At 71.6% G+C, this 51,504-nt stretch carries 41 protein-coding genes and 1 pseudogene (1 of these 42 only partly in view); 29 read left to right on the top strand and 13 right to left on the bottom strand.

What is annotated here, in order from left to right; translation table 11 throughout:
- From D452_RS31415 to D452_RS0115155, 4 genes are all read left to right on the top strand, one after another.
- On the top strand, positions 1 to 45 hold the end of the coding sequence (locus D452_RS31415; protein ID WP_449289519.1) for a GntR family transcriptional regulator. The gene continues 516 nt to the left of window position 1, outside the view; only the last 45 of its 561 coding nucleotides appear in the window; the start codon falls outside the window, past its left edge; it ends in the stop codon at positions 43 to 45.
- The gene (locus tag D452_RS31410) at positions 36 to 188 is read left to right on the top strand and encodes a GntR family transcriptional regulator (protein ID WP_017545004.1); all 153 of its coding nucleotides are present in this window, start codon (positions 36 to 38) and stop codon (positions 186 to 188) included. Before D452_RS31415 ends, D452_RS31410 begins: the two co-directional genes overlap by 10 nt.
- 125 nt (positions 189 to 313) lie before the next feature.
- Complete coding sequence (locus tag D452_RS0115160; protein ID WP_017545003.1) at positions 314 to 2,356, top strand: S9 family peptidase; 2,043 nt, start codon at positions 314 to 316, stop codon at positions 2,354 to 2,356.
- A 170-nt stretch (positions 2,357 to 2,526) separates the two neighbouring features.
- Positions 2,527 to 3,339 (top strand): inositol monophosphatase family protein, encoded by an 813-nt coding sequence (locus D452_RS0115155; protein WP_017545002.1) that lies wholly within the window; start codon positions 2,527 to 2,529, stop codon positions 3,337 to 3,339.
- A 147-nt stretch (positions 3,340 to 3,486) separates the two neighbouring features.
- Here D452_RS0115155 and D452_RS30895 read toward each other — a convergent pair whose 3' ends face one another.
- Entirely contained in the window at positions 3,487 to 3,651 is a 165-nt protein-coding gene (locus tag D452_RS30895) for a hypothetical protein (RefSeq protein ID WP_017545001.1), read from the bottom strand.
- 676 nt (positions 3,652 to 4,327) lie between these two features.
- On the opposite strand from D452_RS30895, the gene D452_RS0115145 reads away from it, so the two are divergent.
- From D452_RS0115145 to D452_RS0115135, 3 genes are all read left to right on the top strand, one after another.
- Positions 4,328 to 4,981 carry a response regulator transcription factor gene (locus D452_RS0115145; protein WP_017545000.1) on the top strand — a complete coding sequence of 218 codons (654 nt, stop codon included), beginning with the start codon at positions 4,328 to 4,330 and terminating at the stop codon, positions 4,979 to 4,981.
- Positions 4,978 to 6,249: a sensor histidine kinase gene (locus D452_RS0115140; protein ID WP_017544999.1), complete on the top strand. Its 1,272-nt coding sequence runs from the start codon at positions 4,978 to 4,980 to the stop codon at positions 6,247 to 6,249. The genes D452_RS0115145 and D452_RS0115140 overlap by 4 nt, the downstream gene beginning before the upstream one ends.
- Positions 6,250 to 6,708: 459 nt before the next feature.
- Positions 6,709 to 7,005: a DUF4193 domain-containing protein gene (locus D452_RS0115135; protein WP_013153901.1), complete on the top strand. Its 297-nt coding sequence runs from the start codon at positions 6,709 to 6,711 to the stop codon at positions 7,003 to 7,005.
- A 189-nt stretch (positions 7,006 to 7,194) separates the two neighbouring features.
- Here the strand turns inward: D452_RS0115135 and D452_RS0115130 are convergent, their stop codons facing one another.
- Complete coding sequence (locus D452_RS0115130) at positions 7,195 to 7,470, bottom strand: DUF4235 domain-containing protein (protein ID WP_017544998.1); 276 nt, start codon at positions 7,468 to 7,470, stop codon at positions 7,195 to 7,197.
- A gap of 173 nt (positions 7,471 to 7,643) precedes the next feature.
- Here D452_RS0115130 and valS point away from each other — a divergent pair, with 173 nt between their 5' ends.
- The 5 genes from valS (at position 7,644) to D452_RS0115105 (ending at position 13,555) form a co-directional block, all read left to right on the top strand.
- A complete protein-coding gene (gene valS / locus D452_RS0115125; RefSeq protein ID WP_017544997.1) occupies positions 7,644 to 10,217 on the top strand; it encodes a valine--tRNA ligase in 2,574 nt (857 codons plus the stop codon).
- Between the two features lie 115 nt (positions 10,218 to 10,332).
- A complete protein-coding gene (dut, locus tag D452_RS0115120; protein ID WP_026129334.1) occupies positions 10,333 to 10,809 on the top strand; it encodes a dUTP diphosphatase in 477 nt (158 codons plus the stop codon).
- 60 nt (positions 10,810 to 10,869) lie between these two features.
- Positions 10,870 to 11,718: a DUF3710 domain-containing protein gene (locus D452_RS0115115; RefSeq protein ID WP_017544995.1), complete on the top strand. Its 849-nt coding sequence runs from the start codon at positions 10,870 to 10,872 to the stop codon at positions 11,716 to 11,718.
- Between the two features lie 65 nt (positions 11,719 to 11,783).
- Positions 11,784 to 12,524 (top strand): PIG-L deacetylase family protein, encoded by a 741-nt coding sequence (locus tag D452_RS0115110; RefSeq protein WP_017544994.1) that lies wholly within the window; start codon positions 11,784 to 11,786, stop codon positions 12,522 to 12,524.
- A gap of 233 nt (positions 12,525 to 12,757) precedes the next feature.
- The gene (locus tag D452_RS0115105) at positions 12,758 to 13,555 is read left to right on the top strand and encodes an alpha/beta hydrolase (RefSeq protein ID WP_017544993.1); all 798 of its coding nucleotides are present in this window, start codon (positions 12,758 to 12,760) and stop codon (positions 13,553 to 13,555) included.
- Between the two features lie 12 nt (positions 13,556 to 13,567).
- On the opposite strand, the gene D452_RS0115100 is transcribed toward D452_RS0115105, so the two are convergent.
- Positions 13,568 to 14,698, bottom strand: a complete 1,131-nt coding sequence (locus D452_RS0115100) for a serpin family protein (protein WP_017544992.1) — start codon at positions 14,696 to 14,698, stop codon at positions 13,568 to 13,570.
- Positions 14,699 to 14,936: 238 nt separating this feature from the next.
- On the opposite strand from D452_RS0115100, the gene D452_RS0115095 reads away from it, so the two are divergent.
- A complete protein-coding gene (locus D452_RS0115095) occupies positions 14,937 to 15,701 on the top strand; it encodes a DUF3159 domain-containing protein (protein ID WP_017544991.1) in 765 nt (254 codons plus the stop codon).
- A gap of 45 nt (positions 15,702 to 15,746) precedes the next feature.
- Here the strand turns inward: D452_RS0115095 and D452_RS0115090 are convergent, their stop codons facing one another.
- Both D452_RS0115090 and D452_RS0115085 read right to left on the bottom strand, forming a co-directional pair.
- Positions 15,747 to 16,451: a potassium channel family protein gene (locus D452_RS0115090; RefSeq protein WP_017544990.1), complete on the bottom strand. Its 705-nt coding sequence runs from the start codon at positions 16,449 to 16,451 to the stop codon at positions 15,747 to 15,749.
- A complete protein-coding gene (locus D452_RS0115085; protein WP_017544989.1) occupies positions 16,444 to 17,130 on the bottom strand; it encodes a potassium channel family protein in 687 nt (228 codons plus the stop codon). The genes D452_RS0115090 and D452_RS0115085 overlap by 8 nt, the downstream gene beginning before the upstream one ends.
- A 227-nt stretch (positions 17,131 to 17,357) precedes the next feature.
- Here D452_RS0115085 and D452_RS0115080 point away from each other — a divergent pair, with 227 nt between their 5' ends.
- Entirely contained in the window at positions 17,358 to 18,653 is a 1,296-nt protein-coding gene (locus D452_RS0115080) for a class I SAM-dependent RNA methyltransferase (protein ID WP_017544988.1), read from the top strand.
- A gap of 385 nt (positions 18,654 to 19,038) precedes the next feature.
- On the opposite strand, the gene D452_RS0115075 is transcribed toward D452_RS0115080, so the two are convergent.
- Positions 19,039 to 21,399 (bottom strand): M64 family metallopeptidase, encoded by a 2,361-nt coding sequence (locus D452_RS0115075; protein ID WP_017544987.1) that lies wholly within the window; start codon positions 21,397 to 21,399, stop codon positions 19,039 to 19,041.
- Between the two features lie 157 nt (positions 21,400 to 21,556).
- Between D452_RS0115075 and D452_RS0115070 the strand changes: the two genes are divergently transcribed.
- Complete coding sequence (locus D452_RS0115070; RefSeq protein ID WP_017544986.1) at positions 21,557 to 21,928, top strand: DUF427 domain-containing protein; 372 nt, start codon at positions 21,557 to 21,559, stop codon at positions 21,926 to 21,928.
- Between the two features lie 91 nt (positions 21,929 to 22,019).
- On the opposite strand, the gene D452_RS0115065 is transcribed toward D452_RS0115070, so the two are convergent.
- From D452_RS0115065 to D452_RS0115045, 5 genes are all read right to left on the bottom strand, one after another.
- A complete protein-coding gene (locus D452_RS0115065; protein WP_017544985.1) occupies positions 22,020 to 22,952 on the bottom strand; it encodes a DMT family transporter in 933 nt (310 codons plus the stop codon).
- A gap of 277 nt (positions 22,953 to 23,229) precedes the next feature.
- The gene (locus D452_RS28340; RefSeq protein WP_017544984.1) at positions 23,230 to 24,765 is read right to left on the bottom strand and encodes a hypothetical protein; all 1,536 of its coding nucleotides are present in this window, start codon (positions 24,763 to 24,765) and stop codon (positions 23,230 to 23,232) included.
- A complete protein-coding gene (locus tag D452_RS0115055; RefSeq protein WP_017544983.1) occupies positions 24,762 to 25,667 on the bottom strand; it encodes an ATP-binding cassette domain-containing protein in 906 nt (301 codons plus the stop codon). The genes D452_RS28340 and D452_RS0115055 overlap by 4 nt, the downstream gene beginning before the upstream one ends.
- A complete protein-coding gene (locus D452_RS0115050; RefSeq protein ID WP_017544982.1) occupies positions 25,664 to 26,464 on the bottom strand; it encodes a zf-HC2 domain-containing protein in 801 nt (266 codons plus the stop codon). The genes D452_RS0115055 and D452_RS0115050 overlap by 4 nt, the downstream gene beginning before the upstream one ends.
- Complete coding sequence (locus D452_RS0115045) at positions 26,461 to 27,051, bottom strand: RNA polymerase sigma factor (RefSeq protein WP_026129332.1); 591 nt, start codon at positions 27,049 to 27,051, stop codon at positions 26,461 to 26,463. Before D452_RS0115045 ends, D452_RS0115050 begins: the two co-directional genes overlap by 4 nt.
- A gap of 137 nt (positions 27,052 to 27,188) precedes the next feature.
- Between D452_RS0115045 and D452_RS0115040 the strand changes: the two genes are divergently transcribed.
- From D452_RS0115040 to D452_RS0115015, 6 genes are all read left to right on the top strand, one after another.
- Positions 27,189 to 28,124 carry an LLM class F420-dependent oxidoreductase gene (locus D452_RS0115040; protein ID WP_017544980.1) on the top strand — a complete coding sequence of 312 codons (936 nt, stop codon included), beginning with the start codon at positions 27,189 to 27,191 and terminating at the stop codon, positions 28,122 to 28,124.
- Positions 28,125 to 28,502: 378 nt separating this feature from the next.
- Positions 28,503 to 31,226 (top strand): aconitate hydratase AcnA, encoded by a 2,724-nt coding sequence (gene acnA / locus D452_RS0115035; protein ID WP_017544979.1) that lies wholly within the window; start codon positions 28,503 to 28,505, stop codon positions 31,224 to 31,226.
- 150 nt (positions 31,227 to 31,376) lie between these two features.
- Positions 31,377 to 33,395, top strand: a complete 2,019-nt coding sequence (locus D452_RS0115030; protein ID WP_026129331.1) for a hypothetical protein — start codon at positions 31,377 to 31,379, stop codon at positions 33,393 to 33,395.
- Complete coding sequence (locus D452_RS0115025; protein ID WP_017544977.1) at positions 33,388 to 34,683, top strand: hypothetical protein; 1,296 nt, start codon at positions 33,388 to 33,390, stop codon at positions 34,681 to 34,683. The genes D452_RS0115030 and D452_RS0115025 overlap by 8 nt, the downstream gene beginning before the upstream one ends.
- Positions 34,684 to 34,808: 125 nt before the next feature.
- Positions 34,809 to 37,094, top strand: a complete 2,286-nt coding sequence (locus D452_RS0115020; RefSeq protein WP_051061317.1) for a serine/threonine protein kinase — start codon at positions 34,809 to 34,811, stop codon at positions 37,092 to 37,094.
- A 58-nt stretch (positions 37,095 to 37,152) separates the two neighbouring features.
- Entirely contained in the window at positions 37,153 to 39,249 is a 2,097-nt protein-coding gene (locus tag D452_RS0115015; RefSeq protein WP_017544976.1) for a serine/threonine-protein kinase, read from the top strand.
- 78 nt (positions 39,250 to 39,327) lie between these two features.
- Here the strand turns inward: D452_RS0115015 and D452_RS0115010 are convergent, their stop codons facing one another.
- Entirely contained in the window at positions 39,328 to 39,927 is a 600-nt protein-coding gene (locus D452_RS0115010; protein WP_017544975.1) for a uridine kinase family protein, read from the bottom strand.
- A 135-nt stretch (positions 39,928 to 40,062) separates the two neighbouring features.
- Here D452_RS0115010 and D452_RS28335 point away from each other — a divergent pair.
- The 8 genes and pseudogenes from D452_RS28335 (at position 40,063) to D452_RS0114970 (ending at position 49,999) form a co-directional block, all read left to right on the top strand.
- Positions 40,063 to 41,221 (top strand): annotated as a pseudogene (locus D452_RS28335) (ROK family transcriptional regulator).
- Positions 41,222 to 41,468: 247 nt separating this feature from the next.
- A complete protein-coding gene (locus D452_RS0115000; protein ID WP_017544972.1) occupies positions 41,469 to 42,617 on the top strand; it encodes an ABC transporter substrate-binding protein in 1,149 nt (382 codons plus the stop codon).
- Positions 42,618 to 42,736: 119 nt separating this feature from the next.
- Positions 42,737 to 43,537 (top strand): ATP-binding cassette domain-containing protein, encoded by an 801-nt coding sequence (locus D452_RS0114995; RefSeq protein WP_017544971.1) that lies wholly within the window; start codon positions 42,737 to 42,739, stop codon positions 43,535 to 43,537.
- On the top strand, positions 43,534 to 44,811 hold the full coding sequence (locus D452_RS0114990; RefSeq protein WP_017544970.1) for a sugar ABC transporter permease: 1,278 nt from the start codon (positions 43,534 to 43,536) through the stop codon (positions 44,809 to 44,811). The genes D452_RS0114995 and D452_RS0114990 overlap by 4 nt, the downstream gene beginning before the upstream one ends.
- A 221-nt stretch (positions 44,812 to 45,032) precedes the next feature.
- The gene (locus tag D452_RS0114985; RefSeq protein ID WP_017544969.1) at positions 45,033 to 45,503 is read left to right on the top strand and encodes a hypothetical protein; all 471 of its coding nucleotides are present in this window, start codon (positions 45,033 to 45,035) and stop codon (positions 45,501 to 45,503) included.
- Between the two features lie 65 nt (positions 45,504 to 45,568).
- Entirely contained in the window at positions 45,569 to 46,339 is a 771-nt protein-coding gene (locus D452_RS0114980; RefSeq protein WP_017544968.1) for a sulfite exporter TauE/SafE family protein, read from the top strand.
- A 285-nt stretch (positions 46,340 to 46,624) separates the two neighbouring features.
- On the top strand, positions 46,625 to 48,553 hold the full coding sequence (gene dxs, locus D452_RS0114975; protein WP_026129329.1) for a 1-deoxy-D-xylulose-5-phosphate synthase: 1,929 nt from the start codon (positions 46,625 to 46,627) through the stop codon (positions 48,551 to 48,553).
- A 54-nt stretch (positions 48,554 to 48,607) separates the two neighbouring features.
- Positions 48,608 to 49,999, top strand: a complete 1,392-nt coding sequence (locus tag D452_RS0114970; RefSeq protein ID WP_017544966.1) for an FAD-dependent oxidoreductase — start codon at positions 48,608 to 48,610, stop codon at positions 49,997 to 49,999.
- Between the two features lies 1 nt (position 50,000).
- Here D452_RS0114970 and D452_RS0114965 read toward each other — a convergent pair whose 3' ends face one another.
- Positions 50,001 to 50,846, bottom strand: a complete 846-nt coding sequence (locus D452_RS0114965) for a neutral zinc metallopeptidase (RefSeq protein ID WP_017544965.1) — start codon at positions 50,844 to 50,846, stop codon at positions 50,001 to 50,003.
- Positions 50,847 to 51,504 lie beyond the last annotated feature (658 nt).

The raw sequence follows: 51,504 nt of genomic DNA, 5'->3' as shown, positions 1-51,504 counted from the left end.
GGCTGCGCCGGATCGCCCGCCGCACCCCGGACCGTATGGCGCTGAGTGCCCGCGAGCACGCCCTGATCTGCGCCGCCGTGGGCGAGGGCGCCGAGGACGAGGCGGCGCGCGCGGCGTCGGCCCACGTGAACAACAGCCTGCGCCACATCCTGGGCGTCATGGGCGGGGGAGCGGCGCCGACCTCCTGAGAAACCGGCTCCCCACGCGCCCCCGTGTCAACAATGTTGACCACCTCTGAGGTGGGGTGATTCAGGTCACCGGGGGCGATAGGGTCGACTCGGACCACAAGTCGACCTTTTCAGGAGTAACTGTCTTGGTTCGTTCCTGGTATGAACTTCCAGAATACGTCCGCCTCCGCCGTGTCAACGGGCTGCGCCTGTCCCCGGACGGCACCCGACTCGTCGCGCCCGTGAGCGACATCGCCCCCGACGCCAAGTCCTTCCGCAGCGCCCTGTGGGAGATCGACGTCGCCCCGGAGGCCGAGGGCGGCAGCGCCCCCAGGCGCCTCACCCGCTCCACCAAGGGCGAGTCCAACGCCGAGTTCCTCCCCGACGGCTCGGTGCTCTTCACCACGGGCCGGGTCGACCCCGAGGCCAAGGCCGAGGACAAGCCCAAGTCCGCCCTGTGGCTGCTCCCCGCCGACGGAGGCGAGGCCCGCCAGGTCGCCTCACGACCCGCCGGTGTGGGCGCCTTCACGGTCGCCCGCGACTCCGGGCTGGTCGCCTTCACCAGCAACCTCCTGCCCCGCTCCGAGGACGCCGACGCCGACACCGAGGCGCGAAAGGCTCGTGACGAGGCCGGAGTGACCGCGATCCTCCACGAGGCGCTCCCGGTCCGCTCCTGGGACAGCGACATCGGCCCCGACCACCCCCGCGTGTTCACGGCCACCCCGCCCGAGGACGACGAGGCCCGCCTCGGCGAGCCCCGCGACCTCACCTCCGACGCGGGCCTGGCCCTGCTCGGCTCCGCCCCCGAGTTGACCCCGGACGGCTCCACCCTGGTCATCGGCTGGGCCGTGCCCACCGCCGGCGGTTCCCGCCGCGACGAGGTCGTCGCCATAGACACCGACTCCGGCGACCGCCGCACCGTCGTGGGCGGCCCCGACGCCGCCTACGAGTTCGGCGGACCCCTGGTCTCCCCGGACGGCACCAGGGTCCTGACGCGGGCGACCACCGAGGGCAGCTACCACGGCGAGCCCCGCGACGCCACGTTGTGGATCACCGACCTGGCCACCGGAGAGGGCCGCGACCTGCTGCCCGACCACGAGCTCTGGCCCCGGGACTACGCGTGGTCGGCCGACTCCGGCACGGTCTTCCTCATCGCCGACCAGAACGGCCGCCGCCCGGTCTTCCGCCTGGACGTGGCCACCGGCGAGCTGACCCGGATCACCGGTGACCACGGGGCCTACAGCGCCCTGAACCCGTCCCCGGACGGCCGCCACGTCTTCGCCCTGCGCGACGCCTGGGACGCCCCGCCCGCACCGGTCCGCCTGGACGCCGACGCCACCGACGGCCAGCCCGCGTACCTGCGCACCCCCGGCTCCGAGCTGAGCATGCCGGGCACCCTCACCGAGATCGAGACCACCGCCGACGACGGCACCCGCGTCCGCTCCTGGCTGGTGCTGCCCGAGGAGGCCTCGGCCGAGTCGCCCGCCCCGCTCATGCTGTGGGTCCACGGCGGCCCCTACATGAGCTTCAACGGCTGGAGCTGGCGCTGGAACCCGTGGATCCTGGCGGCCCGGGGCTACGCGGTCCTGCTCCCGGACCCGGCGCTGTCCACGGGGTACGGCCAGGACATGCTGCGCCGCGCGTGGGGCCAGTGGGGTCCGCGCACGCACGCGGACGTCATGGCCATCACCGACGCCGCCGAGGCCCGCGAGGACATCGACGCCGAGCACACCGCCATGATGGGCGGCTCGTTCGGCGGGTACATGGCCAACTGGATCGCCGGGCACACCGACCGGTTCAAGGCGATCGTCTCCCACGCCTCCCTGTGGCAGCTGGACGGGTTCAGCGGCACCACCGACTACCCGCCGGTCTGGGAGAGCGAGTTCGGCACGCCCCTGGCCCAGCCCGAGCGCTACCAGCTCAACTCGCCCCACCTGCACGCGGACAAGATTCGCACGCCGATGCTGGTCATCCACGGTGACAAGGACTACCGGGTGCCGATCGGCGAGGGCCTACGCCTGTGGCGCGACCTCCTCCTGCACGAGGTCGACGCCAAGTTCCTGTACTTCCCGGACGAGAACCACTGGATCCTCTCTCCGGGCAACGCACAGGTCTGGTACGAGACGATCTTCGCCTTCCTGGACCACCACGTCCACGGCAAGGAGTGGATCAAGCCCGAGCTGCTCTAGGGCGTTTTCGGCGCACGCACTCCTGGGAGGGTCCCGGCACACGCCCGGGGCCCTCCCCCGTCGTCCGGGGGCCGTCCGTTCCTCCGGTGCGGGAAGGGAGCGCCGCATAGAGTGCGGTGGCGGACGCTCCGGGCACGACGGACCCGGACACCACGAGCGGAAGGGTGCATGTGACCACCATCCAGTCCCCCCACGATCCGGAGAAGCTGCGGGACCTGGCCGTCGCTGTGGCGGCCGAGGCCGGGAAGTTCGCGGCCAAGGGGCAGGAGGGAATCACCGTTCTGGACACCAAGTCCAGCCCCACCGACGTCGTCACCGAGATGGACCGCGCGACCGAGGACCTGATCCGGGACCGGCTGCTCGCGGCACGACCGCGCGACGCGGTCCTCGGGGAGGAGGGCGGCGGGGTCGAGGGGACCAGCGGCGTTCGATGGGTCGTCGACCCCATCGACGGCACCGTCAACTACCTGTACGGAGGCCCCGACTGGGGTGTGGCGGTCGGCGCGGAGATCGACGGCGTGATCGTGGCCGCCGCCGTCCACCTCCCTGCGCACGGGCAGATGTTCGAAGCCGTCCTGGGCGGCGGGTCCCGGCTCGACGGCCGGGTGCTCCGCGCACCCGAGGCGGTGCCGCTGGACCGGGCCCTGGTCGCCACCGGCTTCGGGTACCTCCCCGAACGCCGCCTCCAGCAGGCGAAGGTGCTCACTGAGGTGATTCCGTACATCCGTGACATCCGCCGGGTCGGGTCCGCGGCCGTCGACATCACCGGCCTCGCCACCGGGCGCTACAACGCGTACTACGAGCGCGGACTCCACCTGTGGGACTGGGCCGCTCCCGGACTGGTCGCCAGCGAGGCCGGTCTGCGCGTGGGCGGACCGCAGGCGGGGCCGCCCAGCAACGACCTGGTGATCGCCGCCCGCCCCGGACTCTACGAGGACCTCGACGCCCTCCTGGCGCCGCTCGGCGCCGACACCGACGGCTGACGCGGACACGAGGACGCCCCGGGTGCCGGTGGCACCCGGGGCGCGGGGGAGACGGGGTCGCGACCCCTCACGAGGAGGTGGCGCGCCCCGCCCCGACGTAGCCTGCCCCGGAGCCGCGAGAGCCGGGGGCGGCGTCCGCCGCTCCGGTCAGGAGTGGGCGTCGACGCCGTTGCGGGCCGCGATGCGGTAGAGATCCTCCAGCTCTGACGCATGGGTGTCGGCGAGGAACTCGTCCCCGGCGTCCCTCGCCGATTCGATCGACCGGTAGGTCTCATGGATACGGACCTTGATCTCCGCCATGAACTCGCCCATTGCACCTCTTCCAGGGGTAGGCACCGGGGCATGGTGGTGCCCCGGCGCAATCCGTATGCGCACGCCTGCGCGTACGCACGAATCGAAGACGTCACGACCCTGTGACATGCGTGCCCGTCGCGGTCCGGGTGGGTTCCCGGTGTCCACGCGTGCGTCTCCTACCTCTACCGCACTGTGATCCAGGTCAAACTCCCACCCCCCGCGTGTGACGATTCCGTGATTCCCCGGCGGGGGAGGAGCCGCTTCCGTAGAATGAAAAGGTCCGCCTCAGCGGGACGCCGGCACCGAGCCGGACACGGGCGCGTGAGCACGGGTCAAGCGACGGCAAAGAGTGTCGCAAGACACATTTTCCGAACAGGGCTTGTGCTTACTTGTTTCTTATTCTTGATGTGTCAGATTTGAGATGTGCGGGGTTGAGCCGTCGCCGACGGTTGGGGGATTCGCCGGCGGCGGCCACCCCGTGCACAGGGGGAGCCGCAAGGCTCCCGGCCCAGCGCCCGTGCCACACGGGGGCGAGGGGAACGAGGAAACCCACGGGTTTACCGTCTCCTTACCTCCACTGTGGGAGAACGGTTGACGCGGCCGGGACCAAGAACGCCGCTGCCGGTGTGTTGGGGGATGCGCCGGCAGCGGCCCCCTTTTTGTTTCCAGACACCGACGCTCCAGAAGGACAACCTTGCGCGTACTCGTGGTCGAAGACGAACGGGTCCTGGCCGACGCCGTGGCGGTCGGGCTGCGGAGGGAGTCCATGGCGGTCGACGTCGTCTACGACGGCGACACCGCGCTGGAGTACACCTCGGTCAACGACTACGACGTCGTCGTCCTGGACCGCGACCTCCCCGGCACGCACGGGGACGACGTCGCCCGCTCCCTGGTCAACGAGAGCTACAACGGCCGCATCCTGATGCTCACCGCCTCCGACGGTGTCGATGACAAGGTCGAGGGACTCACCCTGGGGGCCGACGACTACCTGGCCAAGCCCTTCGCCTTCGCCGAGCTCATCGCCCGCGTGCACGCCCTGGGACGGCGCTCCGCGCCCCCGCTGCCGCCGGTGCTGGAGCGGGGCGGCATCACCCTGGACCCCGCCAACCACCAGGTGCGCCGCGACGACCGCGAGGTCTCGCTCACCCCCAAGGAGTTCGCCGTCCTCCAGGTGCTCATGCGCGCCCAGGGGACCGTGGTGAGCGCGGAGGGGCTGCTGGAGAAGGCCTGGGACGAGAACGCCGACCCGTTCACCAACGTCGTCAGGGTCACCGTCATGACCCTGCGCAAGAAACTCGGTGACCCACCGGTCATCCAGACCGTTCCGGGGGCGGGGTACCGGTTGTGAGACCGGGGGAGCGCCCGGAACCCGGGCAGGTCGAACCCACCCGCCCCGGGGACACCGGGACCTGGCGCAGCCTGAACTCCGTCGCCCCGAGCGGCGACGGAGCCGAACGCTCCTCCGCGCACACGACCGTCCACGCCACGGTCCACCGCTTCACCGACAACCTCAGCCTGCGTGCCCGCCTCACACTCATCTACGGGATGTTGTTCTTCGCGGCGGGTTCCCTGCTGGTCCTGGTCAACTACCTGGTCGTCGCGGTCCTGCTCAACGCGCTCCTCGCCGAGGAGAGCCCGGCGGAGCTGATCGAGAACAGCCACTACATCGAGCAGGTCCTCACCCACGTCACCCGGTTCTCCCTGCTCGCCCTGTTCCTCGTGGGCCTGCTCGCGGTGGCCCTGGGATACGCCGTGGCGGGCCGTGCGCTGTCGCCCCTCCAGAAGATCACCCGCATCGCCAGAAGGCTCTCCGAACGCTCCCTGCACGAGCGCATCGCCCTGTCCGGACCCGACGACGAGATCCGTGAGCTCGCCGACACCTTCGACGGCATGCTCGAACGCCTCGACCGGGCCTTCGACGGGCAGCGGCGCTTCGTCGCCAACGCCTCCCACGAGCTGCGTACGCCCCTGGCGATCAACCGCACCCTCCTGGAGGTGGCCCTGAGCGCCCCGGACGTCTCGCCGGACCTCAAGAGCGTCGGACAGACCCTCCTGGAGACCAACGCCCGCCACGAACGCCTCATCGACGGCCTGCTGTTCCTGGCCAAGAGCGACCGCGAGTTGGAGTCCAAGGCCAGGGTCGACCTGAGCGAGGTCGCCGGAACGGTCCTGAGCCAGCTCTCCGGCGACATCGACAAGTCCGGGCTCTCGCTGCGTCAGGACCTGCGTCCGGCCCCGGTGGTCGGCGACCCCGTGCTGCTGGAACGCCTCGTGGCCAACCTGGTCGAGAACGCCCTCAAGTACAACGTCGACGAAGGCGAGATCACCGTCCGCAGCGGCATGTACGAGGGGATGCCCGCCGTCCAGGTGGAGAACTCGGGCAAGGTCATCCCCGCCTACGAGATCGAGGGCCTGTTCGAACCCTTCCGGCGCGGTTCCGGCGACCGCGTGGGCTCCGGGCGCAGCGCCGGTCTGGGTCTGTCCATCGTGCGATCGGTGGTGCGCGCCCACGCTGGCGTGGTGACGGCGTGGCCGCGCGCGGGCGGCGGTCTGGTCGTCACGGTGTGCCTGCCCGTGCCTTCGGGTGGCGGGACGGAGAACGCGGAACGTCGATAGAGGTGGGGGCCAAGCTGCGTACCGCCCAGCTTCGTGGTATCTATACGTGTCCGAAGACACGCCCACCCCTGTCACGAGTGTCGACCTGCGGTGGGTATGCTTCCCCGGGCGTGGACACGGAGGGAATCCCTCCTGACGTGGGCATGTCTGGGTTTTCGCCCGTACTCGGGGGAGTGCTCCAGGCTGGTCCGGCATGTGGGCGCAAGCGTGTGTTCGGGTCTACGAGACACCCGGTGTCGGGTAGTACCGCAGGGAACGACCCGTGAGGGGCCACCCAACCTTGGCCGCCTCCGGTCACGATCCCGTGAAAGTGCTGCTGACCTGTGGACTGTGACCCGGGAGGGGGCACGGTCGGATGACACCGGGAAAACTCGTCGGCCGATTCGGGCACAACGAAGGTCTCTCAAGCGTTACACCCGCGCGACGAGGCACTAAACGAGGGGGATGGAGTTAGCAGAGATGGCGACCGACTACGACAGCCCGCGCAAGACTGACGAGGACATCAACGAGGACAGCCTCCAGGAGCTGCAGGCGCGGCGCGTGGACAAGGGCACCGGCACCATCGACGTCGACCCCGACGAGGTGGCCGAGGGCATGGAGCTTCCCGGTGCCGACCTGTCCGGCGAGGAGCTCGCCGTGCGCGTGCTTCCCCGCCAGGCCGACGAGTTCACCTGCTCGCGCTGCTTCCTGGTGCACCACCGCAGTCAGCTCGCTGAGCAGCGCGCCGGTCAGCTGGTCTGCAAGGAGTGCGCCTGACACTGACGGCGACGGTTCCTAGCCCGTCTCCCCACGGTATCCGAGGATGCTGAGGGGTGCCGGAACCGGATCCGTTCGACCGTCGGACGGTGGCTCGCAGAACGACGGTGGACGGCCGACCGCACGTGGGTTCGATCCCATGTGGTGGGCCGTCCACCGTCGTCGCGAGCTGCCCGGCGCGGGCGGGGCTCAGACCTCCAGGTCCCGCCCGCCGGAGCCGACCATCTGCTTGCGGGCGGCGCGGACGGCCAGCACTCTGGCCACCTCGACGCCCACTCCCGCCACCACGGCCCAGCCGAGGGCACGGCCCAGGCTGACGTCCGGGGACTCCAGGTCCGTGGGCGGCTCCTCACCGGTGGCGCGCGTCCACGCGAAGCTCAGAGCCTTGCGTGTGACGAACTCGGCCGCGAATCCCGCGACCATGCCGATGATGACCGGTGCGACCTCACCGTCCTTCTTTGCCATGTGAATCGTTCACCATTCCCTAGTGCGTACGATGGTGCGCGCGGACGCGGTCCGCTGGGGGAATCCTTTCACNCCGCGCGGCGGCGCCCGCCGCCGTGGCCCGCCCCCGTTCTCCCTGCCAGAGGGGGAAAACCGGGAGCGACCAGGGCGCGCGGAGGGCTAATATTGCCCGCATGACCAACCGCTCTCATTCCTTCCGCATGCCCGACAAGCCTTCGCTGGACGGTATCGAGGCGAAGTGGGTGGACGTATGGGATGAGTCCGGCGTCTATCACTTCGACCGCACCCGCAGCCGCGAGGACGTCTACTCGATCGACACCCCGCCGCCCACGGTCTCGGGTTCGCTGCACATCGGGCACGTGTTCTCCTACACGCACACCGACACCGTCGCGCGCTTCCAGCGGATGAACGGCAAGGCCGTCTTCTACCCGATGGGCTGGGACGACAACGGCCTGCCCACCGAACGCCGCGTCCAGAACTACTACGGCGTGCGCTGCGACCCCTCGGTCCCCTACGACCCGGACTTCCAGCCGCCGCACAAGCCCGACCCCAAGCGGCAGGTCCCCATCTCCCGCCGCAACTTCATCGAGCTGTGCGACATCCTCACGGTCGAGGACGAGAAGGTCTTCGAGTCCATCTGGCGCCGTCTGGGCCTGAGCGTCGACTGGCGCCACACCTACGCCACCATCGACGGGAACTCCCGCGCGGCCGCCCAGCGCGCCTTCCTGCGCAACCTGGCGCGGGGCGAGGCCTACATGTCGGAGGCGCCCACCCTGTGGGACGTCACCTTCCGCACCGCCGTCGCCCAGGCCGAGCTGGAGGACCGCGAGCGTCCCAGCGCCTACCACAAGGTCGCCTTCCACAAGCCGGACGGCACCCCGGTCCACATCGAGACCACCCGTCCCGAGCTGCTGGCCGCGTGTGTCGCCCTGGTCGCCCACCCCGACGACGAGCGGTACCAGGACCTGTTCGGCACCACCGTGACCACCCCGGTCTTCGGTGTCGAGGTCCCCGTGAAGGCGCACCGCCTCGCCGACCCCGAGAAGGGGTCCGGCATCGCGATGATCTGCACCTTCGGTGACACCACCGACGTCACCTGGTGGCGCGAGCTCCAGCTGGAGACCCGCCCCATCATCGGCTGGGACGGCCGCGTCATCGCGGACCCGCCCAAGGGCGTCGAGTCCGACACCGCCCGCGAGGCCTACGCCCGGTTGGCCGGGGCCACCGTCCACACCGCCCGGGAGCGCACCGTCGAGCTGCTCAAGGAGAGCGGCGACCTCGTCGGCGACCCCAAGCCCATCTCCCACCCGGTGAAGTTCTACGAGAAGGGCGACAAGCCCCTCGAGATCGTCACCACCCGCCAGTGGTACATCCGCAACGGCGGCCGGGACGAGGACGTGCGCGCCCAGCTCATCGAGCGCGGCCGCGAGCTCACCTGGTACCCCGAGCACATGCGCCAGCGCTACGAGAACTGGGTCGAGGGCCTCAACGGCGACTGGCTGATCAGCCGTCAGCGTTTCTTCGGCGTCCCGTTCCCGGTCTGGTATCCGCTGGACGCGGACGGCAACCCGAACTACGACGCGCCGCTGCTGCCCACCGAGGACCAGCTGCCCATCGACCCCAGCTCCCAGGCGCCCGCCGGCTACACCGAGGACCAGCGGGGCCGGGCCAACGGGTTCATGGGCGACCCGGACGTCATGGACACCTGGGCGACCTCCTCGCTCTCCCCGCAGATCGCCTCGGGTTGGGAACGCGACCAGGACCTGTTCGAGCGGGTCTTCCCGATGGACTTCCGCCCCCAGGGGCAGGACATCATCCGCACGTGGCTGTTCTCCACGGTGGTCCGCGCCCACTTCGAGAACGGCAGCCTGCCCTGGAGCACCACCGGTATCTCCGGGTGGATCCTGGACCCGGACCGCAAGAAGATGTCCAAGTCCAAGGGCAACGTCGTCACCCCGGTCGCCCTGCTGGAGAAGTACAGCTCCGACGCGGTCCGGTACTGGGCGGCCAGCGGCCGTCTGGGCACCGACACCGCTCTCGACGAGGGCCAGATGAAGGTCGGCCGCCGACTCTCCATCAAGATCCTCAACGCCAGCAAGTTCGTCATGTCGGTCGCCGGTGAGAACGCCACCACCGACCCGTCCCAGGTCACCGAGCCCCTGGACCGGGCGATGCTGGCCGCGCTGGCGGACGTGGTCGAGGAGGCCACAGCGGCCTTCACCGCCTACGACCACACCCGGGCCCTGGAGCGCACCGAGCGCTTCTTCTGGGACTTCTGCGACGACTACCTGGAGCTCGTCAAGACCCGGGCCTACGACACCGAGGCCGCCGAGGGCGCCTCCGCCCGCGCGGCGCTGCTCATCGCTCTGGGCGCCCTGCACAAGCTGTTCGCACCCTTCGTCCCCTTCGTCACCGACGAGGTCTGGAGCTGGTGGCAGGACGGTTCGGTGCACGCCCAGAGCTGGCCCGACGCCGCCGAGTACCGCGCCGCGGCCGCCGGTGGGGACCCGGCCGTCCTGGCCGCCACCGCGGAGGTGCTGCGGGCGGTCCGCAAGGCCAAGTCGGAGGCCAAGCTGTCCATGCGCGCCGAGGTCGAGCTCGTCCGCGTCTCCGGAAAGCAGGCCGAGTCCGCCCGCGCGGCCTCCGGCGACATCGCCGCGGCGGGTCGCGCCGCTGCGATCGACTTCGAGACCACCGACGACGGTGAGCTGAGCGTCGAGGTCACCCTGGCCGAGACCACCGAGTAGGCGACACCGGCGAAGACGCACCGGGGGCGGGTCCGAACACGTTTCGGATCCGCCCCCGTCGTTCCGGCACGCTGGACACCAAGGCAGCGCCCTGGGAGCGATAGGCTCGGCGAATGTGAGTACCTCATCCCTGGAAGCCGGACAGTTGACCATCACCGTCCGGCGCCTGGACCCCGGCCTCCCGCTGCCCGCGTACGCCCACCCTGGTGACGCGGGGGCGGATCTGTACGCCGCCGTCGACGTCCGGCTCGACCCCGGACAGCGCGCCACGGTCCCCACCGGTCTGGCCATCGCCCTCCCCGACGGTTTCGCGGCCTTCGTGCACCCCAGGTCCGGGCTGGCCGCCCGGCACGGGGTCACGGTCGTCAACGCCCCGGGGACCGTCGACGCCGGGTACCGGGGGGAGATCCGGGTGACCCTGCTCAACACCGACACCGACACCCCGGTCACGATCGCGCGCGGCGACCGGATCGCCCAGATGGTGATCCAGCGCGTGGAGCGGGCGGAGTTCGTCGAGGCGGACACGCTCCCCGACTCGGTGCGCGGTGCGGGTGGTTTCGGTTCGACCGGGGGCCACGCCGCGCAGCGGTGAACGTCCCCTGACTCCCCGGTGTGATCCCGGGACCTACGGAAGAAGCGGAGAGGTGAAGGCGTGTTTGGACGCCGCCGCAAGAAGCGGGACAAAGAGACCGAGAGAGCCACGGAGACGGAGGCCCGGTCGCAGCGGCAGGGCGCCGCGGGCGCGGTCTCGTTCGAGAACGAGATCGAGCCGGAGCGTGCCTCCCAGCAGCCCGCCAAGGACGCCGACCAGTACCGGTTGACCGGACCGTGGGACTCCACCGAGGACGCCCCCGAGGCCGAGCGGATGGACCTGGGCAGCATGCTCCTGCCGATGGAGCAGGGCACCGAGATCCAGGTGAACGTCGCCCAGGACAAGCAGAACAAGCAGAAGATCATCGGGGTCACCCTGGTGCGCGGCAAGACCGCGCTCCAGGTGCAGCCCTTCGCCGCGCCGAAGTCGTCCGGGCTGTGGGACGAGATGCGTGAGGAGCTGCGCGAGCAGGTCACGCAGCAGGGCGGTAAGGCCGAGGACCACGACGGCACCTTCGGTCCCGAGCTCCAGGCGGTCATCCCCATCAAGGGGAAGAAGACCGAGGACGGCAGACAGCTGGGCCAGCGGGTGCGCTTCATCGGCGTGGACGGACCGCGGTGGGTGCTGCGCGGCGTGATCCGCGGCGAGGGCGCCAGCAAGCCCGAGGTGATGTCCGAGATCGAGCAGGTCTTCGCCAACATCGTGGTGGTGCGCGGCGATCAGCCGGTGCCGCCCAACGAGCTCCTCCAGATCACCGTGCCCAAGAAGATCCAGGAGCAGATGGCGGCCGCCGCGCAGCAGCGTGCGGCCCAGCAGGCGGCCCAGACCGGCAACGCCGGCCGTTCGCCCAACGGTTCGGCGAGCGGACCGCCCAGCGGTTCCGCGGACGGACCGACCACCGGTTCCTGAGTCCTCACCGATCCGGCCTGTGGACAACCGTGTCCGGGGGTGCGCCGTTCCGTAATGTGGGCCATATGGCTCAGACAACGAAGAACAGCGCTCCCCGGCCGCTTCCCGAGGACTGGGGCCGCGCCCTGGCGGTGGTGGCCCACCCGGACGACCTGGAGTTCGGTGTCTCCTCGGCGCTCCACCGGTGGACCGCACAGGGGAAGGAGGTCGTCGAACTCCTGGTGACCCAGGGCGAGGCCGGGATCGACTCCCTGGACCCGGCGGCCTGCGCGCCCCTGCGGATGGCCGAGCAGCGTGCCTCGGCGGCGGCAGTCGGGGCCTCCACCGTGGAGTTCCTGGACTTCCCCGACGGCACCCTGGAGTACGGCCTGCCGTTGCGCCGGGCCCTGGCCGGGGCGATCCGCAGACACCGGCCGGACGTGATCGTCTCCATCAACTTCCGTGAGCACTTCGCCGGGGGAGGCGGGTTCAACCACGCCGACCACCGGGTCCTGGGCCCGGCCCTGCTGGACGCGGTCCGCGACGCCGACAACCGCTGGGTGTTCACCGACCAGCTGGCTGAAGGGCTGGAACGCTGGCGGGGCGTGCGGTTCGTGGCCTTCGGTGCGGCCCCGGACCCCACCCACTACGTCGAACTGGCTGAGGACGACCTCGCCGCGGGTGTGGCCTCACTGGACGCGCACGAGGTGTACCTGGCCAACCTGGACGGCTTCGACCAACGGACCTTCCTGCGGGAGGGTGCGGTGCGTTCGGGGGAGTGGGCCGGGGTGCCCCTGGCCACCTCCTTCGAGGTCTTCGAGACCTGACCCACCGCCTCTCGCGCGGTGGGGTTCCGGCCGGGGAGCACCCGACGCGAGACGGTGCAAACAGGGCGATACGGTGCGAAAGGACGTGGAGTCGCCCGGACCGAGGGCGCTTACGGAGTCAGTGAGCCGCGAGTTCGGTTCGTCGTGCCCGCGTGTGCCCGACCACGGTTCGCGCGCCGCCAGTGCTCCGTACGGCTCCGAGGACCGGCGCCCGGAATCAAGAAGAGGCGGACATGGACAGTGACGGAGCGGGCGGCGAACGCGTGCGGGGACGCCGGGGTGTGCGGGCCCTGCTGTGGGCTCTGGCGGCGCTCACCGCCCTGGTACTGGTGGCGGCCACTGCCTTCGTGGTCTGGGCTCTCGACCCGTACCGGGCCGAGCCCGGGCCGCTGGCCCGGGCCGAACAGGCCCCGGCCGTCGTCGTGGAGCGGCTCTCCGACGGCGTGCTGATCACCCCCGCGGAGAACCCCTCCGGGACGGGGGTCGTCTTCTACCCCGGGGCCCGGGTGGAGGCCGACGCCTACGTGGCCTCCTGGGCGCCGGTGGTGGCCCGGACCGGCGCCACGGTGGTCGTGCCGGACCTGCGCCTCAACCTGGCCCTGGTGGACTCCGCGCGGGGCGAGAGCGCGGTGGGCGCCGCACCCGGGATCAGCGAGTGGTACCTGGGCGGGCACTCCATGGGCGGAGCCTTCGCGGCACAGCACCTGGGCTCCGGGAACGGCGACGTCGCGTGGGCGGGCCTGATCCTGTGGGCCTCCTACGCCACCGAGAGCGCGGACCTCGCCGACCGCGACGACCTCGCGGTGCTGTCGGTGGCCGGGGGACGGGACGGCGTCCTGAACCCGGCGGAGGTCACCGAACGAAGAGCGAACCTGCCCGGCCACGCCGTCACGGAGGTGGTCGAGGGCATGAACCACGCCCAGTTCGGCGCCTACGGCGAGCAGTCCGGAGACGCCGAACCGGAGCTGACCGACGACCAGGCGCACGAGGCCCTGGCCGACGTCACCGCCGACTTCCTGCCGGGGTCCTGAGGCCGGTTTCGTTCACACGGCCGGACCCGGGTCCACGGGGTCGGTGACCCGGCCGGTGAACAGGATCGCGCCCCGGCGGCGCAGCACGAAGAGGAAGGGCTGGTCCACGAGGAACTCCTTGGGGGGCGGTGGGACCGCGGCCGACATCAGCATGACGGCGGCGGTGGCGGCGGCCCCCTCGGCGCCCTTCTCGTCCACGCGCAGCACCGCCTGGTGCACGATGGCGTCAACCTTCAGGGGCTCGTCGCTGATCCCGCCGAAGTCGGCCGCGTCGGTGGCCAGCGTGCGCACGCGCGCGGGCGTGGCGGCGAGCGGGTCGAGCAGCGCGGTGTCGGTCTGGACGGTGAAGCGCGGCAGCGCCAGGGTCACCTGTTCCTTCCCGCGTGCCTGGTACAGCCCGCGCAGGGCCCGCGGCGTGAGTGGTGGGACCGGCGCGCGTGCGGACCCGGGGGAGTCGGGGACGATCACGTCCAGGGCCAGACCGTGCTCGCCCTCCAGGGTGACCATGCGCAGCCCCGCGTGTGCCGCGTGGGTCAGGGAACCCGTGCGGCGCATGGCGGGGACCCGGTGGGTGCGGTCCGGCGCGTGGAAGTCGAGGTCACGGGTCAGGGAGGGGTCGAAGGGCTCCGCCCACACCAGCTTCACCCACAGGGCGTTGACCAGGAGCATGCGGACGTCGGGATGGACGGTGCCGGGTGCGAGCAGCTCGGGGATCAGCCCCCGGGTGACGTCCGAGACCCGGCCGTTGACCCGCGTGCGCACCCCCTCGGAGTCACTGCGGAAGTCGACCCGGTCCACCTCGGCGTCGGGCTGGGCCGCGACCCGCTCCTCGAACCGCGCGCGCAGCGGGAGGTCGGCGGGGACGTACAGGCCGTTGAGGGTGGCCAGGTCCAGGCCGTCGGCGGCCTCGACGGCGGCGTCGAGGACCTTCAGGTGCCCCCGGGGATCGCCGCTGGCCGGGGCCACGAGGTCCACCAGCTCCTTCAGGGTGTCGCCGCCCGCGCCGGTGGCCAACAGGCCGAGGACGGCGCCGACGGAGTACGGGGACCACACGTGCGAGGCCCCCTCCTCGACCAGCTCGGGGTCCAGGGTGAGGGCGAAGCGGAGGTGCTCCTCCTCGGGTGCTTCCTGCCTGGTGGTCATCGGGCTGACTCCTCACGAGAGCGGGTGGGCCGCCAGGGTACGGAAGGACGCGGCCCCGAGGCCAGTGACCGTGGTGAGAAGGGGCACGCCGCAACACCTGACAAAGGAGGGCAAGCCCGTACCGGGGCGGTCTCCGGTTGCCGAGAACGCCACTCCCCGGCTGTGACAGGTCGCATAGGGTGGTGCATCATGGCTGGCGGCCGTACAGGCCGTACGGCGACACCGGAGCGGGAGCGGGATGACTGAGCAGCAGCGGGCCTCCGATGAGGCGGCCCAGGCCGAGGAGCGGGCGCAGACGCCCGCGGTCACCGAGGGAACGGTCGAGGCGCTGGTCCGGACCAAGCTCGCCGAGGCTCTGGGCGGCAAGCGCGGCATGGTCGAGACGGCCGTCCCCACCCTGACCTTCACGATCTCCTACGTCGCGGGTGAGGACCTGCGGCTGTCGATCATCCTCGGCGTCGGGGCGGCCCTGCTCCTGGGTGTGCTCCGACTCGTGCAGCGCTCCTCGTTGCAGTACGTGTTCACCAGCCTCTTCGGCATCGGCCTGGCGGCCGTCTTCGCGATGCGCAGCGGCAACGCCGAGGACGCCTTCCTGCCCGGGATCATCTACAACGCGGTCTACGCGGTGGTGCTGAGCCTCTCGGTCCTGGTGCGCTGGCCGGTGGTCGGCCTCATGATCGGTCCGTTCATCGGGAACAAGGAGGACTTCACCTCCTGGCGCGGCAATCCTGCCGTGGTCAAGCTCGCCTCCCGCCTGACCTGGCTGCTGGTGCTGCCCTGCGTCATCCGTGTACTGGTCCAGTACCCGCTCTGGCTCGCCGAGACCAACGACTGGGCCAACACCTTCGCCCTGCTGGGGCTGTCCAAGGTGGCGATGGGATGGCCGCTCCAGGTGGCGGCCTTCGCGGGCATGGTGTGGGTGCTGGCGCGCGGACGCACCCCCCTGGACCGGACCGAGGACACCGGCGGGGCAGCGGCCGGCGACGTCGCGGACGAGCGCTGACCACCGCTTCGGCCTGACCGCCGGGCGCGCGTCCGGGGCCCGTGCTCAGCCTTCGGGCGCGGACTCCTCGGAGTCCTCGACCCGCTCCAGCAGCTCCTCCAGGGGGCCCAGCGCGTCCGGTTCGGCCAGGAACACCACGGTGTTGCCCACGGACAGGGTCCGCTCCGGTGCGGGCGGTCGCACCCCGCCCGGGCCGAGCACCGCGACCAGGGCCACACCCTCCGGCAGTTCGGCGGTGAGGTCTCTCTCGGGCCGGTCCGCGAACGGGCTGGCCGCGTGCAGCACCGACTCCGCGATCTCTGCGCCCGGCAGCGGGGGGAGGGTCCCCTCCTCCGGGTGGTCCTCCTCGGACACGCCCTCGACCAGGTCCGCGATCAGACGCGGAGGGGAGACCGCCAGGTCCACCCCCCAGGAGTCGTCGAACAGCCACTCGTTGGCCGGGTCGTTGATCCGGGCGATGACCTGGTCCACCGCGAACTCGGTCTTGGCCAACAGGGAGACGACGAGGTTCACCTTGTCGTCGCTGCTGGCCGCGATGACCACGTCGAAGTCACCCAGCCGGGCGTCCTCCAGGGTGGCCAGTTCACAGGCGTCGGCGAGCAGCCACTCCACCTGGGGGAGGTCGTCCACCCCGATCGCCCGGGTGTCCCTGTCGATCAGCAGGACGTCGTGGCCGTTGCCCGCCAGCTCCGTGGCGATGGAGCGGCCCACGCTCCCGGCTCCCGCGATGGCGATCCGCATCTCACCCACGCCCCGTCTCGTCCTCGTGCCGCCCGGCCAGCCGCTGGGTCAGGTCGGCCATGTCCCGGCTGCGGCCCACCACGTGCAGTACGTCGCCCTCCGCGATGGTCTCCTCGGACCGGGCCAGCGCGATGCGCCCCTGCCGGACCAGGTAGACCACGCGCAGACGGAAGTCGTCCTCCAGTTCGGCGAGGGAACGTCCCGTCCAGCGCTCGGGCGGAGTGAGTTCGTTCATGGTGAGGCTGCCCGAGGCGTCCTGCCACTCGGGTGCGGCACCCAGCCGGTCGTCCCCGGGCACCACGCGGCGCAGGATGGCGTCGGCCGTCCAGCGCACGGTCGCGACGGTGGGGATGCCCAGACGTTGGTAGACCTCCGCGCGGCGGGGGTCGTAGATCCGGGCCACCACGTTGCGGACCCCGAACGCCTCGCGGGCCACCCGGGCCGCGATGATGTTGGAGTTGTCGCCGTTGCTGACAGCCGCGAAGGCCGCCGCGCGGTCGATACCCGCGTTGAGCAGGACCTCCCGGTCATGGCCCGCGCCGCGCACCGTGTGCTTGGCCACGGCGGTGCGGAGGCGGCGGAACGCCTCGGGGTCCTGGTCGATCACCGCCACCGAGTGGCCCAGATCCACCAGGGTGTGTGCCAGCGTGGAACCCACGCGGCCACACCCCATGATCACGATGTGCACCTCGTCCGCACTCCCGTCGGATAGCCGTCCACCCCCGGAGCACGGACAGACCCACGCGCCCCGACGGTTCCACCTTGGCACACAACGGCCCGATCCGGGTGACCACCCCGACCCCACCGTGTCCGTACCAGCGCGTGTGGTGTCCCGAGGCCGGTAGATTGGGGTCGGTTGGTGGCTGTGCGCGCAGGGTCACCCGTAACACGACCCGACCAGCGAAGGACACCGCCATGACCAGTGTGGGCAACGAGATCGAACTGACAGTGGACGACGTCGCCCACGGTGGATGGTGTGTGGGCCGTCTGGACGACCAGGTCGTCTTCGTCCGCCACGCCCTGCCGGGTGAGCGGGTCCGGGTGCGCGTCACCGAGAAGACCACCCGTTTCCTGCGCGGCGAGGCCGTCGAGGTCCTCACCGCCTCCCCTGACCGGGTCGAGGCGCCGTGCGTGTTCTCCGGCCCCGGCATGTGCGGCGGCTGCGACTGGCAGCACGCCACCCTGGAGTCCCAGCGCAGGATGAAGGGCAAGGTCGTCTCCGACCAGCTGAGCCGGATCGCCGGGATCGACCTCGACGTGGCCGTCGAGGAGCTGCCCGGGACCCCCGACGGTCTGGGCTGGCGCACCCGCGTGCGGTTCTCCGTGGACGAGGACGGCCACGCCGGTCTGCGCCGCCACCGGTCCCACGACATCGAGCCGGTCGACCAGTGCCTGATCGCCCACCCGGGGGTCAGCGAGCTCGGCGTCACCGAGGTCAAGTGGGAGGGCGTCAAGGACGTCGAGGCGGTCGCCTCCGCCACCCGCGCCGACCGCGCGATCGTGGTCACCCCCACCACGGCCAAGCTCGGCACGCTGCCCGAACTCAAGGCCTCCAGCGCCGTGCTGCGCCGCTTCAAGGGCGGCCGGGTGCAGTCGGTGCGCGGGCGCAAGGGCGTGCGCGAGGACGTGGCCGGACGTGAGTACCGGGTGGGCGCGGGCGGCTTCTGGCAGGTCCACCCCGCCGCCGCGGAGACCCTGAGCGCCGCCGTGCTGGACGGCCTGGAGCCCCGCGAGGGCGAGACCGCCCTGGACCTGTACTGCGGTGCGGGCCTGTTCACCGGCGCGCTCGCCGACGCCGTCGGTGCCGAGGGCCGTGTGATGGGTGTGGAGAACGGCGAGCACGCCGTGCGCGACGCCCAGTACAACCTCAAGGACCTGCCGCAGGTGCGAATCGAGCGGGCCGACGTTGCCAAGCAGATGCGTGAGTGGGCCGACGTGCGCGCCGACGTCGTGGCGCTGGACCCGCCGCGCGCGGGCGCCGGCGTCGAGGTGGTGCGCAAGGTGGCGGGCATGAAGCCCCGCCGGATCGCCTACGTGTCCTGCGACCCGGCGACCCTGGCCCGCGACCTCGCCGAGTTCGACCGCTCCGGTTACCGTCTGGTGGGTTTGCGCGCCTTCGACGCCTTCCCCATGACGCACCATGTCGAGTGCCTGGCCGTGCTGGAGCCCGTCAAGTTGGCCCGCCGCCACCGTGAGGCCGAGCAGGACTAGGCCGTGTTTTTTGGATGCTTTCGCCGGTGGCGGCGGAGCCGCCATCGATGCGAGCGGCCGTCCAGGCAATCTCTCGCAAGACGATGAGTGAAGCTGCCCCTACTGTGCGCTGCTACGCAAGCTCCGCAGTGTCGCACAGCGGGGGCCCGCCCGGGTTTGGCTGTCCGAGCTTCATCGGCGCAGTGAGAGGCAGCCTGGTGGTCGCGAGCGCGGAATGATCCAAAAAACACGGCCTAGGACCCCTGACCGGGGCGCTGGCCCCGGCTGGCGTCGTCCGGCGCGGAGCCGGACCGGAGCCGTACGAAGGGCCCGGGACCACAGTGGTCCCGGGCCCTCGTCGTGCGAAGGCCGCCCGCGCGCCGGACGGGACGCGCGGGCGGTGGTGTCACAGGTCGGAGCACTGCCCCGCGACGGAGCCCGTGACGTCGTTGGCCGCACCGAAGTCGGTCACGGCCGGGTTGTTGCCGGAACAGGCCACGGAGCCGCGCACGGTGTTCCCGGCCAGGACTGGCCCGTAGCCGCTCGCCTCACCGGACCAGGTGTCGGCGGGCACCTGGGTGTTGTCGTTCAGCGCCAGCGCGCCCGAAAGGCTGGAACCCAGGAGCGTCACCTCGGAGGTGGTGCCGGAGATCGACACCGCGCCGCTCACCTGGGTGCCGGAGAGTCGCACGGTGTGGGCGCCGGAGGCGGACAGGCCGCCCCTCAGGGATCCACCCTCGACCACGAGGGACGCGCCCCCGGTCACGGTGACCTTGCCGCGCACGTCGGCGCCGTCGAGGCAGACCACGCCCTCATCGACCCGCAGGCCGCCGTTGACCGCGCCGCTCACGGTCTCGGTGCACTCCAGCTCCGCGCCGGGTACGACCGTCGCCGTGAAGGACTCCGGGGAGCCGATGTTGCCCGCCGAGTCGATCGCCCGGTGCTCCACGGTGTGGGTGCCCCAGCCGGGCTCGTGGGAGTCGACCTCGAAGACCGCCATGGACAGGCCGCCGCTGCCGAGGCTCCCGTAGACCAGGTCGTCGACGTTGGTCCCGTCCGGGGTGAACCGGAACGGCGCCTCGGAGTCCTCCGGCCAGCCGTAGTAGTGGTGCCAGCCGTCTCCGTCGACCCGGAACTCACCGACCACGTGGCCCTCGCCGTCGTCCTCGGGGGACAGGCGCATGGAGAACTCGTTGAGGTACAGGTGGTGTTCGCCGCCCGCGACCGTGGCGGCTGCCTCGGAGAGCTCGCGCGGGGCGCTCGGGGCGGTGGCGTCCACGGTCCAGGTGAGGGTCTGGGACCCCGACCCCTCGGGATCGGTCACGGTCGCGGACAGCACGTGGTCACCGGCCGGGAGGTCGAACTCGCCCAGGTCGAGGGTGCGGCCGTCGGTCGAGGTGGACACGGTGGACCCGTCCAGCTCCCAGGCGACCTCCATGATCCGGTCGGTGGGGCGGGTGGTCTCCGCGTAGACCACCTCGGTGGCGCTGACGGCGCGCTCGGTGTCGCGGTGGCGGGTGAAACCGGCCTCGGCCTCGACGGGCTCCAGGGACTCGCCCACGGTCCACGTGAGAGTCCGGGTCATCGCCGCGGACGCGCGGATGTCGGGGTCGCGGACGAACTCGGTGGGGTCCTGGACCCGGACGCTGATCCGCGCCCCTGCTTCCAGGTCGAGCCCGGCCAGTTCCAGACCGCGCGCGCCGGAGGCGTCGGTCAGCTCTTCGCCGTCCACCGTCCAGGTGTAGTCCAGCTCGTGGTGGACGGGGTGCGGGCCCTCGACCCACACGGCGTCCTCGGCGCCCACCTCGCCCTCGGGGGTGGACGAGACCGGCAGGGTCGCCCGGTCCCGCAGCCCCGAGATTCGGTGGGTCATCACCTCTCGCCCGACCTGGTCGAAGTAGTAGCCCAGGGTCTTGAGCATGGAGTGGTTGCTGGGGCGCCAGACGCCCTCGGAGTGGTAGAGGCCGCCCTCGTGGCCGTCCGGGTCGGCGGCGCCGATGGTGCCGCCGGACTCGCTCTCCTCACCGAGCCAGCGCCACCACTTGGCCTCCTCGTCGAGCATCCGCTCGGAGCTCATGAGGGTGTGGTGGGCCGAAGCGGGTTCCGCGCCGGTGTAGCGGCCCAGACTGGTGTCCCGGAAGTAGTACGGGTACTCGTCCTGGAGCGCACCCAGCGAGTGCGCCAGTTCGTGGGGGCTGATCAGCGCGGAGAGCGCGTTGCCCGACGAGGCCGTGGCCAGGCGTCCGCCCGCGCCGCCGTAGGTCTCGCTGTTGGCCAGGGCCAGGATCTGCCGGTTGTTCGCGGACACCCCGGGGACCATGTCGGCGGCGGCGTTGGCCGCTGACGAGTCCACGGTGAGCAGGCGTTCCAGGGCGGACTCGTCGCAGCCGTTGAAGAACCCCATGCCCAGCGCCGTGTCCCGCCGTTCCCAGCCGTGGGCGGGGTCGCAGTCCACACCGGACTCCGCGGAGGGGGTCTCCACCAGGTAGACGTTGAAGTAGTTCCGGTAGGAGCGGAAGGGCTCGATGCTCCACTGCACGTTGAGGTGCTGGTTCACCTGCTCGCGGAAGAGGGGCATCTCCTCCTCGGTGTAGCCGTCGCCCAGCAGGACCAGGTTGAACCGTTCGGAGGGGTCACCGGTGACCTGGAGGGGCACCACGGAGGCTCCGTCCAGGGGAGCGGCCTCGGCGGGGGCTTCCGTGCCGTCGAGCACGGCGGCCGTGGCCAGCAGGGACAGGGCGGCCAGGGCCGCCGCGGATCTGCGCAAGGGGTTTCCTTCGATCAGGGGATGTGGGGGATGTGGGGGATGTTGCCGGGAAGCGTACTGACGTTCGTACGCCGTCTACCAGGGGAAGGGCCATAAGCACTTCGATAACCCCCCGCCGTACGGTGGGACCGGGAACCACCAGCGAAGGAGCGCCCTCATGGCACAGAACGGCAGAGTTCCGGGGGAGGACCACCCCATCACCGTCGAACCCACCACCGAGCCGGTGCGGGTGAGCGTCGGGGACCGGTTGATCGCGCGGAGCACCACCGCGCTGACTCTGCGCGAGGCGGGCTACCCGCCGGTGCGGTACGTTCCGCTCGCCGATGTCGACCCCGGTGTCCTGCGCCGGAGCGCGACCACCACCTACTGTCCCTACAAGGGCACCGCCGCCTACTACGACCTGGTCCTTGGCGACGAGGAACTCACCGACGCGGTGTGGGCCTACGAGCAGCCCTACGACGCCGTCTCCGACATCGCCGACCATGTCGCCTTCTACCCCGGGCCCGTCGAGGTCACCGTGGGGACCTGACCCGGACCGACGCGCCGAATCCGCCCTCGCGGGGGGAGGTTCGGACCGACGAGGCGGGTGGCGCCCCGGCCTCGGGGCGCCACCCCGGGGCCTAGCGGCGGCGGGGTCCGGGTGCCTTCAGGACGGCCAGGCCCAGGGCGAGGACGACCAGCCCGGACCAGGAGACCAGCGGGAGGCGTTCACCCACCAGAGCCACGCCCAGCACCGCCGCCACGGCGGGTTCGGCCAGGCTCAGCGTGGTCGCGGTGGAGGCCGAGGTGCGCCGCAGCCCGTGGCCGAACAGCCAGTAGGCGAGGAACACCGTGAACAGGGCCAGGTGCAGGGCGACCAGCGCACCGTTCACCGTGGCCAGCCATGCGGTTCCCGCGGCCAGCACCACGGGCAGCACGAGGACGCCGCCCCCGGCGAACATCGTCCCCATGACCGCGCCGGAGGTGTGCCCGCGCCGGATCAGCTTCTCGGCGATGATCGCGTACAGCGCGTACGAGAACCCGGCGACCAGGGCGAGGAACACGCCCAGGGTGTTGGTGGAGCTGGCGGCGCCGGTGAGTTCGGGGCCCAGTACCAGCACCGCGCAGCCGACCACGGCCGCGACGGTGGCCGTCACCCAGCGCGCGGTGGGCCTGGCCCGGTCCACGCACCAGGCCAGCAGCCCGGAGAAGACGGGGGCGCTGCCCAGCGTGATCACGGTGCCGACGGCCACTCCCGCGTTGGCGACGGCGGGGTAGAAGGACAGCGGGTACCCGGCGACGGCGACGGCTCCAAGCAGGAGCACCCACCGGGTCCGGGCGTCGGAACCGGTGACCAGGGCGGTGGAGCCCCGGCCGGCCAGGAAGAGCAGGAGCCCGCCGAGGACCAGCCCGGCGGAGCCGATAGCGGCCGGGTGCGCGCCGTCGGGCGCGAAGGAGCTGGCGGTTCCGGTGGTGCCCCACAGGACGGCGGCGCCGAGGATGGGCAGCGCGCCACCGGTGAACCGGTGCGGGGTCGATCGCGGCGCGGCGTTGGAGGAGGTGTGGTCTGGCACGTTCGTACTTTCCGTCTGGACGCCTGGGAAGGGATCGTTGACGGGCGCACGACGGAGCGGCCGCTCACCGGATCGGTGCGGCCTCCGAGTTCGGGGAGGTCAGCGTGTGCGCCCGGTCAGGCGCACAGCGGCGGAAGGACCTTGTGCCAGTAGTAGTTCACGCCCCCACCGTAGCGTGGAGCGGGCCGACCGGACACGTCGGGGTTCCCTTGCCCGAGGTCGGCGACCGGCCGCGGGGGCGGACACGCATGGTGCGTGAGTAGGAGTCCGCGGGAAGTCAGCGGCAGGCGGGATCGCGCTGGTCGGAGCCGTACGGGGAGGGGAGGCCGCTCCACCGGTTCGGCGCCCAGGCCGGGTCGGGGACGGCGTCGTCGGCCACCGAGAGCTCCAGGAGCTCCGCCAGCTCCTCTGTGGTGGTGTCGGCGGACAGCAGGGACTCCCAGTGCTCCTCCACCACCTGGGAGACGGACTGCTGGGGGAGGCCGAGGATCGCGTGCGTCAGGCTCAGGTCGAGTTCGGAGGGGTCGTAGGAGGAGAGGAACTCCTCCGCTGCCTCGGTGCCGAGCCGTTCGTCCGCCGACACCATCCAGGCTCCCAGGACGATCCTGGCCTGTCCCGCGCCCGAGCACGAGTGGTCCCAGTACCGGGGGAGGCCGAGGACGTTCATGGTGACCTCGGTGGCCAGGGCGTCGCGGTAGTAGGGGTCCTCGGGGTCCCATTCGTCGAACACGATGACCGTCCCCGGCGGCGGGAACGGCTGGGCGGAACGCGGGAAGACCAGTCCGCCGGTCTGGAACTCGCGGACGTCCCGGCGCAGGTGCTGGGTGCCCTGCCACACCACTGGCAGGCGGTCCCGGGCGCGATCGGGTATCCGCGCCACTGTGGGAGAGAGCGCGGCGTGCCAGTAGTCGATCCAGGACTCGTAGCCGGGGAGGGGACAGTAGGTCACGCCCTCCCGGACCCGGCACGGGTCGGCCTCGGCGCCGTACAGGTCCTGGTCGGTGAAGGGTGTCTCGTAGGAGTAGGTCCGCTGCGCGTACACGTTGACGAAGGCCACCCCCGCGAGCAGGAGCGCCGCCGCCCCCAGAGTGACCGGCCGAAGGAACCACGAGCCCTCCCGCCGCGCGAACGCGAACACCAGCAGGAAGGCGGCCATGAACGAGATGTGCAGCAGGGACAGCACACCGAGTTCGGTCACGGCGGGTTCGGCGACGGGCAGGGGATCCAGCACCCACCGGGCCACGCCGTTCAGCCGCCGCAGGATCTCGTCGGCCCTGGTCCCCATGGACGTCACCGTGTACAGCAGGTACGCGGGGACGAGCAGCAGCAACACCACCAGCGGGGTGTACGAACGGGTCCAGACGGCACTGGCCACCGCCCCCAGCGGCCCGCACCAGGCCAGCACGAACAGGGCCAGGACCGCGGGCGGGCTGGCCGTCCCGGCGGTCGGCTGTGAGTTGGCCACCAGGTGGGAGAGGACCAGTACACCCACGCACACCGATGTGACCAGCACGGACGCCAGCGAGAGGGACAACAGGCGGGCGCGCGCCGACAACGGCAGCGCGAACCCCTCCGAATGGCGCACCTCCCGGATCGCCGGGAAGGTCGTGACAGCGAACATCACCGCGGCCAGCCCCAGCGCCTGGAGCCTGACCTGGTCGATCAGGTCGGACCAGGTCGGCATCGGAGGCCGGTACGCCGAGTACACGAGCCCGACCAGGGCCACGGGCACCACGACCAGGAACACCGGGCTCACCAGCAGGTGGCGCAGGTTGAACCGGGTCAGCGCCCAGAACGTCGGGACGCCGCTCACCGGGTACCGCTCCGTGCCCCGGTGAGCAGAAGGTAGGCGTCCTCCAGCGACGGCTCCACCGGGACGCGCGCCGCCGAGTCCGGGTTCTCGACGCCCTCGGGCACGAGCACCCGGTAGCGGCCGTCCGCCAGCCGCCAGGAGGTCACGCCCTCCTCGGGGCGCGAACCCTGCTCCCACACCCGGCCGCGCGCCCGGGCCACCAGCTCCCCGGGTGTGCCGTCGAAGATCACCCGGCCCTGGTCCAGGCACAGCACCCGACGGCACAGCGCGGCCACGTCCTCGATCTGGTGCGTGGACAGCACCACCGTGCTGCGCACCGCGAGTTCGGAGACGAGGTCGCGGAACCGGATGCGCTGTTCGGGGTCCAGGCCGATCGTGGGCTCGTCGAGCAGGAGGAGCTCGGGGTCGCCGAGCAGCGCCGCCGCCAGCCCCAGGCGCTGGCGCATACCGCCGGACAGACGGCGCACCCGGCTGTGCCTGCGGTCGTACAGGTCCACCCTGCGCATGGCGCGGCGGACCTCGTCGTGGCGTTCCCGGCGCCCGCCCAGCTCCTTGAGCACCGCCACGTAGTCCAGCAGTCCGAACACGGTGAAGTGCGGGTAGAACGAGGGGAACTGCGGCAGGTAACCCATCCGGCGGCGGATCTCGGTGCGGTCCGCGGACCGTTCCGGGTCGCGTCCCAGCACCCGCATCCGGCCGCCGCTGGCCTCCAGGTCGGTGGCCAGGCAGCGCATCAGCGTGGTCTTGCCCGCGCCGTTGCGCCCGAGCAGACCGGTCACCCCCGGCCCCAGTTCCAGGTCGATCCCGTCGAGGGCCCGGCGTGTGCCGTAACTGCGGACCAGCCCGCTCACGCTGACCCGGTTCGCTGTCCAGACCCCCTCGCCCGTGGTGCCGGTGGTCACGCGGCCCTCACCCGGAGCAGGACGACCCCGGCCAACAGGGCGAGCGCCGTCGCCCAGCTGGCCTGCGCGGTCGGTGTGAACAGCAGCAGCGGGTCGAGGCCGTCGGTTGCCCCGAGCAGGACCAGGGCGAGCAGCCACGCGGCACCGACGCCCCCTCCGGCCAGGCTCAGCGCCATCCACCGGCTCAGCGCCAGACACCCGGCCACCATGGCCAGCGCGGGCAGCAGCCAGAAGACCGCCTCTGACAGCGTGGAGACCGAGGGCATCAGGAGCGCCGCCGTGGTGCACAGCACCAGGGCGGGTACCAGGACCGCCGCCGTGCGCAGGAAGAGGAGCCGGTACCCCGCCAGGGGTGTGACGGACGTGAGGCTGTGGGCCGGGTCCACCCCCCGCCCGTAGGCGAGGGCCACCCCGATCAGGGGCACGACCGGCGCGGTGATGGAGAACAGCAGGGAGCCGCGCGGCACCTCGTGCGCGACGGCCAACGCCATGGTCAGTACGAGCACGGTGGCGCCCAGCCAGGCCCGGTAGAGCTGCGGGGTGGCGGCCAGGAGTTTGGCGGTGTTCTCGCGCAGGCCGATCGCGGAGAGCAGGCGTTCGACCGCGCCGCGCCGGGGCTGGTCAACGACGTCGCGCAGGTCGGCCCAGCTGCGGTCCAGCCAGTCCTCGTCGGCGGGCAGGAGGGAACGGCAGTGGGCGCAGTGCGTCAGGTGGGCCTCGGCGGACATCGCGGTGACGTCGTCGGCGGTGTGCGCCGCGTACCGGTGGAGTTGGTCGTGGGTCAGGTGCCAGCTCATGTGGTCAGTGCCTCCCGTAGCCGCGCCTTGGCGCGCATGACCCGTGTCTTCACGGTTCCCTCGGGTATCTGGAGGATCTCCGCCGCCTCCCGCACGGTCAGGCCGTCGAGCACGGTGGCCTGGATCGCCGAGCGCAGTTCGGGGGAGAGCTCGTGCAGGGCGGCGCCCAGGGGGCCGTGCTCGATGTTGAGCAGCACGGTGTCCTCGGCGGACGCGTCGCCGATCGTCTCGTACGGTTCGGGTTCGCTCTCGGCGATCCAACGGTTGGCGCGTTTGCGCAGCTGGGAGATGAGCTGGCGGATCGCGATGGTCCACAGCCAGGCCCCGGCGTCGCTGTCCCCCGGGCGGGGGGTGAAGGAGCCGGCGTTGCGCCACACCGCCAGGAAGGTCTCCTGGAGGGCGGCGTCGAGCTGGTCGTTGTCGGAGCAGCGGTAGCGCAGCCGGGCCCGCAGCCAGGGAGCGTGTCTTCGGTGCAGGATCTCCAGGGCTTCGGTCTCCCCGGCTGCGACGGCGGACAGCAGCACGGGATCGGCGCTGTCGGGTCCGTAGGCGGGTGCGCGTCGTCGTGCGCGGCGGAGAAGCTTCACGTGGAGGGCTATCGCGGGTCGGGGACGGAACGGTTCAGGCGGGGGCGGCCGGGATCCGTCGGCGCTGACCTCGGCTTTTCCACAGTACCCGCGCGGCGGTTTCCGAACGGTCGGTGCGGTGGGAGAAAATGGGGCGTATGCGCCTGAGGATCTTCCTTGAACCCCAGCAGGGGGCCACCTACGAGGACCAGCTCGCCGTCGCCCGAGCCGTTGAGGACCTCGGGTTTGACGCCCTGTTCCGGTCTGATCACTATCTGTCGATGGGCGACCACGTCAGCGGGCTCCCCGGTCCGACTGACGCGTGGATCACCCTGGCCGGTCTGGCCAGGGAGACCTCCCGGATCCGTCTGGGCACCCTGATGACGGCGGCGACCTTCCGCCACCCCGGCCCGCTGGCCATCTCCGTCGCGCAGGTCGACCGCATGAGCGGCGGCCGGGTCGAGTTCGGTTTCGGCGCGGGCTGGTTCGAGGAGGAGCACGCGGTCTACGGGATCCCCTTCCCCGACTCCGCGCGGGAGCGGTTCGACCGCTACGAGGAACAGCTCGACATCATCACGGGGTTGTGGTCCACCCCGGTGGGGGACACCTTCCGGTACGAGGGCAGGCACTTCCGGCTGGCGCAGGGACCGGCCCTGCCCAAGCCGCAGCAGGGTCCGCACCCGCCGGTGCTGATCGGAGGGACGGGCCCCAAGCGCACGCCGAGACTGGCGGCCAAGTTCGCCGACGAGTACAACGTTCCGTTCTGCTCGCTGGAGGACACCGAGGCGGCCTTCGGGCGCACCGCTGACGCTGTCCGGGCGTCCGGTCGCACGGTGCCGATGGTGTACTCGGCGGCGCAGGTGCTGTGTGCGGGGCGTGACGAGGCGGAGGTGTCCAAGCGGGCCGCCCGGATCGGCCGCGACGTGTCGGAGCTGCGCCAGAACGGTCTCGCCGGTACTCCCGACGAGATCGTGGAGCGGATCGGCCGGTTCGCGGCCGCCGGTGCGGAGAGAATGTACCTGCAGGTCCTGGACCTGTCCGACCTCGACCACCTGGAGCTGGTCGCCTCGGCGGTGGCACCGCAGCTGGACTGAACGGGACCGGGCACGGGGGGTGTCCGAGGGGGATGCGCCCCACCCGATAACTTGATATCGAGATACAAGTTGGATACCTTGACATCAAGATAACAGCGGGGTTCCCCCCACCCGCTCCCGGCTCGGGCCTGTGAGGTCGACCGCTTTTCGGCAGTGAGTCCCGGGCCCGTGAGTGTCCGCGGCCAGTCGGCCGCGACCGGTGACGATGTGGCGTCGTCGCAGGTCAAAGCGGCCCTGATGGATCATGGAGGCGATGGGGGTGCTCATCCGCGACCCCCGTGCCCCGGTGATCCGGTTAGGGCGGCCTCAGTAGGTCCCGCATCCACCCCATGGGGCAGGATGCTGGGGACAAAGTGGCGAGATCAGGAGGCAGACACCGTGTCCGCGAACAGCTTCGGCGCCCGTGACACGTTGCGCGTTGGCGACGAGTCGTATGAGATCTTCCGGTTGGACGCCGTCAAAGGCTACAACCGACTTCCCTACAGCCTGAAGGTGCTGCTGGAGAACCTCCTCCGCACCGAGGACGGCGCGAACGTCACCGCCGAGCACATCACGGCCCTCGGCAACTGGGACGCCAAGGCCCAGCCCAGCCAGGAGATCCAGTTCACCCCCGCGCGGGTGATCATGCAGGACTTCACCGGCGTCCCGTGCGTCGTCGACCTCGCCACCATGCGCGAGGCCGTCCGCGACATGGGCGGCGACCCGGACAAGATCAACCCGCTCGCCCCCGCCGAGCTGGTGATCGACCACTCCGTCGTCGTCGACCTCTTCGGTCGCCCCGACGCCTTCGAGCGCAACGTCGAGATCGAGTACGAGCGCAACTACGAGCGCTACAAGTTCCTGCGCTGGGGCCAGACCGCCTTCGACGAGTTCAAGGTCGTCCCGCCCGGCACCGGCATCGTGCACCAGGCCAACATCGAGCACCTCGCGCGCGTCACCATGGACCGCAAGGGCCAGGCCTACCCCGACACCTGCGTCGGCACCGACTCGCACACCACCATGCAGAACGGCCTGGGCATCCTGGGCTGGGGCGTCGGTGGCATCGAGGCCGAGGCCGCCATGCTCGGCCAGCCGATCTCCATGCTCATCCCGCGCGTGGTCGGCTTCAAGCTCACCGGTGAGCTCAAGCCCGGCACCACCGCCACGGACCTCGTGCTCACCATCACCGAGAAGCTGCGCGACCACGGCGTCGTCGGCAAGTTCGTCGAGTTCTACGGCGAGGGCGTCGGTTCCGTGCCGCTGGCCAACCGCGCCACCATCGGCAACATGAGCCCGGAGTTCGGTTCCACCGCCGCGATCTTCCCGGTCGACGACGAGACCATCCGGTACATGCGCCTGACCGGCCGCTCCGAGCAGCAGGTCGCCCTGACCGAGTCCTACGCCAAGGCCAACGGCTTCTGGCACGACCCGGCCAACGAGCCCGAGTTCTCCGAGTACCTGGAGCTCGACCTCGCCGAGGTCGTCCCCTCCATCGCCGGTCCCAAGCGTCCCCAGGACCGCATCGCCCTGTCGGCGGCCAAGCAGACCTGGCGCCACGACATCAGCGACTACGTCTCCGACCGGGCCGACGAGGCCGGCGCGGAGTCCTTCCCGGCCTCCGACTCCCCGGCCCAGGAGCCCAACGGCGCGCGTCCGCACAAGGCCGTCAAGGTCACCATGGCCGACGGCACCGAGACCGAGGTCGACCACGGCGCCGTCGTGATCGCCGCGATCACCTCGTGCACCAACACCTCGAACCCCTCGGTCATGCTGGGTGCCGCCCTGCTGGCCAAGAACGCGGTCGAGAAGGGTCTGTCCCGCAAGCCGTGGGTCAAGACCTCCATGGCCCCGGGCTCCAAGGTCGTCACGGACTACTACGAGCGCTCCGGCCTGACCCCGTACCTGGACAAGCTGGGCTTCAACCTGGTCGGCTACGGCTGCACCACCTGCATCGGCAACTCGGGCCCGCTGCCCGAGGAGATCTCGCAGGCGGTCCAGGACAACGACCTCGCCGTCTCGGCGGTCCTGTCCGGCAACCGCAACTTCGAGGGCCGGATCAACCCGGACGTGAAGATGAACTACCTGGCCTCGCCGCCGCTGGTGGTCGCCTACGCGCTGGTCGGGTCGATGGACGTCGACATCACCACCGAGCCCCTGGGTACCGGCAAGGACGGCCAGCCCGTCTACCTGGCCGACATCTGGCCGACGGCCGAGGAGATCCAGGAGGTCATGGACTCCGCGATCGCCTCGGACATGTACGCCAGCGCGTACTCGGACGTGTTCGCCGGTGACGACCGCTGGCGCGAGCTGCCCACGCCCACGGGCAACACCTTCGAGTGGGAGGGCGATTCGACCTACGTCCGCAAGCCCCCGTACTTCGAGGGCATGGGCCACACCCCGGCGCCGGTCACCGACATCTCCGGTGCCCGCGTCCTGGCCAAGCTGGGCGACTCGGTCACCACCGACCACATCTCCCCGGCCGGTGCCATCAAGCCGGGCACCCCGGCGGCCGAGTACCTCAAGGCCAACGGTGTGGAGCGTCGCGACTTCAACTCCTACGGTTCCCGTCGTGGCAACCACGAGGTGATGATCCGCGGCACCTTCGCCAACATCCGCCTGCGCAACCAGATCGCGCCGGGCACCGAGGGCGGCTACACCCGCGACTTCACCAAGGCCGACGCGCCGGTGGTGTTCATCTACGACGCCGCGCAGAACTACGCCGCGCAGGACACCCCGCTGGTGGTCCTGGGCGGTAAGGAGTACGGTTCCGGTTCCTCGCGTGACTGGGCGGCCAAGGGCACCAGCCTGCTGGGCGTCCGCGCGGTCATCACCGAGTCCTACGAGCGCATCCACCGCTCCAACCTCATCGGTATGGGTGTCCTGCCGCTCCAGTTCCCGGAGGGCGAGTCCGCGGACTCCCTCGGCCTGACCGGCGAGGAGACCTTCTCCGTCACCGGGGTGACCGAGCTGAACGAGGGCCGTGTCCCCAGCACGGTGAAGGTCACCACCGACACCGGCGTCGAGTTCGACGCCGTGGTGCGGATCGACACCCCGGGTGAGGCGGACTACTACCGCAACGGCGGCATCCTCCAGTACGTGCTGCGCCAGCTGATCGCCAAGTAGCGAGAGGCGTTCGAGACCGCCGCACGTGCCCACAGGCGCGAACGCGGTGCTTCGAGGGCCGCCACCGTCCGACCGACGGTGGCGGCCCTTCTCGTGTTGTGGCCCCCCGCGCGTTCCGGCCTGACCGAAAGGTCCGGATATGCTCTGGGTATGCCCTCGCCCCCCGGACCAGGTCTCCTTTCATGGCGCGCGGACCTGCTCCGACGCGCCCTGGTGCTGTGCGCCGCGTCGCTCCTGGCGGTGCTCACCACGACGCCCGCGGCCCTGGCCGAACCAGCACCCGAGACGGTCGAGGCCCACGAGGACAGCCGGACCCCGGCCGAGTACTACGCGGACGAGCTCGCCGAGCGCCCCGAGGGCGCGGCCGTCGTCGTGGACGACTCCCTGGCGGGCCTCGGAGACGTGGCCGAACTGGAGCGGGAGCTGCACGCCCTCTTCTCCACCCTCGACGTCCCCTACCACGTGATCGCCAGCCCCTTCCCCGGACAGGGGTCGGACTGGGGCACCGGTCCGGTCCTGCCCGCGGTGATGGACCGGCTCGACCGCGACGGCGTGTACGTGCACCTGCGGCCAGAGACCTACACGCAGGACGTGCGGGTACGCGGCTACGACCTCCCGGCGGAGGAGAGCCTGCGCTCGCTGAGCGACGACCCCAGGCTGGAGTACGACTCCGGTCCCGACGAGGTCGCCGCCGTCCTCGTCGAACGCCTGCGGGGCGAGGCCACCGCGCCCGTGGACAGTCACGAGGGGCGGACCGAACCCGGCGCGCTGGCGGTCTTCTGGGAGGAGTTCCTCGACGACGTCGACCCGACCCGTTCGGTCGGCGCCGAGAACCTCGGCACCCTCTCCGGGCTCTCCTCCGGGTTCCTGCTCGGGACGGGTGTGGTCTGGGTATGGTGGCGCTCCGTGCGCGGCCGTCGGCGGCGCCACGAGGTGACCGTGGTGTCCGTGCTCACCCTGGCCCTGGCCGGTGCCGCGGTCGCCGGGCCCTACGCCTACATGATGAGCGTGCCCAAGGGAGGGGTGGAGACCGCCTGGGAGACTCCGGACGTCCAGTCCGTCCCGCCGTACGTCGCCAACACCGAGCGGGTCGAACGCCTGGTCTCCGAGACCGGGTCCGCGCCGCTGTACGTCGCGCCCCTGGTCACGATGGACCGCACCGGCCTGACCGCCACCGCCGAGCGGTTGAAGGACGCCGAGATCCCGGTCCGCGCCCTGGTGATGTCCATGAGCCCGTCCGACGAGTCGGAGGGGGACCCCGAGGTGCTGGCGTACTCGCTGGCCGCGCTCACCGAGGGACCGTCCGTGTACGTGGTCGCCACCACCGACTTCGAGGGCAGGGTCGAACTCGCCGCCGGGTCCTCGGGCCTGGGCATCGACGCCTACGCCCTGAGCTCGGCCGTCCGGGACGTGGTCGCCGACACCCCGGCCGAGGCCGTCGAGGCCGCGCTGCCCGCCCTCACCGCGCTGCCCACCGACCCCGGTCAGCCCGACACCGAACCCCTCTTCGCCCACTCCTACGACGAGGACCCCGGGCCGAGGTCCGAACGGTTCCTCGGTGACGGCTTCCTGCCCTGCCTCCTCGTGGTCGGGCCCCTCCTCTCCGGGCTCGTCTTCGGCGCGTTGCTCCTCCTGGTGGCCACCGTGCGCGCCGTGCGCGGGGGCACGGTCGGCGGTCGAACGCGGATGGGGGCGCGGGCGCTGCGCCGACTCGCGTTGTCGGAGACCCACGCCATGGTCCGGGAGCTGGAGGCGGCCGGGAACGGCGAGGTTCCCGCGTCGGCCATGCGCGACGCCGACGCCGCCCTGGTCGTGCTCCGGCGCCCCACGGACGCCCTCGACCTCCTCGGGGTCACGGTCCTGGCCCGGCGCGCCCGTGCGGGCATCTCCGGTGACCCCGGGGCCGGACGGCGGCCGGTCTGCTCGGCCAACCCCCTGCACGGCCGGGCGGACCGGGTCGGGAGGGTCAAGGTCGTGTCGGGGCGCCGCCCGCTGTGCGACACCTGCCTGGGCCTCCAGAACGACGCCCGTACCGCGCGCGTGTTGGAGCTGCGGATCGGCGGGGCCTGGGTCCCGCACCTGAGCCTGGACCGCGTCTGGGTGCACACCAACTACGGATCGACGCAGCGCGGCCTCGTCGACGGGATTCTGGAGGAGAGCGATGCGTAGGTTCGAGGTGCCCTCCGTCCTGGGCGCGGTTCTGGCCCTCACCCTCATGGGTGCGGCACCCGTCGCCGCCGCACCGGCCGACACCGTGCCGGAGAACGCCACCGAGGCGATCGCCTCCTCCCTGGCCGAGTCGCCGGTCCACGTCGACCCCGCCTACTCCAGCGCCCTGCCCGAGGAGGTCCGTCAGGAGACCGTCGCACTCATCGAGGGCTCCGACCTGCCCCTGTACGTGGTCGCGGTACCGATGGTGGAAGGGGACACCTGGGACGGCGACCCCGAGAACCTCGCCGTCCTGGTCCACGACCACATGGGCGGCGGCCGGGCCCACATCCTGGTGTTCGCCAACGACCGCATGCACGGGTGGGACTACGGGAGCGGAACGGACCTTCCCGCCCACTACGGCGCCCTCACCTCCTCCTACGCCACAGGGTTCAGCGGCAACCTCGGTGAGCTGGTCGAGGTCTCGGTGGAGTCGGCCCTGTCCGAGGACCCCGAGGCCGCCTACACCGCCGCAAGCGAGGCCTACGACGAACAGCGGGAGGACGCCGCCGGACCGATGTCCGGTTTCTGGCGGGGCGACGGCACGGGCGCGCCCGGCTGGCTGTGGCCGTCTGTCGCCGCCCTGGCGCTTCTCCTGGCCGTCGGCGCGGTCTGGCGCTCCCGCCGCGCCAGGGTGCCCTCGCTGCCAGCCCTGGCCGTCACCCAGCACGCCGGGTTCGACAACGCCGACCGCGCCGCCCTGGACCGGTTGGTGGAGCGGGGCGCCACGGACCTCGTCGAACTGGGGGAGCGGTTGGGTCAGTTGCGTTCGCGCTCCCAGAACGAGGCGGCCACCCGGCTCCTCCAGCACGCCCTGGACGCCCGCTCCGCCGCCGCCAAGGTCCACGACCGCATGCTCGCGACCGAGCCCTCCCTGCCCGACGCCGTCGGGGTCCTCGTCCTGCTCGACATGGCCGAGGACGCCATCCTGCGCAGCCGGTCCAGGTCCCGCGGGCCCCGGGTGCACTGCTACGCCAACCCCCTGCACGGCACCACCACCAAGCAGACCGACTGGCGTGAGTTCGGCGGCACCCGCACCATCCGCGTCCCGCTGTGCGCGGAGTGCGCCAGGGCGGTGCGGGGCCGCGGCCGCCCGCGCGTACTGCCCGATCAGCACCGGGGGAGTGAGGTGCCCTACTACGAGGTACCGGCCGACGAGAGCGTCTGGGCGGCCACGGGTTACGGCGCTCTGCGGGACGACCTGGTGGATCGCGTCCTGCGAGGCGACCACGGGCGCATCCGCAGGTAACGGCGCGGTATCGGATGCGCCGGGGGTGGAACCGAGTCCGTGTACGGGCGGTCAGTTCACTGTGGCACCCTGACATGGCGCCCCGCTCGGGGCCGGGAAACGACGTACGAGAGACGGGGCGGGCTGTGGACGACCCTCAGGGCCAGGGCATGCGAGTGGAGGAGGCCGGTGGCTTCCGACTTCTGCGCTCCCTGGGGCGGGGCGGTTTCGGCGAGGTGTTCCTCGGCGAGGCGGAGGACGGCACCCGTGCCGCAGTGAAGCTCCTGCACGCGAGCTGGTCCGGGGACGCGGACATGCGGCGCCGCTTCGCCGCCGAGGTGGAGCAGGCCCAGCGGGTGAGCGGCTTCTGCGTCGCCACGATCCTGGACGCGGACCCCGACGCAGCCCAGCCGTGGATCGCCACCGAGTACATCGACGGCCCCACCCTCCAGGCCTCCGTCGAAGCCGACGGCCCGCGCACGGGAGTTGAGCTCCAGCGCCTGGCCGTCGGAACCGCGACCGCCCTGGCCGCCATCCACGCGGCGGGCGTGGTGCACCGGGACCTGAAGCCGGACAACATCATGCTCGCCCCGGACGGACCGAGGGTGATCGATTTCGGGATCGCCCGCGCCGTGGAGTCGACCTCCGTCACGGCCAGCGGGGTGGTCGGCACCATCGGCTACATGGCCCCCGAACAGCTGGAGGGCGCCCGGCTGACCGCCGCCGTGGACGTCTTCGCCTGGGCCTCGGTCATGGTGTTCGCCGCCACCGGCCGGGAGGCCTTCCCCGGCCCCACCCAGGCCGCTCGCATCGCCCGCATCCTCGGCGGACAACCCGACCTCGCAGGACTGGACGGAGCGTTCGCCGAGACCATCCGGGCCTGCCTGGACAAGGAGCCCTCGGGCCGGCCCGACGCCGAGACCCTCATGCGGTGGCTCATCTCCGCCCCGGCCGGGAACGGTCCGGTCCGCGCCGCCGGATCCGGCGGCGACCACACGCCCACGACGATCGCCCCCGGTGCCGACCGGCCGGACGCCCGGACCCGGATCGGCGTCGACCACACCAGGGTCGCCGGTCAGCCGCCCGCCGGTGCGAACCCCCCCAACCCCACCAGGGTGGCCGGGGAGGCCGATGCCGCCCCCACCCGTACCTACACGCGGATGTCCCCGTCCGACGCGCGGGAGGGCGCCGCACACGCCCGGCAGTCCGGCCCCTACCCCGCGCCTCCCAGCGGGGCGCACACCCCGCCGCCCAACGGCGCGTACCCCTCTGCCGCGTCGGGTCCCTACCCCGCGCCCCCCAGCGGATTCCACACCCCGAACACCGGGCACTCCGGGGCCACGCCGCCGTACCACTTCGTCAGCGTCCGCTTCCACGAACCCGGCGGCCTGGCCGAGGCCATGCAGCAGAACTGGGGCGCCGCGGTCCAGGTCTTCAGTGACCCCGTCGAGCGCGCGGCCCTGGGCGCCTGGCTCATGGACGACCTCGGCGACACCATCGTCGACCGTTCCCTCTTCCGGCGCGAGGTCCGGGACGCCAACCTCGCGGTCGCCTCGTTCATCGCCCAGACCCGCCCCGACCTGCCTCCGGTCTTCCGAGGCCGGGGCGTGTCCCTGGCCGAGTTCCGGGCGCTCTTCGCCGACCCCGGCCCCCTCCTGACCGGCGCCCCGCTCAGCAACGAGATGGTCCTGCTGGCCCGCCCCGAACTCCTGCGCGTCCTCAGCGCCTACCAGGGCCCCGAGAGCGCCGAGTACCAGAGGCTGGCCGAACACCTGGACCGCGCCGAGCGCTCCGGAACCCTCCTGCACGAACAGCTCTCGCAGCGGCTCGTCGGGTGGCGGTCGAGCCAGCCCAACGTCAACCCGGCGCTGGTGCTGGCCCTCCTCCTGAACCCGCAGCTGATGGTCCCGCCCGACGACAACGGCGACACCGGGGTCGCCGAGTGGGTGGACATCCTGTGGCAGCGCGTGTCCAACTCCGGGACCCCCGAGAACGCCGGGTACGCGGCGGCGGTCTACGGCTCGCTGGGCACCCTCCAGGCCCTGGCCAGGCAGCGCCGCTACTGGGAGACCCGCTACTCCGAGGTGTCCACCACCCACGAGGAACTCGTGAACAAGGTGGAGCTCCAGAACCGGACCGGACGGATCATCCGCTGGTGCCGGATCTCCCTCCTCGGTCTGCCCCTGGGACTCGTCCTCTCCTTGACCCCGTGGGACGCGTTCGCCGACCTCCTGATGTGGGTCGCGATGCTCGGACTGGTCGGCATGGTCGGCGCCTTCGCGACACGGCTGGTGATGTGCGGCACCGCCGACCGCCAACGGCGGCGGCTCCTGGACCTGCACAACTCCAACCACCAGCTGCCCCAGCTGACCACGGGCGTGGAGCGCATCCGCGCGGACCTGGCCCAGGCGCGCGCGATCACCTCCAGCTGAGCCCCGGCGGACACGGGCCCCGCTCGGGCGACACGACAAGAGAAGGAAGGACGCGCTCGTGGACGAGACCACGGACTTGACGCCCGCCCCCCGCGCGGTCGGTCCGTACACCCTGACGCGATCGCTGGGCAGGGGCGGCTTCGGGGAGGTGTTCCTCGGCGAGGCCGGGGACGGCACCCGAGCCGCCGTCAAGCTCCTGCACGCCAACTGGTCCGGCGACGCGGACATGCGGCGCCGCTTCGCGGCCGAGGTGGAGCAGGCCCGCCGGGTGAGCGGGTTCTGCATCGCGGAGATCCTGGACGCGGACCCCGACGCCGCCCAGCCGTGGATCGCCACCGAGTTCATCGACGGCCCCACGCTCCACCGGGCCGTGACCGTCGAGGGACCGCGCACCGGAGCCGAGCTCCAGCGCCTGGCCATCGCCACGGCCACCGCGCTCGCGGCCATCCACGCGGCGGGCGTGGTGCACCGGGACCTGAAGCCGGACAACATCATGCTCGCTCCGGACGGGCCCCGGGTGATCGACTTCGGGATCGCCCGCGCCGTGGAGTCCACCTCCGTGACCGCGAGCGGCATCGTCGGCACGGTCGGGTACATGGCCCCCGAACAGCTGGAGGGCATGCGCCTCACCGCGGCCGTGGACGTCTTCTCCTGGGCCTCGGTACTGGTGTTCGCCGGCACCGGCAGGGACGCCTTCCACGGTCCCACCCAGGCCGCGCGCATCGCCAAGGTGCTCTCCGGGGAACCCGACACGGGCGACCTGTCGGGGCCCCTGCTGGGCACGATCCTGGCTTGCCTGGACAAGAACCCGAAGCGGCGCCCCGACGCGCCCGCCCTGCTCCACCACCTGGTCGCGGGTACCGTTCCCACCCCCGACGGCCGGACCGCGGACCAGGGCGCTGCCGGACCGACCCCGACCCCCGAGCCCCCTCCCCACCACGCCGCCGCGCCTCCCTCCGGACGGCCCGCGTACCTCACACCGCCGCCGTCCCTGGTGCGGTCGCAGAACTCCTACGGGCCGCCCGCGCCCGACTCCGACACAGGGGAGGAGGCCCCGCCCTACCGGTTCGCCGGGGTGCGCTTCTCCCGCATCGAGCCCCTGGCCGCGGCCATGCAGGAGCACTGGTCGGAGGCGGTGATGGTACTCGGAGACCCGGCCGAGCGGGCCATGCTCGGGTCCTGGGTCATGAACGACATCAACGACACCAAGGTGGACCGCTCACTGTTCCGCCGCGAGGTCCGGGACGCGAACCTGGCCGTGGCCTCCTTCGTCGCCCAGGCCAGCCCGGACCTGCCACCCCTCTTCCGGGGGCACGAGCTCAGCCTCGCGGGGCTGCGCCAGCTCTTCCACGACCCGCGCCCGCTCATCACCGGCGGTCACGAGGCCAACGAACTCATGCTGTTGGCCCGGCCCCAGCTGCTGCGGCAGATGTCGGAGCACCGGCACGAGGACGCTCCGGAGCTGCGCCGGCTGGCAGAGGACGTCGAGGAGGCCGAGCGGACCGGGATGGCCTTCCACCGGGAGCTGGCGCAGAACCTCAACGGCTGGCGCGGGTTCGAGGGGCGCATGGACCCGGCGCTGGCGCTCACCTTCCTGCTCAACCCCGACCTCATGGTGCCCCCGGACCCGGGGGACATGCCCGGCGCGGCCGACTGGACCAGCGCGCTCTGGTCGCGCGTGGAGCTGGCCTCGGGCGCCCAGCGGGCGGGGTACGCGGCGGCGGTCTACGGCTCGTTGTCGGCCGTCGTGACCCTGATCCGCCAGCGCGGGGTCTGGGCCACGCAGCGGGAGTCGCTGCGACGGGAACACGACTCGTTGGCCGCCGAGGCCACCGAGGCGGGGCAGATCTCCAGGATCAGGTCCGTGTTCGTGGCGGCCGCCATCATCTTCTTCTTCCTGTCCCTCGTCCTGGGTGCGGCGATGAACGGGTCGGGGCTGGGGACGCTGTTCTTCCTGTCCTCGCTCGCGGCGGGGGGAGTCGCTCTGATCATGGTGTTCAGGGAGAACGGGAGCGCCGTTCGCGAGGCACGCGACCTGCGCCTGCGCAACATCCCCCTCCAGGGACAGGCTCTGGCAGCGGGCCTGCGGAGCATGGACGCCGACATCCGCCGCGCACGCGAGCTCTGCTCGCGCCCGCCCCGCAAGGCCTACTGAGGCGGATCGGCTCGGCGGCCACGGGGCCCGGGGAGACCCCGGCCCCGTCCGCACTCCGGATCCGCCTCGGTGTCCGGCTCAGTCGTTGTCGACCAGCAGGTCGGCGCGCTCCCGGGGCGGGTCGTCGGCGTACAGGGTGTCCTCCTGCCGGGCCCACGAGGCACGATGGGGGGCGTACTGCTCCGCGTCCTCACGGCCGTCGAGCCTGCGGGCCCGGGTCCGCGGGTCGGCCTCGACCCACACCAGCAGGTCGGTCAGGTCGCGTACGGGGGCGGCCCCCGAACCGCATCCCTCCACGACCAGGGTGCCCCCGTGATGAAGGAGGTCGGCGGGGAGGCCGACCCACTCCGCGCCGAACTCCGCGTGCTCCCAGTCGTACCGGTGCCAGGCGGGTGCGCGCCCCTCGGCCAGTGGCAGCAGCACCCACTCCCTGAGCAGGGCGGGAGCCTCGGCCAGGCCGTCCCAGCCGGGATACAGGTCCTCCATCGTCAACAGGGCCACCGCCTCTCCCCGGTCGCCCAGGGAACGGCACACCCGGGCTGCCACGGTGCTCTTGCCCGACCCCGAACGCCCCTCCACCGACACGACCCGCACCCGAGGGCCCCTCCGGACGGCCCCCAGAACGGTCCCGGCCACGTACTCCGCCCACCCGGGACGGTCGGTGCTCACCCTCGCCATGACAACGAACCTAGGGCACACGCGCCCCGGCCCCGCCGCGACGGTGACTCCGGGGTCCGCCTCCCCGTTCAATGCTTGTAACATTCGACCGAACAACGCCAGAGCGAGCGGACCGACGGAGTGAAGGGGCACGTGGTGACCGAGACCGGCACGACCCCCGGATCCCAGTCAGCGCTGCGGGAGGCCAACGAGCGCCGCGTTGTGGACGTGCTGCGCCGGGACGGCACCCGCACGCAGGCCGAACTCGCCCGCGCCACGGGGCTGTCGGCGGCCAGCGTCTCCAACATCGTCCGCGGCCTGCGCGCCGCCGGGACCGTGTCGGTGCGCGACGCCTCCTCCAACGGACGCAGGGCCCGGGCGGTCACACTGTTGCGTCCCCCGGGCACGGTCGTCGCCGTGGAGTTCGAAACCGACCGCGTTCGCGTGGCGGTGGGCGACAGCGAGGGCAACCTGCTGGCCCGCGAGTCCATTGCCTACGAGGTGGCCGCCGACGCCGAGCGCGCCGTCCGCCGGGCCGCCTGGCTGACCGAGACCACCCTGTTGGGCGCCCGGATCGACCTGGGCACCGTGGCCTCCGTGGTGGCCTCCGTGCCGGGGCCGATCGCCCCCGACACCGGCGAGGTCGGCGCCATCTCCTGCCTGGCCCGGTGGGCGGGCTTTCGCCCCGCNCCGCGCCCTGCCAGTGCGGGCCGAGAACGACGCCAACCTCGCCGTGGTGGCCGAACGCGAACTGGGCGCCGCGCAGGGCGCGCACCACGTCATCCAGCTGGTCCTTGGCGAGGGCGTCGGGGCGGGCATCGTCATGTCCGGCCAGCTCTTCCGGGGCGCGGGCGGCACCGCGGGGGAGATCGGGCACATCGGTCTGGACCCGCGCGGGCAGGTGTGTCGCTGCGGCAACCGGGGCTGTCTGGAGACCTTCGTGGGCACCGGGTACCTGCTGAACATGCTGCCCCGGACCTACGACCTCGCTCCCGGCACGGACCGTACCCGCCTGCGGGAGGTGGTCGCCTCCGCGCTGGGGGAGGACCCCGGCAGCCGCCGCATCATCGCGGAGGCCGGAAGCGCCCTGGGGCAGGGGGTGGCGATCATGGCCAACCTGTTCAACCCGGACCGCGTGGTGGTCGGCGGTGACCTGGCCGGTGCGGGTGACCTCCTGCTGGATCCCATGCGCCGGGCGATGGAGATGGGGACCCTGGGCGGTGCCCTGGCTCAGCTCGAACTGGAGACCACCGCCCTGGGCGAGGACGCGGCGATCCGCGGCGCACTGCTCACGGCCGCTCACAGCCTGCGCTGATTGCTGGCCCGTTCGTTCTCCCCTGTGAAGATCTTTCACACGGGTGTGCCGCACGCTCCGCACAGCGCCCGCCTCGTGCACAAGCGTCCTGGCCTGCACCTTTTTTGATTTCAGCTCATGAACTCAAGACTCGTAATGTTTCGGTTATGTGTTCAACAGTTGACGGCAAGGTGGACGCGGGGTTCTACTTCACACCATCGATCGCGCATTCTCATCCGCGCTGGTTCCGCAAGAGAGGCCCCCCGCGTTGACCACAAGACGCTCCCCACTCCGCCGCCCCACCGCCACCCTGGGCGTCGCTGCCGCCGGTGCGGCCCTGGCCCTGTTCGCCACCGCCTGCGGTTCGCTCACCACTGACGACTCCGCCGGTGAGACCCAGACCCACAGCATCGAGGAGGGCTTCCACGTCGGTCTGCTGCTCCCCGAGCTCCAGACGGCCCGCTACGAGGCCTTCGACAAGCCCTACTTCGAGGAGGCGCTGGAGAACCTCTGCCCCAACTGCGAGCTCTCCTACGCCAACGCCGACCAGGACGTCGACGAACAGCAGACCCAGGCGCAGGCGATGCTGACCGCCGGGGTCGACGTCCTCGTGCTGGGCGCCGTCGACTCCGAGGCCGCCGCCGGAACCGTGAACGAGGCCCGCGGCCAGGGGGTGCCGGTCGTGGCCTACGACCGACTCGCCCAGGGCGGCGTCGACATGTACGTCTCCTTCGACAACTTCCGGGTCGGCCAGGTCCAGGCCGAGGCACTGGTCGGCGCCCTCGAACAGGAGGGAACCGCCGGTGACGGCCAGATCGTCGTGATCAACGGTTCGCCGACCGACCCCAACGCGGGCGACTTCAAGGCGGGCGCCCACGAGATCTTCGAGGGCCAGGTCGAGATCGGGCAGGAGTTCGACACCCCCGACTGGTCCCCGGACGAGGCCAACAGCCAGATGGAGGGTGCCATCACCTCCCTCGGCCTGGACGAGATCGTCGGTGTCTACTCGGCCAACGACGGCATGGCGGCGGGCATCATCTCCGCCCTGCGCAGCGCCGGCGTCTCCGTGGAGGACCTTCCCCCCGTCACCGGTCAGGACGCCGAGCTGCACGGCATCCAGCGGATCGTCTCCGGTGAGCAGTACATGACCGTCTACAAGGCCATCCGCCCCGAGGCCGAGATCGCCGCCGCCATGGCCGTCTCCCTGGCCACCGGCGACGACCTCGAATCCGGCGAGCACACCGTCACCGAGGTCGAGGACGCCGACGGTGAGATGGTCGACTCGATCCTGCTCGACCCGGTCGCGGTCACCGTCGACGACATCGCCGACACGGTCGTCTCCGACGGTTTCTACACCATCGAGCAGATCTGCACCGCCGACTACGCCGACTTCGACTTCTGCAAGGAAGCCCTCTAGCCAGGCCCCACGTCCGGGCCGCCCCACCGTCCGAGGCGGCCCGGACGCGACGCCCCGCGAGGCCGGGCCGCGCGCGGAGCAACCGGCCCCCGTCGGGGGCGAGAGAGAGAAACAGGCACATGAGTACACCCGTCCTGGAACTGTCCGGGATCTCCAAGACCTTCGGGGCCGTCAAGGCCCTCTCCGAGGTCGACTTCCAGGTCGACCCCGGGGAGGTGGTCGCCCTGCTCGGGGACAACGGCGCGGGCAAGTCGACCCTCGTCAAGGTCATCGCCGGGGCACACCCGGCCGACAGCGGCGGTACCGTCCACTGGGACGGCACGCCGGTCACCATCGGGGCGCCCGCCGACGCCCAACGCCTCGGGATCGCCACCATCTACCAGGACCTCGCGCTGTGCGACAACCTGGACATCGTCGGCAACCTCTTCCTGGGCAACGAGCGACTCCACTTCCCCGGCACGCTCGACGAGGTCGAGATGGAACGGCGGGCCGTGGAGCTCCTCGACTCCCTGTCGGTGAGCATCCCCGACCTGCGCGTGCCCGTGGCCGCCCTCTCCGGCGGCCAGCGGCAGATCATCGCCATCGCCCGGTCCCTCCTGGGCCAGCCCCGCGTGGTCATGCTCGACGAACCCACCGCGGCGCTGGGCGTGGCCCAGACCGCCCAGGTCCTCGACCTCATCGAGCGCCTGCGCGACCAGGGCCTGGGTGTGGTCCTGATCAGCCACAACATGGCCGACGTCCGCGCCGTCGCCGACCGGGCGGTCGTGCTCCGCCTCGGCCGCAACGCGGGCGACTTCCCCATCGCCTCGACCAGTTACGAGGAGATCGTGGCCGCCATCACCGGCGCCTCGGACAACCCGGTGACCCGTCGATCCACCCGTACCGGCTCATCGGCCACGGCCACGAAGGACAAGGAATGAGCCAGCAGACACACGTCTCCCAGGGCGACGACACCTCCGTTGCGGCGAGCGGCCCCCGGCGCGACCCCCGCCTGCTGGCCACCGTCGCCTCGCCCGGCGGGTGGCTCCGGGCCCTGCGCCGCAACCTCCGGGGCGGAGAGCTGGGCGCGGCTCCGGTCATCGTCGGCCTCCTGCTGATCGCCGTCGTCTTCCAGTCGATGAACGACCGGTTCCTGTCCCCGCAGAACCTGTCCAACCTCACCGTGCAGATCGCCGCGATCGGCCTCATGACCACCGGCGTCATCATGGTCCTGCTGCTCGGGGAGATCGACCTGTCGATCGGTTCGGTCGCCGGGCTGTCCGCCGGGGTGCTGGCGGTCCTCGCGGTCCGGCACGGCTGGTCCGAGTGGGCGGCCATCGGCGCGGCCGTGGGCGTCGGCCTCCTGGTGGGCCTGCTCCACGGGTTCGTCTTCGCGAAGATGGGCGTACCGGCCTTCGTGGTCACCCTCGCGGGCCTGCTCGGCTGGCAGGGCGTGCACCTGTACCTGATGGGCGGCGACGGGAGCATCAACACCAGCTCCAGCGGCCCCATCGCGATGCTCACCCAGACCTACTTCGTCCCGGTCGTGGGCTGGTTCCTGGTCCTGGTGGCCCTCGCCCTCTACCTGGTGTCCGTACTGGTCGTCGAGGGCAGACGCCGTTCGGTGGGCCTGCCCTACAAGCCGGTGACCGAGGTGCTGTTCCGGACCCTCCTGCTGGCCCTGCCGCTGGCGGGCGGCGTGTGGGTGCTCAACCAGTACAAGGGCGTGCCGCTGGCCTTCCTCATCTTCGTGGGTTTCGTGGTGGTGCTGGACCTGGTGCTGCGCAAGACCCGCTACGGCCGCATGGTCTACGCCGTGGGAGGCAGTTCGGAGGCCGCGCGCCGGGCCGGGATCAACGTGGACCTCATCCGGATCTCCGTCTTCGGGATCGCCTCCACCCTGGCGGCCCTCGGCGGCGTCATGCTGGTGTCCCGCAACTTCGCGGCCAGCGTGTCCACCGGTGGCGGCGCCGAACTGATGATGGCCATCGCGGCGGCGGTGATCGGCGGCACCAGCCTGTTCGGCGGGCGCGGCAACGCCTACTCGGCCCTGCTCGGCGGCCTGGTGCTGGGCGCCATCACCTCGGGCCTGCTGCTGCTCCAGATGGACACCTCGGTGCGCTTCATGATCACGGCGGCCGTCCTGCTGATCGCGGTCGTGCTCGACGCGCTCTCGCGTCGGGGACGCAAGACCCACGCCAGGGGCGGTGCCTAGCCAGCCCCCACCTCGTTCCACTCCCGAAGCGGCGGACCCGGGTCCGCCGAAGGGCCCGGGCCGGTTCCACTCCCACCGGTCCGGGCCCCGCCGCGTGCGCGGACCGTGTGTGTCGCTTTGTCGGCTTCGTGCGGGAGGGTGTGTTGTGCGTGGGCTGATCCGCGACGCTGCTCCGGAGCGGGGGAGCGCTCCACGAATCCGAAGTCTCCCCGGCCCGGCCGATGCCAGCCGCGCCGGCCTGCGCGGACGGGGGAACCGCGCCCGAGGTGGACTGGGTGGGGTGCCTGGACGAGCCCGCGCGTTCGGTGGACCAACGCCTGAAGCTGGCGGCGTGGGCGGAGCTGTTCGCCCGGGGCGGCGGCCGCGTGCTCCGCCACCGGGTCACCCCCGACGACCTGGTGTCCCTGAGGGCCGACCACGAACTGGTCGTCATCGCGGCCGGTCGCGGCGAACTCGCCGGGGTCTTCCCCCGCGACGAGCGCCGCCACGCACGGCAGGTCACCGCGTGGAGCAGGGTGATGCTCACCGGGCCGCACCACGTGGGGGAGCTGTACCGCCCGGCGGACCGGCACCCGCCCACCGCCGACCGGTTCGCCAACTCCTTCGGCGACCCCGCCGGGCTCATCGACTGGTTCCTGCACCCGGAGCGGGCGACGGCCTACGTGGACGGCGTGCGACGGACGTGTCGATGACGTCGTCCCATCTCCCTATCTCCTAATCCCGATCGGGCTGAGGGGGATATAACGTCGTCCCCCTCATGTTCGCTGATCTCCTCACACCCACCGCCCACGCCCTGTTCGGGCAGATCGACGCCTGGGTCTTCCTCCTGGTGGCGGCCACCGCCGTCCTGGCCGGAGCGGCCGTCCAGAGCATGGTCGGACTCGGCCTCGGACTGGTCGCCGCCCCGGTGATCTCCTTCCTCGACCCCACGCTCATGCCCGGCTCGCTCCTGATCGCCGTGATCATCCTGCCGATGTTCACCCTCCTCCAGGAGTGGCGCCACGTGGACTGGCGCGGCCTCGCCTGGGGGCTGCCCGCCCGGTTGCCCGGCACCGTCCTGGCGGTGTGGGTGGTGGCGGTCCTCGAACCCCGCGCCCTCGCCGCGGTGGTCGGAGTCATGGTGCTCGTGGCCGTCGCCCTGACCGTGCGGTCCTTCCGGGTGCGCATCACCCCGGTGTCCCTGGTCGCGGCGGGCACCCTCTCCGGGTTCGCGGGCACCGCCACCTCCGTGGGCGGACCACCCATGGCCCTGCTCTACCAGCACGAACCACCCGAGCGAGTGCGGGCCACCCTGGCCGGGTTCTTCCTGCTCGGCGGTGCCCTCTCCCTGCTCTCCCTCGGGATCGGCGGGCAGCTGGACGCTCGTACCGCCGCCGCGGGGATCGCCGCCATCCCCTGTGTGGGCCTCGGCTTCCTGGTCGGCAACCGGGTCCGTCGTTGGGTCGAACCGGGGCGTATGCGGACGGCCCTGCTGTGTGTGGTGACCGTCTCCGCGATAGGCCTCCTCACACAGGCCGCGCTCGGCTAGCCTCGGCAACTCGGGTGGTCTGCGGTAAAGCCGCTCCCAAGAGGGAGTAATCTACGCCGAAACCTCCGTGGCGGGAGTCGTCCCGGCGGAGTCCGCCGGAATCGATCACGCCCTTATGTCGGGGGTACCGTCAAATCCGTAGCCTCTGGGGCGACGCCGGGTGTGACCCGGGGGCGAAGGCCCATAAACTCGGGTATACCTGCCGGTAGCCAAGCTCGGCCCACGTCAGGGGCCGGAGCGGGCATACGTAACGTGGACACGCTGGACGAGGGGACTGACGAGACAGTGACACTGTTCGAGTCGATACACAATCCGGAAGCGCTCAAGAAGCTCCCGGCCGACCAGCTCCCTGCGCTGGCCCGGGAGATCAGGGACTTCCTGGTCGACTCCTGCTCCCAGACCGGGGGACACCTCGGCCCCAGCCTCGGCGTCGTCGAGCTGAGCATCGCGCTGCACCGGGTCTTCGACTCACCGAAGGACCCCATCCTCTTCGACACCGGGCACCAGGCCTACGCGCACAAGGTCCTCACGGGCCGCCACGACTTCAGCGACCTGAAGTCGGAGGGCGGCCTGTCCGGCTACCCCTCCCGCGCCGAGTCCGAGCACGACTTCATCGAGAACTCCCACGCCTCCACATCGCTGTCCTACGCCGACGGCATGGCCAAGGCCAACGAGGTCCAGGGCCGCACCGACCGGACCGTGGTCGCCGTCATCGGAGACGGCGCCCTCACCGGCGGCATGGCCTGGGAGGCCCTCAACAACATCGCCGAGCGCAAGAACCGGCGCCTGGTCGTCGTCGTCAACGACAATGGCCGCTCCTACTCGCCCACGAGGGGCGGCCTGGCCGACCACCTCTCCTCGCTGCGCATGGCCCCCGGCTACGAGCAGGCCCTGGACCTGGCCAAGAACACCCTCAACCGCACCCCGGTGGTCGGACAGCCCCTCTACGAGGCCCTGCACGGCCTCAAGAAGGGCCTCAAGGACACCATCCAGCCGCAGATGATGTTCGAGGACCTCGGCCTGAAGTACCTCGGCCCCATCGACGGACACGACGAGCCCGCCGTGGAGAAGGCCCTGCGCCGGGCCCGCGATTTCGGCGGACCGGTGATCGTCCACGTCATCACCCAGAAGGGCAAGGGCTACGCCCCGGCCGAGAACCACGACGAGGACCAGTTCCACGCCCCCGGCCCGTTCGACATCGACACCGGTGCGGCCAAACCCGGCCCCAAGGTCGAGAAGTGGACGTCGGTCTTCGCCGAGACCATGGTGGAACTGGGCGGCGAGCGCGAGGACATCGTCGGCATCACCGCCGCGATGCTCCACCCCACCGGCCTCAACAAGTTCGCCGACGCCTACCCGGACCGCGTCTTCGACGTCGGTATCGCCGAACAGCACGCCGCCACCGCCGCCACCGGCATGGCGATGAACGGCCTGCACCCGGTGGTCGCCGTCTACGCGACCTTCCTCAACCGCTGTTTCGACCAGGTGCTGATGGACGCCGCCCTGCACCGCCAGGGCGTCACCTTCTGCCTGGACCGCGCGGGCGTCACGGGCAACGACGGCGCCAGCCACAACGGCATGTGGGACATGTCCATCCTCCAGGTGGTCCCCGGGCTCCGGCTGGCCGCACCGCGTGACGCGGTCCGGCTGCGCGCCCTGCTGCGCGAGGCCGTGGCCGTCGACGACGCCCCCACCGTCGTGCGCTACCCCAAGGGCGCGGTGGCCGAGGAGCTCACCGAGATCGGCAAGGTCGGCAGCATGGACCTGCTGCGCCGCGCCACCGACGGCGGCCACGGCAAGGACCTCCTCATCGTCGGGGCGGGCACCATGGCGCAGGTCGCCTGCGAGGTGGCCGACCGCATGGCCGACCAGGGCATCGGCGTCACGGTCATCGACCCCCGCTGGGTCAAGCCGCTGGACGAGGCCCTGGTGGCCGAGGCCGCCGAGCACTCCGTGGTGGCGGTCGTCGAGGACAACGGCCGCACCGGCGCCGTCGGCGACGCCGTGGCCCGCCTGCTGCGCGACCACGACGTGGACGTGCCCGTGCGGACCTTCGGCATCGAGCAGGAGTTCCTCGACCACGCCAAGCGCGACCGCATCCTCCAGCAGCAGGGGCTGACCCCGCAGGAACTGTCCCGCAAGCTCACGGAAACCGTCTCCCGCCACACCGAGCTGGGCGGAACCCGGCCCGAACTGGCTGACGAGAAGGCCTGACCCACACCCTCCTGGCAGCACTGGATCTGACTCCGGTGCTGCCAGAATGGGTTCATGACCGACCAGCCCGACGCCCAGGACGAGACTCCGCTCAGGGTGGCCGTGATCGGCTCCGGCCCGGCCGGGGTCTACGCCGCGGACGCCCTCACCCGCCAGCGCCGCGTACCGGTCCGGGTCGACATCGTGGACCGGCTGCCCACCCCCTACGGCCTCGTCCGCTACGGGGTGGCCCCCGACCACACCAAGATCAAGGGCGTGGCGCGGACGCTGCGCAGGGTCCTGGAGCACCCGCACGTGCGGTTCGTCGGCGGGGTCGAGTTCGGCACCGACCTCACGCGCGCCGACCTGTCGCGCTCCCACCACGCCGTCGTCTACGCCACCGGCGCCAGTGTGGACCGGCGCATGGGCGTACCCGGTGAGGACCTGCCCGGCAGCGTCGCCGCCACGGACTTCGTCAACTGGTACTGCGGGCACCCCGACAACCAGTGGGAGGACTTCGGCCTCGACGCCGAGGAGGTCGCGGTGGTCGGCGCGGGCAACGTCGCCCTCGACGTCGTGCGCGTCCTGGCCAAGACCGCCGACGAACTCCGGCACACGGACATCCCGCAGACGGTCCTGGAGGCGCTCGCCGCCAGCCGGGTGCGTACGATCCACCTCCTGGCCCGCCGGGGTCCGCTCCAGGCCAAGTTCACCGCGCCCGAACTCCGCGACCTGCTGGAGCTTCCCGGTGTGGACGTCGTGGTGCGCCCCGAACAGGTGGACATCGACCTCACCGAGATCGGTACCCGGAGCCCCGAACTGCGCGAGGTCTCCCGGGCGGCGCGCACCAACCTGCGGCTCCTGCGGGAACTGGCCGAGCGTGCTCCCGAGGGGCGTCCACGCCGCGTCGAACTGCGTTTTTGGACCCGGCCCGAGGAGATCCTGGGTACGGGCCGGGTGAACGGCCTGCGCGTCGAGCACACCCGGCTCGACCCCCAGGGCCGCCTGGAGGGAACCGGCGAGCACGAGGTCCTGGACGTCGGCATGGTGCTGCGATCGGTCGGGTACGTCGGTGTGCCCCTCGAAGGCGTGCCCTTCGATCCCGGTGCCAGGACGGTGCCGCACGAGGCGGGCCGGGTGCTGGACGCCCGTGGAAGGCCGGTGCCCGGCGACTACGTGGCCGGGTGGATCAAACGCGGTGCCACCGGGGTGATCGGCACGAACAAGTCGGACGCCGCGGGGACCGTCCGCGCACTTCTGGAGGACGCCCCGCTGCTCCGCGCGTCCGTTCCCGAACCCGTCGCCCTGGAGCGGGTCCTGGACGACCGCGGGCTGCGGCACAGCGACTACGAGGGCTGGCTGCGCATCGACACCGCCGAGGCCGGCCACGCGGCCGACCTGGACCGGGGGGAACGCGTGAAGTTCAGGGACTGGGACGCCTACCGGAGGATCCTGGGGCAGGACTGAGTCAGGTGACGTCCCCGGCGGAGGCGTCGTAGGTGTTGCAGCCGCCCACCGTCGGGCTGGTGTAGCCCGACTCCAGCCAGTACGCGCGGTTGGCCGCGCTGCCGTGGGTGTCCAGGTCGCCACCGCCGTTGAAGTGCAGGTTGACCACGTCCAGGGCGTCGCCCTCGGGGTCGGTCAGGCCGCGCAGCCCCACCCCGGCCATGCACTCGGCCTGGAGTTCCGTGCGGCGCAGGGTGTCCAGTTCGTCGGCCTCGCTGCCCGCGCTGCGACGCAGGTCGTGGGAGATGCTGAGGATGCCGGTCGCGTACTGCACGTGGTGGGCGTACTCGTGGCCCATCAGCGCGAGCCACACGTCCGCCTGGTGGGTGTCGGGGATCTGCTCGCCGACCTGGCGCACGTTCGGCAGGACCACGGTGATCAGGCCCCGGTCGCTCTCGTAGTAGGCCAGGGTGAAGGAGTCCTCGCTGTCCGTCTCCAGGGACTCGTCGGTGACGGTGATCTCGGGCAGTTCGGGGTCCAGGCCGAGCTCGTCCATGACCGGCGCCCACAGTTCGTTCAGGCAGGTCCCGGCCTCGTTGGCGAACGCCTCCCAGGAGTCGTCCGAGTCGGTCCGCAGTTCCGGCAGGCCGCAGTCGACGGGCTCGGGCATGGGCACGTCGTAGATCGGGTGGTCGACGAGGTCGACCTGCCCCGGGTTCGGCTGGGCGTGCAGGGCGCTGTCGTAGAACGACGCCAGGTCGGTGCCACCGGTGGACACCTCCTCCTGCGGGGTGTTCACCGCGATGACCACGCTGGCGACGAGCGCGACCAGGGCGACCGAGGCCGCCGAGAACGCACCCACCAGCACCGCCCGGCCCCTGTCACGCGGAGGCCGTGGCGGCGTCCCCCACTGCGGAGGGCCCTGGTGCCACTGCGGCTGCGGGAAGTGCCCGGGACGCTGGTGGGGAGGCGCCCCTGGCGGAACGGTGCCGGGGAACCGCGCCGTGCGGGGCTGTCCCGTCCACCCGGGAGCCTGGTGGGTCGGCTGGGGCCACCACTGGCGTTGCGGGACCTGCGTCCCGTGCGGTGCGGCATGGCCCGGAGCGGCCTGTGGTCCCGGAGGTGCCCACGCCGCCTGCGTGGCGTGCGTCGGCTGGGGCCCGTACGTCGGATTGATCGGCGCTTGGTGACCGGAGTGCGGAGGCTGTCCCTGCGGGGTCCCGGGCGCCTGGTGGCCCGGAGCCACGGGCGGGCCCGGCACCGGCCGGGGGCGCTGGTCCTGCGGCGCCTGGGTGGGTCTCAGGTGCCCCTGCGGCGCCTGAGGCGCCCGGGGTGCGTGGTTCTGCGCGGGCGGGAGCCCCTGAGGCTCCTGTGGTGCCTGTGGGGCGATTCCGCGTTCCTGGTGTGCCTGTGATCCGGGAGACTCCTGGGGCGAGGTGGACTGCCCCGGTTGCTGACTCTGTGCTGGAGGCGGACCCGTTGGTACCTGGGGGACCTGTGGTCTTTGTGACGCGTGCGGCTGCTGG

Origin of the sequence: Nocardiopsis prasina DSM 43845 (genome assembly GCF_000341265.1) — a bacterium.
GTDB classification, from domain to species: Bacteria; Actinomycetota; Actinomycetes; order Streptosporangiales; family Streptosporangiaceae; genus Nocardiopsis; species Nocardiopsis prasina.
This window is presented reverse-complemented; position numbering and strand designations above follow the sequence as displayed.

Coding starts and splice junctions, on each gene's coding strand:
- D452_RS31410 (WP_017545004.1), top strand. CDS start 36: ATGGCGCTGAGTGCCCGCGAGCACGCCCTGATCTGCGCCGCCGTGGGC.
- D452_RS30895 (WP_017545001.1), bottom strand. CDS start 3,651: ATGGGCGAGTTCATGGCGGAGATCAAGGTCCGTATCCATGAGACCTAC.
- D452_RS0115135 (WP_013153901.1), top strand. CDS start 6,709: ATGGCGACCGACTACGACAGCCCGCGCAAGACTGACGAGGACATCAAC.
- D452_RS0115130 (WP_017544998.1), bottom strand. CDS start 7,470: ATGGCAAAGAAGGACGGTGAGGTCGCACCGGTCATCATCGGCATGGTC.
- valS (WP_017544997.1), top strand. CDS start 7,644: ATGACCAACCGCTCTCATTCCTTCCGCATGCCCGACAAGCCTTCGCTG.
- D452_RS0115110 (WP_017544994.1), top strand. CDS start 11,784: ATGGCTCAGACAACGAAGAACAGCGCTCCCCGGCCGCTTCCCGAGGAC.
- D452_RS0115105 (WP_017544993.1), top strand. CDS start 12,758: ATGGACAGTGACGGAGCGGGCGGCGAACGCGTGCGGGGACGCCGGGGT.
- D452_RS0115100 (WP_017544992.1), bottom strand. CDS start 14,698: ATGACCACCAGGCAGGAAGCACCCGAGGAGGAGCACCTCCGCTTCGCC.
- D452_RS0115095 (WP_017544991.1), top strand. CDS start 14,937: ATGACTGAGCAGCAGCGGGCCTCCGATGAGGCGGCCCAGGCCGAGGAG.
- D452_RS0115080 (WP_017544988.1), top strand. CDS start 17,358: ATGACCAGTGTGGGCAACGAGATCGAACTGACAGTGGACGACGTCGCC.
- D452_RS0115070 (WP_017544986.1), top strand. CDS start 21,557: ATGGCACAGAACGGCAGAGTTCCGGGGGAGGACCACCCCATCACCGTC.
- D452_RS0115050 (WP_017544982.1), bottom strand. CDS start 26,464: ATGAGCTGGCACCTGACCCACGACCAACTCCACCGGTACGCGGCGCAC.
- D452_RS0115040 (WP_017544980.1), top strand. CDS start 27,189: ATGCGCCTGAGGATCTTCCTTGAACCCCAGCAGGGGGCCACCTACGAG.
- D452_RS0115030 (WP_026129331.1), top strand. CDS start 31,377: ATGCCCTCGCCCCCCGGACCAGGTCTCCTTTCATGGCGCGCGGACCTG.
- D452_RS0115025 (WP_017544977.1), top strand. CDS start 33,388: ATGCGTAGGTTCGAGGTGCCCTCCGTCCTGGGCGCGGTTCTGGCCCTC.
- D452_RS0115010 (WP_017544975.1), bottom strand. CDS start 39,927: ATGGCGAGGGTGAGCACCGACCGTCCCGGGTGGGCGGAGTACGTGGCC.
- D452_RS0114995 (WP_017544971.1), top strand. CDS start 42,737: ATGAGTACACCCGTCCTGGAACTGTCCGGGATCTCCAAGACCTTCGGG.
- D452_RS0114990 (WP_017544970.1), top strand. CDS start 43,534: ATGAGCCAGCAGACACACGTCTCCCAGGGCGACGACACCTCCGTTGCG.
- D452_RS0114985 (WP_017544969.1), top strand. CDS start 45,033: ATGCCAGCCGCGCCGGCCTGCGCGGACGGGGGAACCGCGCCCGAGGTG.
- D452_RS0114980 (WP_017544968.1), top strand. CDS start 45,569: ATGTTCGCTGATCTCCTCACACCCACCGCCCACGCCCTGTTCGGGCAG.
- D452_RS0114970 (WP_017544966.1), top strand. CDS start 48,608: ATGACCGACCAGCCCGACGCCCAGGACGAGACTCCGCTCAGGGTGGCC.